Origin of the sequence: Nostoc spongiaeforme FACHB-130 (assembly GCF_014698475.1) — a bacterium.
GTDB lineage: Bacteria > Cyanobacteriota > Cyanobacteriia > Cyanobacteriales > Nostocaceae > Nostoc_B > Nostoc_B spongiaeforme.
The window spans coordinates 57,672-115,342 of sequence record NZ_JACJTB010000009.1 but is presented as its reverse complement, the minus strand read 5'-3'; the positions used below and the strand labels follow the sequence as shown (position 1 = coordinate 115,342).

The 57,671-nt window shown below is 39.1% G+C and carries 49 protein-coding genes (2 of these 49 cut by a window edge); 24 read left to right on the top strand and 25 right to left on the bottom strand.

Features of this window, described 5'->3' with window-relative positions; genetic code table 11:
- The 5 genes from H6G74_RS10170 to carA form a co-directional block, all read right to left on the bottom strand.
- Window positions 1-70, bottom strand: the start of a protein-coding gene (locus H6G74_RS10170) for a DUF1816 domain-containing protein (protein ID WP_190967549.1). It extends 233 nt beyond the left edge of the window; 70 of the gene's 303 nt are visible here — the first part of the coding sequence; it begins with the start codon at window positions 68-70; its stop codon lies off the left edge, out of view.
- A 96-nt stretch (window positions 71-166) separates the two neighbouring features.
- Window positions 167-1,144: a 23S rRNA (guanosine(2251)-2'-O)-methyltransferase RlmB gene (rlmB, locus tag H6G74_RS10165; protein WP_190967548.1), complete on the bottom strand. Its 978-nt coding sequence runs from the start codon at window positions 1,142-1,144 to the stop codon at window positions 167-169.
- Between the two features lie 96 nt (window positions 1,145-1,240).
- Complete coding sequence (locus tag H6G74_RS10160; RefSeq protein ID WP_190967547.1) at window positions 1,241-1,726, bottom strand: Mini-ribonuclease 3; 486 nt, start codon at window positions 1,724-1,726, stop codon at window positions 1,241-1,243.
- Between the two features lie 539 nt (window positions 1,727-2,265).
- Window positions 2,266-2,667 carry an STAS domain-containing protein gene (locus H6G74_RS10155; protein WP_190967546.1) on the bottom strand — a complete coding sequence of 134 codons (402 nt, stop codon included), beginning with the start codon at window positions 2,665-2,667 and terminating at the stop codon, window positions 2,266-2,268.
- A 167-nt stretch (window positions 2,668-2,834) separates the two neighbouring features.
- Window positions 2,835-3,983 (bottom strand): glutamine-hydrolyzing carbamoyl-phosphate synthase small subunit, encoded by a 1,149-nt coding sequence (gene carA, locus H6G74_RS10150; RefSeq protein WP_190967545.1) that lies wholly within the window; start codon window positions 3,981-3,983, stop codon window positions 2,835-2,837.
- Between the two features lie 247 nt (window positions 3,984-4,230).
- Here carA and H6G74_RS10145 point away from each other — a divergent pair, with 247 nt between their 5' ends.
- Window positions 4,231-5,274, top strand: a complete 1,044-nt coding sequence (locus tag H6G74_RS10145; protein WP_190967544.1) for a retropepsin-like aspartic protease family protein — start codon at window positions 4,231-4,233, stop codon at window positions 5,272-5,274.
- On the opposite strand, the gene trpD is transcribed toward H6G74_RS10145, so the two are convergent.
- Entirely contained in the window at window positions 5,204-6,277 is a 1,074-nt protein-coding gene (gene trpD / locus H6G74_RS10140; protein WP_190967543.1) for an anthranilate phosphoribosyltransferase, read from the bottom strand. The genes H6G74_RS10145 and trpD overlap by 71 nt on opposite strands.
- Window positions 6,278-6,587: 310 nt before the next feature.
- Window positions 6,588-7,409 carry a DNA adenine methylase gene (locus tag H6G74_RS10135; RefSeq protein WP_190967542.1) on the bottom strand — a complete coding sequence of 274 codons (822 nt, stop codon included), beginning with the start codon at window positions 7,407-7,409 and terminating at the stop codon, window positions 6,588-6,590.
- A 63-nt stretch (window positions 7,410-7,472) separates the two neighbouring features.
- Between H6G74_RS10135 and H6G74_RS10130 the strand changes: the two genes are divergently transcribed.
- Window positions 7,473-8,192 carry a cytochrome b/b6 domain-containing protein gene (locus H6G74_RS10130; protein ID WP_190967541.1) on the top strand — a complete coding sequence of 240 codons (720 nt, stop codon included), beginning with the start codon at window positions 7,473-7,475 and terminating at the stop codon, window positions 8,190-8,192.
- Between the two features lie 93 nt (window positions 8,193-8,285).
- On the opposite strand, the gene H6G74_RS10125 is transcribed toward H6G74_RS10130, so the two are convergent.
- The 4 genes from H6G74_RS10125 to H6G74_RS10110 all read right to left on the bottom strand — a co-directional run bounded on the left by H6G74_RS10125 (window position 8,286) and on the right by H6G74_RS10110 (window position 17,997).
- Window positions 8,286-10,562 carry a dynamin family protein gene (locus H6G74_RS10125; protein WP_190967540.1) on the bottom strand — a complete coding sequence of 759 codons (2,277 nt, stop codon included), beginning with the start codon at window positions 10,560-10,562 and terminating at the stop codon, window positions 8,286-8,288.
- Window positions 10,563-10,692: 130 nt separating this feature from the next.
- On the bottom strand, window positions 10,693-11,790 hold the full coding sequence (locus H6G74_RS10120; RefSeq protein WP_190967539.1) for a hypothetical protein: 1,098 nt from the start codon (window positions 11,788-11,790) through the stop codon (window positions 10,693-10,695).
- Between the two features lie 82 nt (window positions 11,791-11,872).
- Window positions 11,873-15,256, bottom strand: coding sequence for a virulence factor SrfB (locus H6G74_RS10115; protein WP_190967538.1), 3,384 nt, complete (start codon window positions 15,254-15,256; stop codon window positions 11,873-11,875).
- A gap of 185 nt (window positions 15,257-15,441) precedes the next feature.
- Window positions 15,442-17,997: a proteasome protein gene (locus tag H6G74_RS10110; RefSeq protein ID WP_190967537.1), complete on the bottom strand. Its 2,556-nt coding sequence runs from the start codon at window positions 17,995-17,997 to the stop codon at window positions 15,442-15,444.
- A gap of 952 nt (window positions 17,998-18,949) precedes the next feature.
- On the opposite strand from H6G74_RS10110, the gene H6G74_RS10105 reads away from it, so the two are divergent.
- Window positions 18,950-20,743, top strand: coding sequence for an ATP-binding protein (locus H6G74_RS10105; RefSeq protein ID WP_313888473.1), 1,794 nt, complete (start codon window positions 18,950-18,952; stop codon window positions 20,741-20,743).
- A 40-nt stretch (window positions 20,744-20,783) separates the two neighbouring features.
- Here H6G74_RS10105 and H6G74_RS10100 read toward each other — a convergent pair whose 3' ends face one another.
- The 5 genes from H6G74_RS10100 to gloB all read right to left on the bottom strand — a co-directional run bounded on the left by H6G74_RS10100 (window position 20,784) and on the right by gloB (window position 25,406).
- Window positions 20,784-22,160 carry a cytochrome P450 gene (locus H6G74_RS10100; protein WP_190967536.1) on the bottom strand — a complete coding sequence of 459 codons (1,377 nt, stop codon included), beginning with the start codon at window positions 22,158-22,160 and terminating at the stop codon, window positions 20,784-20,786.
- 93 nt (window positions 22,161-22,253) lie between these two features.
- A complete protein-coding gene (locus tag H6G74_RS10095; protein WP_190967535.1) occupies window positions 22,254-22,877 on the bottom strand; it encodes a Coq4 family protein in 624 nt (207 codons plus the stop codon).
- A gap of 70 nt (window positions 22,878-22,947) precedes the next feature.
- On the bottom strand, window positions 22,948-23,373 hold the full coding sequence (locus tag H6G74_RS10090; RefSeq protein WP_190967534.1) for a VOC family protein: 426 nt from the start codon (window positions 23,371-23,373) through the stop codon (window positions 22,948-22,950).
- A gap of 71 nt (window positions 23,374-23,444) precedes the next feature.
- Window positions 23,445-24,542: a DUF2817 domain-containing protein gene (locus H6G74_RS10085; protein ID WP_190967533.1), complete on the bottom strand. Its 1,098-nt coding sequence runs from the start codon at window positions 24,540-24,542 to the stop codon at window positions 23,445-23,447.
- Window positions 24,543-24,632: 90 nt separating this feature from the next.
- Window positions 24,633-25,406 carry a hydroxyacylglutathione hydrolase gene (gene gloB, locus H6G74_RS10080; RefSeq protein WP_190967532.1) on the bottom strand — a complete coding sequence of 258 codons (774 nt, stop codon included), beginning with the start codon at window positions 25,404-25,406 and terminating at the stop codon, window positions 24,633-24,635.
- Window positions 25,407-25,774: 368 nt separating this feature from the next.
- On the opposite strand from gloB, the gene H6G74_RS10075 reads away from it, so the two are divergent.
- From H6G74_RS10075 to rplI, 10 genes are all read left to right on the top strand, one after another.
- On the top strand, window positions 25,775-26,002 hold the full coding sequence (locus tag H6G74_RS10075; protein WP_190967531.1) for a hypothetical protein: 228 nt from the start codon (window positions 25,775-25,777) through the stop codon (window positions 26,000-26,002).
- Window positions 26,003-26,068: 66 nt separating this feature from the next.
- The gene (locus H6G74_RS10070) at window positions 26,069-27,271 is read left to right on the top strand and encodes a glycosyltransferase family 4 protein (protein ID WP_190967530.1); all 1,203 of its coding nucleotides are present in this window, start codon (window positions 26,069-26,071) and stop codon (window positions 27,269-27,271) included.
- 42 nt (window positions 27,272-27,313) lie between these two features.
- The gene (locus H6G74_RS10065) at window positions 27,314-29,557 is read left to right on the top strand and encodes an ABC transporter ATP-binding protein/permease (protein ID WP_190967529.1); all 2,244 of its coding nucleotides are present in this window, start codon (window positions 27,314-27,316) and stop codon (window positions 29,555-29,557) included.
- Window positions 29,558-29,910: 353 nt separating this feature from the next.
- Entirely contained in the window at window positions 29,911-31,038 is a 1,128-nt protein-coding gene (locus tag H6G74_RS10060) for a glycosyltransferase (RefSeq protein ID WP_190967528.1), read from the top strand.
- A 76-nt stretch (window positions 31,039-31,114) separates the two neighbouring features.
- On the top strand, window positions 31,115-31,987 hold the full coding sequence (locus tag H6G74_RS10055) for a polysaccharide pyruvyl transferase family protein (protein WP_190967527.1): 873 nt from the start codon (window positions 31,115-31,117) through the stop codon (window positions 31,985-31,987).
- 146 nt (window positions 31,988-32,133) lie between these two features.
- On the top strand, window positions 32,134-33,345 hold the full coding sequence (locus H6G74_RS10050; protein ID WP_190967526.1) for a glycosyltransferase family 4 protein: 1,212 nt from the start codon (window positions 32,134-32,136) through the stop codon (window positions 33,343-33,345).
- Between the two features lie 319 nt (window positions 33,346-33,664).
- Window positions 33,665-34,624, top strand: a complete 960-nt coding sequence (locus H6G74_RS10045; protein WP_190967525.1) for a glycosyltransferase family 10 domain-containing protein — start codon at window positions 33,665-33,667, stop codon at window positions 34,622-34,624.
- Between the two features lie 5 nt (window positions 34,625-34,629).
- On the top strand, window positions 34,630-35,631 hold the full coding sequence (locus H6G74_RS10040; RefSeq protein ID WP_190967524.1) for an Npun_R2821/Npun_R2822 family protein: 1,002 nt from the start codon (window positions 34,630-34,632) through the stop codon (window positions 35,629-35,631).
- A 10-nt stretch (window positions 35,632-35,641) separates the two neighbouring features.
- Complete coding sequence (locus H6G74_RS10035) at window positions 35,642-36,568, top strand: Npun_R2821/Npun_R2822 family protein (RefSeq protein WP_190967523.1); 927 nt, start codon at window positions 35,642-35,644, stop codon at window positions 36,566-36,568.
- Window positions 36,569-36,755: 187 nt separating this feature from the next.
- Complete coding sequence (rplI, locus tag H6G74_RS10030; protein ID WP_190672363.1) at window positions 36,756-37,214, top strand: 50S ribosomal protein L9; 459 nt, start codon at window positions 36,756-36,758, stop codon at window positions 37,212-37,214.
- A gap of 208 nt (window positions 37,215-37,422) precedes the next feature.
- Here the strand turns inward: rplI and H6G74_RS10025 are convergent, their stop codons facing one another.
- Complete coding sequence (locus tag H6G74_RS10025; protein ID WP_190967522.1) at window positions 37,423-37,599, bottom strand: hypothetical protein; 177 nt, start codon at window positions 37,597-37,599, stop codon at window positions 37,423-37,425.
- Between the two features lie 69 nt (window positions 37,600-37,668).
- Between H6G74_RS10025 and dnaB the strand changes: the two genes are divergently transcribed.
- Entirely contained in the window at window positions 37,669-40,509 is a 2,841-nt protein-coding gene (dnaB, locus tag H6G74_RS10020; protein ID WP_190967521.1) for a replicative DNA helicase, read from the top strand.
- A 53-nt stretch (window positions 40,510-40,562) separates the two neighbouring features.
- Here the strand turns inward: dnaB and H6G74_RS10015 are convergent, their stop codons facing one another.
- Window positions 40,563-41,084: an FKBP-type peptidyl-prolyl cis-trans isomerase gene (locus tag H6G74_RS10015; RefSeq protein WP_190967520.1), complete on the bottom strand. Its 522-nt coding sequence runs from the start codon at window positions 41,082-41,084 to the stop codon at window positions 40,563-40,565.
- 78 nt (window positions 41,085-41,162) lie between these two features.
- The gene (locus tag H6G74_RS10010; RefSeq protein WP_190589226.1) at window positions 41,163-41,486 is read right to left on the bottom strand and encodes a phasin family protein; all 324 of its coding nucleotides are present in this window, start codon (window positions 41,484-41,486) and stop codon (window positions 41,163-41,165) included.
- A gap of 129 nt (window positions 41,487-41,615) precedes the next feature.
- Here H6G74_RS10010 and H6G74_RS10005 point away from each other — a divergent pair, with 129 nt between their 5' ends.
- The 4 genes from H6G74_RS10005 to H6G74_RS09990 all read left to right on the top strand — a co-directional run bounded on the left by H6G74_RS10005 (window position 41,616) and on the right by H6G74_RS09990 (window position 45,712).
- Window positions 41,616-41,936, top strand: a complete 321-nt coding sequence (locus H6G74_RS10005; protein ID WP_190967519.1) for a TIGR03792 family protein — start codon at window positions 41,616-41,618, stop codon at window positions 41,934-41,936.
- Between the two features lie 141 nt (window positions 41,937-42,077).
- Window positions 42,078-42,842, top strand: coding sequence for a hypothetical protein (locus H6G74_RS10000; protein WP_190967518.1), 765 nt, complete (start codon window positions 42,078-42,080; stop codon window positions 42,840-42,842).
- Between the two features lie 3 nt (window positions 42,843-42,845).
- Window positions 42,846-45,176, top strand: coding sequence for a tetratricopeptide repeat protein (locus H6G74_RS09995; protein WP_190967517.1), 2,331 nt, complete (start codon window positions 42,846-42,848; stop codon window positions 45,174-45,176).
- Between the two features lie 332 nt (window positions 45,177-45,508).
- The gene (locus tag H6G74_RS09990) at window positions 45,509-45,712 is read left to right on the top strand and encodes a chlorophyll a/b-binding protein (RefSeq protein ID WP_190967579.1); all 204 of its coding nucleotides are present in this window, start codon (window positions 45,509-45,511) and stop codon (window positions 45,710-45,712) included.
- 185 nt (window positions 45,713-45,897) lie between these two features.
- Here H6G74_RS09990 and H6G74_RS09985 read toward each other — a convergent pair whose 3' ends face one another.
- From H6G74_RS09985 to H6G74_RS09965, 5 genes are all read right to left on the bottom strand, one after another.
- The gene (locus H6G74_RS09985) at window positions 45,898-46,071 is read right to left on the bottom strand and encodes a hypothetical protein (protein ID WP_190967516.1); all 174 of its coding nucleotides are present in this window, start codon (window positions 46,069-46,071) and stop codon (window positions 45,898-45,900) included.
- A gap of 91 nt (window positions 46,072-46,162) precedes the next feature.
- Window positions 46,163-46,840, bottom strand: a complete 678-nt coding sequence (locus tag H6G74_RS09980) for a DUF2834 domain-containing protein (RefSeq protein WP_190967515.1) — start codon at window positions 46,838-46,840, stop codon at window positions 46,163-46,165.
- Window positions 46,841-46,861: 21 nt separating this feature from the next.
- Window positions 46,862-47,593 (bottom strand): tetratricopeptide repeat protein, encoded by a 732-nt coding sequence (locus H6G74_RS09975; protein ID WP_190967514.1) that lies wholly within the window; start codon window positions 47,591-47,593, stop codon window positions 46,862-46,864.
- 214 nt (window positions 47,594-47,807) lie between these two features.
- Window positions 47,808-48,905 carry a heat-inducible transcriptional repressor HrcA gene (gene hrcA / locus H6G74_RS09970; RefSeq protein ID WP_190967513.1) on the bottom strand — a complete coding sequence of 366 codons (1,098 nt, stop codon included), beginning with the start codon at window positions 48,903-48,905 and terminating at the stop codon, window positions 47,808-47,810.
- Between the two features lie 391 nt (window positions 48,906-49,296).
- Entirely contained in the window at window positions 49,297-49,656 is a 360-nt protein-coding gene (locus H6G74_RS09965) for a rhodanese-like domain-containing protein (RefSeq protein WP_190967512.1), read from the bottom strand.
- A 278-nt stretch (window positions 49,657-49,934) separates the two neighbouring features.
- On the opposite strand from H6G74_RS09965, the gene H6G74_RS09960 reads away from it, so the two are divergent.
- The 5 genes from H6G74_RS09960 (at window position 49,935) to H6G74_RS09940 (ending at window position 55,272) form a co-directional block, all read left to right on the top strand.
- On the top strand, window positions 49,935-51,569 hold the full coding sequence (locus H6G74_RS09960) for a DUF3352 domain-containing protein (protein ID WP_190967511.1): 1,635 nt from the start codon (window positions 49,935-49,937) through the stop codon (window positions 51,567-51,569).
- 158 nt (window positions 51,570-51,727) lie between these two features.
- Complete coding sequence (locus H6G74_RS09955) at window positions 51,728-52,219, top strand: hypothetical protein (protein ID WP_190967510.1); 492 nt, start codon at window positions 51,728-51,730, stop codon at window positions 52,217-52,219.
- A gap of 123 nt (window positions 52,220-52,342) precedes the next feature.
- Window positions 52,343-52,864, top strand: a complete 522-nt coding sequence (locus H6G74_RS09950) for a CIS tube protein (protein ID WP_190967509.1) — start codon at window positions 52,343-52,345, stop codon at window positions 52,862-52,864.
- A gap of 73 nt (window positions 52,865-52,937) precedes the next feature.
- Window positions 52,938-54,902 carry a VgrG-related protein gene (locus H6G74_RS09945; protein ID WP_190967508.1) on the top strand — a complete coding sequence of 655 codons (1,965 nt, stop codon included), beginning with the start codon at window positions 52,938-52,940 and terminating at the stop codon, window positions 54,900-54,902.
- Window positions 54,903-54,984: 82 nt separating this feature from the next.
- The gene (locus tag H6G74_RS09940; protein WP_190967507.1) at window positions 54,985-55,272 is read left to right on the top strand and encodes a PAAR domain-containing protein; all 288 of its coding nucleotides are present in this window, start codon (window positions 54,985-54,987) and stop codon (window positions 55,270-55,272) included.
- Here H6G74_RS09940 and H6G74_RS09935 read toward each other — a convergent pair.
- Window positions 55,185-56,978, bottom strand: a complete 1,794-nt coding sequence (locus tag H6G74_RS09935) for a GAF domain-containing sensor histidine kinase (protein ID WP_190967506.1) — start codon at window positions 56,976-56,978, stop codon at window positions 55,185-55,187. The two genes, H6G74_RS09940 and H6G74_RS09935, sit on opposite strands and share 88 nt — an antisense overlap.
- A 592-nt stretch (window positions 56,979-57,570) precedes the next feature.
- Here H6G74_RS09935 and H6G74_RS09930 point away from each other — a divergent pair.
- A protein-coding gene (locus H6G74_RS09930; RefSeq protein ID WP_096577022.1) for a GPW/gp25 family protein crosses the window boundary here: on the top strand, window positions 57,571-57,671 show its start. 301 nt of this gene lie beyond the right edge of the window; only the first 101 of its 402 coding nucleotides appear in the window; it begins with the start codon at window positions 57,571-57,573; its stop codon lies beyond the right edge, outside the window.

The following is a 57,671-nucleotide window of genomic DNA, read 5'->3' as shown; positions in this document are numbered from 1 at the left end:
ACCACGCTAATCCGAGGCTATTAAATGTGTTGATTAAAGCTTCTTTCATGTCGTACCCGATGGTTTTCATGGTAGTTGCTGATTGATCAATCTGGTAGTAGTTGTTAGATACTACTTTGCGATTGTGGTTGCTTTACATTTCTTTATACTCTTTTGCTCTTTTTTTTCAAAGAGGTTTTGGTAACTTATTTAGATACAAAGTGTTCAAAGAACGTTGGCGATAAACCTCATAAAGTGCCATTCCAGCAGCAACAGAGGCATTTAGACTGGGGGTTTTTCCTTGTAAGGGAATTGACACCAAAACATCACATGCACGTTGAGTTAACATGCTTAAGCCTTCACCTTCAGAGCCAATGACTAAAACGATAGGCCCGCTAAATCGTACTGTATGTATGGGTTCGCTCCCGGTAGCGGCGGTACCATAAATCCAAAAACCGGCTTCTTTGAGTTCTTCTAAGGCACGACTGAGGTTAATTACTCTTGATACTGCAAAGTTTTCTAAAGCGCCTGCTGCAACTTTAACGACTGTCGAGGTGATCCCTACGGCTCGTCTTTGGGGGATAACCAAACCTTGAGCGCCAATTGCTTCCGCAGTGCGGATAATTGCTCCCAAGTTATGTGGATCAGTGATCCCCTCCGCGACAACAATCACGGGATCATTGACAGCAGATTTAGCTTGAGCAACTAAGTCTGGTAATTCTAGGTAGGAATAGGGGGCGATTTGGGCTGCTATCCCTTGGTGATTAGCGCCTTCGGTAATTTGGTCGAGACGCTTGGGTTCTACTTCATCAATAACTGTGCCATTTTCTTTTGCTTGTAGTAGCAAGTTGTGAAATCGGGGATCGTAGCGTAACCGCGCTGTCACCCAAACGCGATTGAGTTCCCGTTGACTTTCTAAAGCACTCAAAACTGGATGACGACCGTAGATTAAATCACTGTCGTTATCTTCGGTTTTTTTGAGAATGGGAGATTGATAAGAAAACTGAGAATTTGCAGAGGAATTGCTTGGTTTGGCGTGGTTTTCACGCTCTCCTGGTTTAGCTTTCCGAATCGGACTACCACTAAAACGTTTCCCTTTAATTTTCACAGTCCGCCCACGATTGGGTTCGCCAGATGTCTGGAGCTTTTTAGGTTTGCTAGTCATATTGAGTTTCAATGTATGAGCTTATAAGTAGGCATCCTGAATGCTTAAAGGTGCTGAACCGAACACACCAATTTTTAATTGTTCAGGTGAAATGTCTCACTCTTGTTCGAGATGAAGTTTCTGCAACAATTCGGTTAAGCGAGGGATATCGGTAAGATACAAGTAACCAATCAAAGTTTCTAGGCTAGTTGCTTGTTGATAAATTTCGGGAGCAAGGCGTTTAGGCCGTCCTGTAGAGGCGTTACGTCCCCTGCGGACAATTTCTAGTTCGGCTTCCCTCAGATGAGGAATCAGCGATCGCAAATGTAGGGCTTGTGTTTCTGCTCTCACCTGGGCCACTACCAAACGGTGATAAGTTTCTAGCCGTTGTAATGGCAATAGATAGAATATTCTAGCATAAAGCTCATAGATTGCATCTCCTACATAAGCAAGGGCAGCCGGAGAAATTTGCTGCACTTGGCTTGGGGAAATTGTTTGGTGTAGTTGTACATTGCTGGCTAGACAGGCTTGCACCCAAGATAAATCATCAGATGTAGGAGGTTCATCTTGTCTATCTATTGCTTCTTCCTCATGGGAGTCCACAAATTCATCATTCCTTAACAGAATACTTTTAGACGGTTAATTTTTCTGGAATATATTTAAAATATCTTACGTAGCACAAACTATACTATCAGGATTACCCAATTAATTCTATCTTTTTAGGGGAGATTTTGTACTGGAGTTGGAATTTCTTAAGAAGAGGAATGGTTGAGGCTGGGTGTAAGGGTGTAACCCGAATTTCTCTCGTATGGGTAGCGGGTGTGGGGAGAGAGGGGAGTGTGGGGGGAGATTTCTTCATCATCCTCTCACACTTCCCACCCTTCCCACACCTCCCACACCCCTGGATTTCTCTCTTGTGAGAAATCCAGGTGTAAGGGTGTAAGGGTTTTGAACAAAGACAACCGACTACACCCTTTTTTCGATAAAAGGATTTGTGAAATATGTCAGTTTTGTAGATTTCAATCAAAATGGCTGGCTTTGATACCTCTCTCACAAGGAGAGAGGTTAGCGTCCAGTTTTGATAAAAATTAAGCTATCCAGATAAACTATCGGATAGCTGAATTTCACCCCCAGTCAAACTATCAAGACCCTTTGATATTTTCGAGAGCCGCGTCCACTGTAGTTTGCAGAGAGAGAAACTTCTCTAAGCGAACAAGTTTGACTGTTTGGGTGACACGGGCGTTTGTAACAATTTGCAAGGTGCCTTCAGCATTTTGAGCCTGCTTGGCTAGCTGTACCAAGGCTCCCAAGCCAGAGCTATCAACAAAGTCAATTTGAGAGAGATCCAGAATAATGTGCTTTGGCCCCTCGTCAATTTTGCCGCCTAGTACCTTGCGAAATGTCGGTTCAGAAAAGGCATCTAACAAACCTGTGAGGCGGAATAGCTGACAGTTATCCCGGATTTCACGAGTGCCTCTCAGGCTTACGGTTAGATTAAGTGGCTCAGCAATAATTCCCTCCTCATCATTAAAGTGAACGCTCAAGTATAGATGGTTTTTATGCACGTTGTCTACAACCTGCTGAGATAGCAGAGTTTAGGCAAAGTAAAAAGTAAAAAGTGAAAAGTAAAAATTTTTTGACTTTTGCCTTTTAACTTTTAATTTTTACAGATCCCATCTAGCACTTTTTATATTTTTACTTAACCTCACCATTAAACTGTGCGTAGTGATCGCATTGCTTGGACAAATTGCTCAAATAGATAATCAGCATCATGGGGGCCGGGGCTGGCTTCGGGGTGATACTGTACCGAGAAGATGGGCAAAGATTTATGGCGGACACCAGCAACAGTGCGATCGTTTAAGTTGAGATGGCTGATCTCAACCAATGTTTGGGGTAAAGTATCTGGATTAATGGCGAAACTGTGATTTTGGCTGGTAATTTCGATCCGCCGTTGTAAACCCGCAGGCTGATTTAACCCCCGATGGCCAAATTTAAGTTTAAAGGTTTCTGCACCCAAGGCATGACCTAAAATTTGGTGTCCCATACAAATACCAAACATGGGTTTTTGGCTTTCTAAGAGGGCTTTGACGGTTTCAATACCTTCTGTAACGGCGGAGGGATCGCCAGGGCCATTGGAAAGAAAGATGCCATCTGGGTTGTAGCTGAGAATTTCTGCGACGGGTGTATTGACTGGGACAACAATCACGCGACAACCATAACTAGCCAACCGCCGCAAGATATTGCGCTTCACTCCAAAATCAATGGCGACAACTGTAAAGGTTTCTTGACCATTTGCCGTAGTTTCGGGATTAAATTCCCATTCGGGAATAGTGGGTTCTGACCATTCATAAACTTGGGGTGTGCTGACTTCCTTGACGAGATTCAAGCCAGCCATATTGGGAAATGCTTGGACTTGTTCTAGCAGTTCGGCTTCATCCAAAATTTCTGTAGAAATTCCACCATTCATTGCGCCGAACATCCGAATTTTGCGGGTGAGGGCGCGGGTATCGATGCCGTAGATACCGGGAATTTGGTTTTGTTTGAGGTAGTCGGGTAAGGATTGGGTCGATCGCCAGTTACTCGGTTTATGACAAATATTGCGGGCGATCGCACCTCGCACTTGCGGCCGCAATGATTCTTCATCTTCAGGATTAACGCCTGTGTTCCCCAATTCAGGATAGGTAAAAATTACTATTTGACCGCAGTAACTAGGGTCAGTCAAAACTTCTTGATAGCCAGTCATGCCAGTGTTAAACACCACTTCCCCGATTGTGGTTCCCGTCGCACCGAAAGACCAACCACGGTAAGCAGTGCCATCTGCCAAGACAAGTAAAGCGGGTATTGCGTCAGACAGGGACATAAGCGATAGATTAGGGATGGGGTAAGTATGAAGTTTGAAGTAAGAAGTCTGAAGTATTAAGTCTGAAATCTGAGATTTTTACTTCGACACTGCGTCTTCATCCTAAAAAAGTGTAAATCATCAAATGCAAAGTCTGACACTTCATACTTCATAATTCATACTTCATAATTCTGAATTATTTTCCCAGGGTGATTCGGTGGCAGGAGTAGTTTTGCAGTTGTTTGGCTAGGTAAAATAGATATCAATTATGCTTCAGTCTTTTTTATCTCGTACAGCCCCGATTTTTCTCGCAAGTGCTTTAGCTGTGTTGGGCGTTGCCTGTAGTGAAGACCAACAGACTACTGAGACTGTTAGTAATCAACAATCTGTGGTTACTGACAATTCATCAGTGGCACAACCTGTTGAATCAGCAGCCCCAGTCACCAACCCAAAATCAGCAGCATTGCCGCCGTCGGCGCTTGAACCCGATGCTTTTCAGTTGGGATTAGACAAAGCCGCAGGTGCTGTAGCGATCAGCCAATCGGCTCAATCAATTCAAGATTGGAATTTGGTGGTACATCAGTTTCAAGAGGCGATCGCTCTCATGGAACAAGTCAGCCGCCAAAGTCCCGATTATGTGTCGGCTCAAGGCAAAATTGTCGAATACCAGCGTAAGGTAACGTATGCGCGGCAAAAGGCGAATCCCAATTTGCCACAGCTATCAGCTGACAATCAAAACGTAGTCGTGGCAGTTCCCACGCCAAAAACTGTGGCTAAATTTGTGCCACAACAAACTGTCCCAACCAGACAACAGCCAGAACAACGAGTTTTTTCCTCAACAGAAATTTTGCCACGGGAAAAAAATGTGTTTGTTGCGCCAATTAAACGCCGCGTGGGTGGTACGCCGATTGTGGAAGTCACTTTTAATGGTCAGCAGAAATTCGACATGATTGTAGATACAGGAGCCAGTGGCACTGTGATTACTCAGGAAATGGCGAATGCGTTAGGTATTATACCTGTAGGCAAAGCCAAGGCGAATACTGCTAGTTCTAGAGCCGTAGAATTTCCGGTGGGTTATGTTGATTCGATGGCAATTAGCGGGGTAAGGGTGAATCGAGTGCCAGTAGCGATCGCTGGGATAGATTTAGAAACTGGCTTATTGGGACATGACTTTTTTGGTAATTACGATGTCACCATTAAGCGCAATGTTGTAGAATTCCGTCCCCAATCCCATTCTGAAGCTAATTCGATAGAAATTGAACTAGATCCTCCAACTTCTGCCACGGACTCCCGCTCTGTAGAATTTCCCTAGCCACACTCACGCCTTGAGCATGATCTAACAACGGGATTGCTCCTGCAACTTGTAGAGCTAAGGAAGCATTTAAGGCTACAGCATCTTGTTGTGCTGTGGTTCCTTTGCCTTGCAGCACAGCCTTGAGAATTTCGGCATTTTCCTGGACATTGCCACCTTTGAGAGCATTAATAGACACAGGTGTTACACCCACCTCTTGAGGATTGAGAGTTGTTAACTGCACTTTGCCATCAGACAGCACAGCTAAATCAGTTAAATCCCCCAAGCTGGCTTCATCAATTCTTTCCCGCCCGTGTAAAACGATCGCTTTTTGTTTGCCCAGATTATGTAAGGCTTGAGCCACAGTTTCTAAAAGTTTGGGTGTAAATAACCCCACCACTTGCTCCGTCGGACGCAAGGGATTAACTAACGGCCCCAGTAAGTTGAAAACAGTGCGAATCCTCAAATTGCGCCGCAATTGAGCCACCGCCTTTAAGGCTGGATGCCAACCGGGGGCAAATAAAAAGGTGATCCCGACTTCTTGCAAGGCGGCTTGGACTTTTTCACTAGGTGCGCTTAAGTTAACACCCAATGCTTCTAAAACATCCGCGCTACCCGTCAGACTAGAGGCGGAACGATTACCATGTTTGGCTACAGGGACACCATAAGCCGCGACAACAAAAGCCACCGCCGTGGAAATGTTGAAAGTCGATGAACCATCACCGCCAGTTCCACAAGTGTCAATGATAGGGAATGGGGAGTGGGGAGTGGGGAGTGGGGCAAAATGTTTACTACTTCCTACGCTTTGAGATTGTAGGACTTCAGCCATACCCGTTAATTCTTCGGCGGAAACGCCTTTAAAATTGAGGGCGGTTAAAATTGCTCCTGATAATTCTGGGGGAACAGCTTCACTCAGCCACCCTTGCATTAATTCCGCAGCTTGGGGGCGTGTCAAAGATTGGCCGTCTATTAATTGCTGTAGCAAAATATACCAGCTTGTAGAAATTTCTGAGGAATTTGTCATAGCTAGGGTTGTAAGTGATATGTTCACATCCTGCACCTAGCGACTGAAGTCGCGGCTACACAGACAAAACCCCTTCGGGTTAGGGGGTGACGCTCCTGCGTCGCTAACGCTGCGCTAACGCAATCGACGGGAACCGACAAGACTGCGACCCCCTCACCGCCTGCGCGGGTTCCAAACCCATCATTTTACGTTAGTCCGCGTAGGCGGACTTTGTTTGTATAGCCACGAATTCCATTCGTTGGGGCTAGATGCAAGATATGTATATGGCAGCTATCGTACCGGAAAATGAGCAGCTATCAAAGTTAGTTATTCATATAAATTTCTCTATTTGATAGTTAGTAATGAATAATTCTTTCCCTTTCGCAGCACCATTTTGTTTGTAATTATTCATGCCATATTGCAATTCCCACTCATAAATATTCGCCCATTTAAAATTATCCCGAATTTGATGAGAATTATCGTAAGTAATCAGCCAAGGATGGTGACATTGTTTTAAGCTTTCAGCAAATCTCTGATGATCAAAAGAGGTGTGTAAGTCTCCATCCTTACCATAGAGTCTAGATTTAGTAGCACTAAAGTATGGTGGATCTAAAAATACAAATACATTCTCACTTTTCTTTTCCAACAAATAGCTATAGTCTAAGTTAGTAATTTTGATATCATTTGTTAAAATAGACTCTAGCTTTTCTAAACGATCAATTGAAGAATGCGTAAATCTTTTATGAAAAGATTCCTGAGAAAAACCACCAGATTCTATAGTTCCTGAAAAAGTAATTCTGTTAAGTATAAAAAACCGTACTGCTCTTTCTAAATCAGACAAACTTTTTGCGTCTAGAGTAGTTAGCTCCGTGAATAATAACTTACCATCTGTATATTGATTTTTTATCCTGCGTATTTCTTGAACTAATACAGATATATCAAATTGTGCAAGTTTCCAAAATAAGAATAGTTCTGGGTTTAAATCATTAATCCAAATTTTTAAATCAGGATATTTCTGCTTTAAATAAATGAATACAGAACCACCGCCAACAAAAGGTTCTCGAAATTCTGAAAAATTATCTGGTAAGTATTCAATAATCTGTTTTATCGCTTTAGATTTACCTCCAGGATAGCGGAGGGGACTTTTGAGCATAAGTAAAAAATCGCGCTTTGGCTTAAAATATCTTTATATTTGTTGTAGAGAATAAATGTTTTTATGTCTCGTTCTGTTCCCTATCAACCGTTGTGGTTGCGACTACTGCATGGCGTGAGTGGAATTTTTGCGATCGCAGCCATCATTACTGGATTTCTAGTTTACAATACTTACGATGGTAGATTTGGTAAAATTCCATTTCCGCAACTTGGCGATATTCAAGGGATTCATGGCACTTTTGCCTTATTTTTCTTGATTATACTGCCAGCATTTGCACTTTACAGCTTTCATCCTGGGAATAGGCGACTTATCCAAGCTAATTCATGGGAACAACTGCGCCAAGTTGGTAAACCAATTTGGTGGGTGAGTTTGCAAAGACTAGCTAACACTCTCATGCTAATTGCTTCAGTTTTTTCTGTAGTTTCTGGCAGGATGATGAAAGAAGAATGGCTTCCTGCTGGAGAAATTAATCAGATTTGGTATACCCTACATCTTATCGCTTGGTGTGTGATAGTCGGCTGTTTTGCTATTCATATTTTAATGTCTATTAAAGTGGGTGGTGTGCCATTATTATTGTCTATGTTTTCTTGGCAAGTTCGACCAGAATATAGTCCAAATCAATGGATGACTCGTTACCGTACTTGGTGGAGTAGCTTGCAAACTAACTTTGGCGAAAGAGTTAATCAATTGCTAGATAATAATTTAAGTTTGAGAATTATTGAAGGTTTTGTATTGCTTGGAGTTGTTGTTGCATTTCTCCTACCTCTATTTTTCTCGGAATAAATATATACTAAGTGGAACGATGGTTAATTTTAAATTAAATATCAAAAAGTCCTCATTGAGGACTTAAAATTAGGATTTAGTTTTGTAGATAAATCAACACTGGCAATTGAGATTGACCCAAGGAAGTCTGCTGAAAAAATCTTGGCATAATTTTAAGATTTTCAAAATTCCTTCAATACGCTCTTTTGATTCTGTTGTAGAGGCAGTTATTTCATCAATATGTTCAAGATGTTTCTTCCAATCACCTTCTACTACATCAGCAACTTTTTCAAAACCATTAGCAGTGTCCTCCCAGAATTTATCAATCCCTTTAAAAAACTGTTCACACACAGGCTGTTTTCCAAAATCTTTAACTACTTGTTTAGCTAATCGCTTTTGCCATGATTCTGTCAAGGAACTCCATAAGTTTGCAACTGCCAAACCTAATGTAACAGACAGACCTATTCCAAGCACGATTGGCCCACCCATAGCAGCTACGATGGTCATTATTCCAGCCGTACCACCACTGAAACCAAAACCAATACCAATTGCTGATAAAAAACTGACGAACTTTGCAACTAATATGTAACCACCAAGATTACCTAACGAAATTGCCCAAGCAGCCAAAGCACCAAAGCTACCTAAACCTGCAATTGCACCCATTACAGATGCTTCCCAATCAAAACGAAAAGTTTGAGAATTTGTATAGTCTTCGGCTTTGTATCCATGAAATTCTGCTTCAGTGTAACCTTGAAAGAAAGTATCAATTTCTAACTTAAATTCGTCAGCGTTAGATTTAATAATGTTCTCTAACTCATTTTGAAGTTTTTCTACTAAGTACCCTACTAAATATTCCTGTGCATCTTTTTTATTATCATATTTTCCATAGATAATACTTTCCACAGCATTAACATTTAGAAGCTGCTCTGCATATTTTTGAAACTCTGTTTTTGTACTTATTTTTAACTCATGTATTCTCTTTAAAAGATTGTGCCTTTTCAGTTGATTTTCTTGTTGCCGAATATGATCATTTTCTTTTAATAAAATTAACTGCGATCGCCGAGAAATTTTTACTTCTTCATCAGCAATATTTATTTCATATTTTTCAATCAAACTAGCATACTTTTTTATAGTATCTTCCTTGAGTTCTATAATTTCTCGATTAATTCGGCATAGACGTACTTCAGGGAGAAATTCACCTAGTATTTCGGTTATATTATCAAATAAGTGCTGACATCTATTAGGACTTTCCGACCAAAAAGTGAAAAATCTTTGTCGTAGTTCTGCCTCTGAAATATCACGATTTGTGTTTTCTCTACGACGCTCTATAACAGTTTCCGAAATATTATTGTAGAGTCTTTTTGACGCTTTATCTGAAATTTCCTTGAGTTGATAGTCAGAAATACTCGGATCAGCATGGGTCGCTACAATAAAGAGATTGCCTAGTGTAGGAAAATTACTACATTCCTTTTCTGGTGCAGGAAGTGAACGTAACAAGCTACCAAGGCGTATCATATCTTGACCATTAATGTGACCCTTGGCTGGTGAAGCATAGATCAGTCCATCGGCTATCTGTGCGGCACTATTAGCTTTCTCAACATCTTTTGAAACTTCATCAGGTTGATCTGAATAACCAGGTAGGTCTATTAAGTTGCAGGCTTGTAGTAAAGGAGAATCCATATAAACTACAGCTGCATGGGCTAACACATCGTCATTGCTGCCATGTACCCCATATTCTTGCAAAATATGAAAGCTTCCTGCTTTTAAGCAATACTGCTCACAACGTTCCTTATCGTCAAAAAGTAATAAGTCAATAACTTGCTTACCGCCTTCATCCTTTAACCAAAAATCCTCGTCAAAAATCAGAACATCTTCTTTAAACCATTCAGGACGGTCTTCTACATGACGAACAAATGTAATTACTCTTGTGGCAGGTTGATAACCAACTGGTAGATTTTTACAACCTAATAAAGCGTTTGCTAAGTGTGATTTACCAGCGTCAAAGCCTCCTGTTAACGCTAAATTAGGCTTTTGCTTATAGAACTTCACTAGCTTTTTAAAATCACTGGGTGTCTTAGGGGGTGTTGGTATGTCTATTTGTTCTACAGTTGGAGCCGCATTGATATACTGATTTAATAAATTTATATTGTGATAGAGTTCAGTGTAAGGATTACCTGGGTCAATTCCTTTTAATGCTTGTGTTGGTGGTGACATAACACTAGCAATATCAAGATTAAATATTGCTAACCATTGCACTAAAAGCCCCATTGGAACTGTTTCAGGCTTCTGTTCATAAAGACAAACTTCTTCGTTAGAAATACCCAATATCTTCGCAATCTGTACTTGACCTATACCTAATTTTTGACGATAGCTAAGTAAGTCAATATTCATTACTGTATCTCCAAACCTAAATACTATTACTTATTCAGTTTTGGTATAAAAATTAAATTTACACGAGTAGAGATAACCGTCCATGAAAAAGGGTGCGTTTGTTAAAGAGAACTGTAAAAGTCAACCAAAACTATCGTAATGAACGAAATATTACCCGACCGGGAAATTCTTCTTGATTAATGCGTGCATAGACTCGCAAACAAGTTAAAACTTCTCCAGGAATACCGCCACAATTTAGCTGTAAATCATCTTTGGAAAAAGCACATATATCAGCATAAAGTCCTGACAGTTGACGAATTCTGACATTGTGTCCTGATTTATTGGCTTTGTCTGCAACTTTTTTTAAGGTTCGGCGTGATTCTTGTTGTAATTTTCCCCACCATGAATAACGTTCAACGGGGGGAATAAATACTAAAGAATGTATGGCTTCATCTATATCAATCCATGCACGTACAATGGCTAAAATATCGTTATTTTCTTCAGCTTTTTGGGTGCGGTGAAAGCGGTCTGTTAAGGCTTCTATATATTGTTGTTGCTGTTCTGATTTGGAGCTTAAAGGAATAATATCAAAGCTAAAAATACTTTTTAAGGCGTGATGTAAATCTGGCTCTATTGCTATAAATTTGAGATATAAATTTAAAAAGCCAGCAAGTAATTGTAAATCTTCCGATTCAGGAATGGGGAAAATTTTTGATTTTAAAAGTGCTTTTTGAGATAAACATAACCCCTGAATATTCACACTACCTTTGAGTCCAGGGTAAATGATTTCATCTTTGATAAAGGGAAGTTGGTAGAAGTTAGAATCATCTTCTACTGCACCAATTTCTTGAGCTAAATCTAAGGTGCGTTGTTGCCAAAATGCAGCTAAATCATCAGGTATTCGTAGCAGTTTACGGTGAACCTCATGCCATAAATCAGCATCAGTTTGGCTTTGTAATGGCGAATCTCCTAAATATAAACTTAGTTCTGAGTCAGCATTCCAAGCATCACGCAGATAATTTAGTTTTAACTCATTTGAAGATTGGATGATAGTCGTTTCTTCTTGATGTGGAGGCTGCAACAAATCTTGGATTTCTTGCAGCAATTCTGCACAAATTTCAGTACCAGGATCATCGGGTAATTCTGTATAGGCTTGGTTTAATGCAGCTTCTAGTCCATACAGGCTACACCGCAATAATCTGGCTAATTCGGAATTTTCTGTTTCTAATAGCTGACGTAGATGCTGCATGAATTTCACCTTTTTTATCTCACGCAAAGACGCGGAGACGCGGAGAGTTTTTACATTTAGATACGGAGTTAGGCGGAGAAAATTAATGTATCCCACAGAAAGGATCGCGTTCTTTATCAACTTCGTTAGGTTGCAATTCTAATTCCGCACGATAAACACAACCTTCTTGTTTTAAACATTCTTGACTTGTGGATGTCCAGTAGGGAACTTCGCCGGGGTGCATTCGCAAAATACCTTTGTTGTCGAGGGTGACGCGATATTGACAAGGGTAGTCTGTGGTGACGGATGGTTTACTGAGTGAACCGATACGTATCCATTTTTTTCTGTTAGTTTCAGTATCGGTTTGATAGACGTAAAATGTATGTTGTCCAGTGTAAGGAAAGGGTGGTAAGGGATTACTAATTAAACCTTTTCCTGGCTGGGGTGAACCATCGCGGAGGTAATGAAATTCGTGTAGAGATTGATTATCATTTGAGTCGATTTCAAAGACTAAATGATAGGCGTTTGGTTGATCTACGGTTGCTGATTCGATGACATTAACTGCGATATCGCCATCGGTTAAATCTTTATTTGGTCGTTCTACGGCGATGTTCCATTTTAGTTTGCCGTCGGCAAATAATGAGGTTTCGGAAGCTGCTAGAATTGCGGAACCGACATCAATACCGGGAACATCGATTAAATAATGGGGATTTCCTTGACATAATAAAACGCTAAATTGTAATGTCTGGTCAATTTCAAATTGCACTTTGATTTTTTTGAGAAACTCTGCTTCTTCCATCCCTAATTTTTCCATGAGATGTTTACCGTCGAAGCTTCCCCAAAGTCTTAAATCACCGTCTTCGTAGTCTTGGCGATAAATAATATTAGTTAACTGTATACCTTGCCAAGCTGTACGCACTTTGGCGACTGTTTCCCAAGGTGCAATTTGATGGAGTTCTTGTCCTGCTTTAAAGATTGGTAGTAGTTCGTTACTTTGGGTTTTGCGTTTGAAGTTACAAGGTAAGTAATAAAATAGATTTTTCACGTCTATTTCTAATTGATTTGCGCCTTTTTGTAGGAGTGCTTTTGATTCTTCGGGGTCAAATCTGAGTCGGCGCAATTTTTCGGCGTAACACGCACCTGCGGAGGTGGCGAGTTTAGTAAATTCTAAAACAAAGGTGATGCGTTCTGGGTTCCAAACGAAGTAGGGAGACTTGCTAAATTCTTGGTAAATATGACGTTGTACTAAGTCGAGATTACAAGTTTTTCCAGAGAGAATTAACCAGTCAACTTTGTGAGTATTCCAAGCATCGATGGTGTTATCGTCGGAACGTAAGCGGCTTTCCATTAAGCCTTTTGCAATACCAATGGCTTCTTTGATAGCGGAGGTGGCGACACGTTCAAATTGTTGATTATCTAGGGTGACGGCAATATTATCGGGGTTATGAATTTGATATTTAATTGCGCTTTGAGTGAGAAGTTCGGCAATTTGTTGTTCAGAGATTGTAAAGGTTAAAAGTGAATTATCGGCTGGTAATTTTTGTCCGAGTTTGAGTTTGGCGGCTTCTGCATAATCCCACAGTGTGTAGAAGGTTTGTAAGCGTTGTGGTGCTTGTTGCCAACGGGTCGGTAAGACTTTTTCGGCTGTATCTAAGGCATCTTTATAAGCTGTATCACCTTCGGGATTTTCTCTATCTAGGCATTTTAATAAGCTGCCTGTTTTGAATTTACCTTGGTCAAGAAAACGCTCGTTTAATTCAGAACTAATTAAGTCTTCGAGTTTTTCGCTGTTGATATCACCACGGGTAACTGCTGTTAGAAGAAAATCTGCGATCGCAACTTTTAATAACCTAAATACTCGCAGTGTAATTAATTCGCCACCGAGTTGTAAATGTCCCGATGAACCTAATAGTTTTGGCGTTAATTTATAATACCTGCCACCTAATCCTCGGTCTTCATTATTGGCAAAGAATGGGGTTTTATCTTCTAAGGTTAGTTCAATTAATGCTAAGTCTGTTGTACCGCCACCAATATCTAAAACTAATACATTTTGCGACCATTTATTGCCATCGCGGCGACAACGAGTTTTAAAAGATTCAATCCCAATATTTAAATTCCCACCAAATTCTCGCCACAAGAAAAATATCGCTACAGAAACAGCTTCATCATAAGCTGTTTGCACATCATCAATACCTAATTGTTCAACTAATTGCTTCACTTCTTTACGAACTACTGGCGGTGCAACGGTGGGATAGGTAACAACGGCGGTTAACAGTTCACCTTCAGAAAATCTGCGTCTAGCGCGTTGGCGGTAATCTTCGGTTAAATCAATTAAATGCGCCCAAGCGGCTTGAATTAATTGGTTAACATTAATATTAACTTCGGTATCATTTAACATTACGGGGAATGTTTTGTTTTGCCCAAAATACCGCTTTGGTGAATGATGAAACCGACTGATAATTTCTTTTAAAGAACTGCTGCTTCCTTGGGCTATTGCTTTTTTTCGATTATCTCTTGCTTCTCGCCCCATTTTCAGTTTTAATACTTCTAAGTTGGAAATTTCTAACTCGCTGGGAATTTCACTATCACGGCGGTCAATATCTAGAACTACGGGAATTAAATTTTGCGATTCTAAGGTGGGAACGCGAAAAACCTCGTGATAGATTTGATATAATTTCTTACTAGCGGCGCGTTGAAATTTTTCGCTATTACCTAAAGATAATTCGATTTGGCGAATTGCTTCTAAAAATCTTTCTCTGTTATCACTTTCAAAAATTTCGCTTAAATGACTAGGTTCTATTTCTAAGTTTTTACTAATATCAATAATAAATTTTTGCCACTCAACTTCGCTGATATCTGGTAATGCTTCGGAAGCGGGAGAATTGAGCCATTGCAACAGGCGATCGCGCAATCTTAATTCCTGCTCTCGTGGTAAAATTTCGGCAATGGGAATCTCTATCGGGTCGAACAAAGTCACGGTAGAATTCGACGTACCAAAATCTAAAGCAAACCATCCCGGAAATCTTTTGACTGGTTGATATTTAACTGGTTCTTCCGGCGGGTTTGGTAGTGACTCAGAATTCATAATTTGCGCTTCAGCAGTAGATGGTGTCCATAAATAACAAACAGCCTGAACTTGTCGCGGTTCAGATAATACTGGTTCCCCTGAAAAGTCGGAATCAAAATATTCAACAATTACTTGTAAGGTACAGTTGATTGGTTCGGTTAAAGGTTTCTCTAATTTACAAGGATATTGTTCTAGCTGTCCGATTTGGGAAATTTTTGGAGTGACAGCATCAAAGGGTTTATATGCTTTTTGAATTTGGGTGATTAGTTCGCTGGGTGTACCTTTAACGGAGAAGTTGATCCGGGCAATGTGGGGTACATTATTACCAATAGCGACTAGTTGAATGGTGGGAAGTTCTAAATATTCGTTGTCGTTAACTTGGACTTGAAAGCGTGGAGGGAGGCGAATTTCTACTGGCATTTTTAGTTTCCTTTTTTTTATTTCGCGCAAAGGTATAATTTATCGATAAATAAATTTACTATCTCACCATTAAACTATCTACATTTTTTAAACGAACCGCAAAGAACGCAAAGGACACAAAGGAAGAAAAGAAAGAAGGAAAGAAGGAAAGAAGGAAAGAAGGTATGAACTAGGAAATAAATTTCCTAGTAACTAGGGATATCTAAATCAGAAGTGGTGGCGATTTCTGCAAGAATATTTAACCAAGTGGGAATAGCCAGTTTTGGTGGTGAGTCGCCAGCAGCAAGATATCTCAGTAATGCTTCTTTTTTGGAAATATTTTGCAGTGTGGGAATAATTTGGTCTAAAATGCCTTCTATTTCTGAATTGACTTGTTGATTCACTTCACTGACATACTGCACTAAATGTAAGCTGGCACTAGCCGTAATTTCATCACGCAAACGTAATACTAACATTTGATGATGGCTGGCTCTGGGTGAATTTTGATTTCGTTCTGGTGACCAATCAAATATTTGACCAATGTTGTGTTTTTCGTCTTGGCGTGCGAGAGGAAATATCAATTCGGGAGCAATTTCTTTGTCTTTACTATTCAGTTCTGCAAGAATAGCTTCTTTCCATTGGTTGGGGTCGGAACCTAACAGTAATTTATAAAATAAGTCGGCTTCTTCTCCACCAAAACCAATTTCAATTTCTTGTTCCATTTCTGGAGAGAGAAGAGATTTGAGATAGTCCCGTGCTTCGGCTACTTGATTGGAGAGTTTATTTAATAAATCTACCACTGCTTGCCGGATGCGATCGCGGGCAAATATCTCGACTTCTTGCACAGTTTTTTCAAAGGTGGGATAGAAATCATCACTCTTCGTTGGCAAAGTATTATTAGTTCTGTTTCCTCTTTCAAATAACTTCCCGGCTGCACCTTTAGTTTCAGCGATAGTAATAGCGCCGTTGTTGGCTTTGTTAAACAATAAAGTCCACTGGTTCCAGTTGACAATTTTAAAGGTGAGTTCGTCTTTCACTACTTCACTCACGACAGTTCCGCGACGGTCTTTGAGTGGTTCTTTGCCTAATTCTTTTTGGAAGTTGCGGTAGGTTTTATCTAAACTATCAATGGCATGACGCAAATCAATTAATGTGGGACTATCGAGAGTTGGTATGCCTTGTTCGTGAATTTCGGCGATGATATTTTTCAGGTTTTCTTGTTGTTGACGGAGACTTTCAGCCGCGCGACGGGTGTCTTCATACAGTTGCTTGAGTCCGTGCATAGCAACGTGATTTTGAATTAACTCGCGCAGTTTGGCAATACCGCCATCTTGAGCAAAGTAACCTAATTGTCTCCCCAGTTGACTACGTGCATCCGACTCTAGCAGTCTTTCGCTGAGGCGAGTCCATTTTTGCTGCAAGCGTTTCGAGGTTTCCAGGTAATTAGGATAATCTAAGTTAGATAAAAATTCTGGCGAACCAGCTTTGACACTACTGGAACGTTTGGCTAATTCTGCTAGTCCCAACAAGGGTGATAACAACACAATGCGGTCTTTTTGAGTGGTGAATGCACTCGCGCCATCGATGGTTGTTTGCAGAACTCGGAGTTTTTTGAGAACAGCATCTTCAGATAAAGGTGTGTTGGCGGTGTTCTCAGCAATGAATTGGTCGAGTTCTCGTTCGCCGCCTTCACTTTCTAGGGGTAGTTGGTCAAAACGACCGACACCGACCAAAATCAAATCTTTCAAGTCTTGTCCCGGACGCTGTTGCTGCATCATGGTAAAAATTTTGTGAGCGCGATCGCTCCCTGGCGATTTACCATTGAGCAAGATTAAAATTGTCTGGACTTCCGCCAACTCTCGTAGCGATAAAAATGTATCCCTCGCGCCAGAGTTCGCCGCACCCAAACCCGGAAAATCTAACAAAATAAATTCAGAAGCATCGGTGACATCCCAAATTTCCCGCGAAATTTTCACTTCAATATCAACGCGGCGAATTAAGGAGAAGCTATTTTGTAATAACTTTGATGCTAATTTATGCGGTGGACTGGGTAAGCGGATATGCGCTGGCGGTAAGTCTGTAAACCGGAAAGTTTGGATAGCCATTGGCTGTTCTGGCAGCTGTAAACCTTCCTGGGCTGTGGCATGATCAATTTGATAGCGTCCACCACACATCGCCTCACCATAAGAAGCGTAAGCACGCACAAATAACACCAACTCCCGCAGCAAATAGCGCAACTCTAAATTATTACTTTGGTTCCACGCTTGCTCACACCAAGCCAGAATTTCTTTACCAGAGTTTAACTGCGCGAGTTGTACAGGTACAAGTCCGGCGGCGGCGGAACGGCGACTCGCTTCTGCTAACATAAACCGCAAACACTCTTTCACCCCTTCATGGGAAAGATACTCTACCGTAAAATTGCCGACTTGGGTTGTGGCAAATTCATCTTGGGCGACGAGGTGAATGGCTGTAACATTCCCCGTAGTTGGGTTTTCGTTAACTGGTAAAGCATCGGCATAGCCAATTAAACTGCCCAAAAGTAAGGTTTTACCACTACTAAATTCTCCCATCACGCCAATTTTGACTGGTGAGGTGGCAAGTTCTATGGTTTTTTCCGCAGTTTCTCGCAGACGCGCCAGACATTCATCTAAACTGGCGGGAACCCAGTCTTCTTGTTGAGAAGGATACTGCGGGACAGAGTTAATTTTTTGCAGTATAAATTCACCGTATTCTTTAAAATATGCGAGTCTTTCTAGTTCCATAGAATAGTTACCTTTAAAAATAAAATTTATGTGAGTTTTATAACATAAAAGTTGATAGCAGATGTTATGTTGTTTCGGATTTTAGTGAGTCATATCTGATTGATGTCAACACAAGTAAATTTGGAAATCAAACCGGATGCCTACATTGATTGGGAATTGGGTAGCATTCAGGTATAACATTTCTCAAGCAAATAGATATTTATTCTATGTAAAAACTCAATTCCAGTAATTTTTAACCAAAATTTAACTTTGTAACCTAGATTCTCAGATATATGAGTCTGGATGCACAACTTTGCACTTTAGCAAAATCACTTTTTGATAATTTTTGTGTTTTAAAAATGGTTCATAGAATTATGGCAAAAATCAAGTTGGGATTAACTTCTACGGAGATTTTTTGTATCAATGGTATAAAATTTATTAAGTAAATGATTAAAAATATTATTTCTAAAAATTAAATCTGTTGGGTGAGGTTAAGATATAGAGTAGATTAACAGCAGTTGCATAGCAGGTGATTTTGATTTGACTGGTGAGAAAAAGCTATGTATTCTAGGAAACTTGTATATTGAGGTAGTTAAAAGTTACCCATTGTAATTATCAATATCAAAAACCTTTAATTTCTGTAAATCTTTAGCATCAAGTATCAGCTATTCTGATTCTTGGCTTATTTTCATACAAATTTCAATTTTAATACTTAAAAGTTTAAGCATAATTGATTTTGCTGCCCAAAAACTATGATAGATTTTATTTACTCAAAATTTTATTTAATCAACTTGATGACCATTCTCAAGATAGATGTTTTGCTGAGGTGATAGTCAATAACATTAATATCGGCTAGGATTGATGGTTTCAGTGCAGTTTATAAAATTCTAAAATCATTATTTTATCGACAACTAAATATAGTTTTTGACGAGTTTTCTATAATATAAATCTCCGCATAACTAGGCAGGTAAAAGTGTTCTCTGAAAGGGTGCAGAAGTTAAATAATAAAGATGAAAGCGCGAAAGTAGTGCCGAAGCGCAATAAAAAAAATACGAGCGATCGCAAGTTAATTAATATAACACGAGCCGGCGCTAATCATGAGCTAGAAGCGAAAACCGCTAATCAGTCAAATTATCAAGTGCAGGCAATTTTACAAAAGCTTGCAGATATCTACTTTCGCATTGATACCCAAGGCATTATATTAGAACATCAAGCAAATAAGACTTTTAATTTTATTAACCAAGCAAAAATTACTCCAGGTAAGCAATTATTAGAGTGCTTCCCAGCATCTGTGGCTATTCGCTTTCATCAAGCCATCAATCAAGTTCGGCAAACACAATCTGTAGTTAGTTTTGCATATAGTTTGTATGTAGGCAACAATAAAGCCCATTGTGAAGCTCAATTACTGCCCGTAGAATCAACCGAAATTATTGTGTTGTTGCGCGATATTACTCACATAGTCCAAGAAGCTTTTTTAGAATGTGGTGATCATTTTCGGACTATTGTAGAAAATGCCAACAATATTATTTCAGCCCTCACTCCTGATGGTTTATTTTCTTACGTGTCTCCTAACTGGAGTGAAAATTTAGGGCATGAGGTGTCAGAAGTTGAAGGTCAGCCATTTGCTGCTTTTTTACATCCCAAAGATTTATCAGCTTGTACAGATTATTTCACCAAAGCTTTAATTACAGGTGAACAGCAAGACGCGATTGAATATCGTGTTAAACATAAAAATGGTACATGGCGATGGCACAGTTGCTACTTATCAGCCATAAAAGATGCCAGTGGTAGTATTATCTACTTTTTGGGTATTTGTCACGATATCACAGTCCGCAAACGCGAAGAAATCCGCAGACAGCGGATAGAAAAAGCTTTAAGAAAATCAGAAACTAAGTTTCGCACCAAAACTCAGCAGTTAGAAGAGGCCTTGCGACAACTGCAACAAACCCAGTCTCAACTCATTCAATCAGAAAAAATGTCGAGTTTGGGACAATTGGTAGCGGGTATTGCCCACGAAATCAATAACCCGGTGAATTTCATTTATGGCAATCTGAAATATGCCAATGATTATGTTCAGGATTTATTACATTTAATTGAAATTTATCAACAGCAATTTTCCCCCCGAACACCAGAAGCTCACCAAGAAATTTATGCCATTGATTTAGATTTTATCCGCCATGATTTGCCTAAAGTTCTCGACTCGATGAATACTGGAGCCGAGCGTATTCGCCAGATTGTTTTATCTTTACGCAATTTCTCACGAGTTGACGAAGAAGGTATGAAATTGGTGAATATTCACGAAGGTATTGATAATGCCTTGTTACTGTTGCAAAATCGCTTGAAATCTCAACCAGAATCTACTGGAATTGAAGTGATTAAAGAGTATGGTGATTTGCCACAGGTCATGTGTCATCCTGGACAGATGAATCAGGTATTTATGAGCCTGTTAACCAATGCCATTGATGCTTTAGAAGAAATTGCTATAGCTCACCCACAAATTCAGATTCGTACTCAACTACAAGCAAGCGATCGCATCAAAATTAGTATTACAGACAATGGCCCCGGAATCAACGCCAAAATCCGCGATCGCATCTTTGACCCCTTCTTTACCACCAAACCTGTAGGCAAAGGTACAGGTATGGGCTTATCTATTAGCTATCAAATTATTGTCAAAAAACACCGTGGAGAATTACATTGTGTTTCGACACCAGGAGAAGGAACTGAGTTTGTGATTAGCATACCCATAAAAGTACTAGAAGAAGCTTAAATTAACATTTCTAACATTCTGACTCCCAAATTCTGACAATTTAAAACTTATGCTTCACCATTAAACGCACACCACCAGCAGGTGTGAATACTATGCCACGACGTACAGGTTTGAGGGGAGCTTTTTCTAACAGTTCTAATGAGTAGTGAGAGATGATAGTCGCCAGCACTAATTTCATTTCAAATAAAGCAAACGCCATACCTAAGCAGCGACGATTTCCACCACCAAAAGGCAAAAATTCATAAGGAGAAAATTGGCGTTCGAGAAAACGTTCTGGTCGAAAACGTTCAGGTTCGGGGTAAATATCTGGACGATGATGAGTTGAATAAATACAAGCAGAGATTGTCATGCCTTTGGGTAAATCGTAACCCATCAATTGCATCGGAGCTTGTAAAATCCGCGGCAAACAAAAGAAAACAATTGGATAAATTCGCAGTGTCTCGGAACAGACAGCATTGAGATATGGTAGTTGCGCGATAGTTGTGGGGTCTGCATTTGCAATATCAATAGAGTTGAGTTCTTGCAGCAGTTTTTCGAGGACTTCTGGTTGATAATGAATCCAATATAAAGCCCAAGCTAATGCGATCGCAGTAGTTTCATGGCCAGCAAACAACATAGTCATCAACTCATCACGTAATTCTACATCACTCATGGGTTGATTATTATCATCGCGTGCCGACAAAAGCAAACTGAAGATATCTTCACCTTGGGATTCTGGTTGCTGACGACGTTCTCGAATTTCTTGATAAATTAGCTCATCAAGCTGCTGTCTGCGGCGAATAAATTTACCCCAAGGACTCCAAGCGCCTAAATCTTTTTGTAATGATGGGAAAAATAAGAAAACAACACTTAAAGGTTGATTAAAAGTATCCAACATTTCAATTAAAATGCGTTGAATTTGTTGGTAACGTTCGCCTTCTGTTAGTCCAAAAACAGCACGTAAAATCACCTTCAAAGAAATTTCTTGCATACTCGGACGAGCGAGAAATACTTGTCCAATTTGCCATTGACTTGTGGCTTGAGTTGCAATTTCACAAATCAAATTACCATAGGCTTTCATCCTTTCCCCATGAAAAGGCGGCATTAAAAGTTTACGCTGTTGTAAGTGGCGATCACCATCTAGTAAAACCAAGGAATTGCTACCCAATAAAGGTTGAACAATTTTACCCCCTGAGCCAGTTTCAAATAACTTAGCATCAGCCGTAAACAGTTCTTGAATTGCTTGCGGATGACTAATAATAACTTGTGAGGGCAATCCTAAAAATCTAGAAATAAAAATATCTCCATATTTTTTCTGATGCCAGTCTAGATTTTCAAGTGGTTGGAGAATCGCCCTTGCTGTCTGATACCATGCAGGCTCAATTACCTGTGGTGGTAGTTGATAACTGGTTTGAGAATTTTCTTGAAGAGTAATCATTTGTTATGCTCCTAGTTAGGAAGTTAGTAACGCAGAGGAGTATGAAGTAAGCGCAAAATAATGCAGAATTTGATGCTGATGTAGTGCTAATAATTAGGTTTGTTGTTTTATCAAAACTACTGGTATTCCTAGATTTTTTCGCAATTCATCAATGGGTTCTAACCAATGTTCTTCAAAGCGATAGGCTAGAAGAAAATCTGCGGTTTTTCCTAATTCTTTTCCTTTTTTTAAGTTAGCGAAAATTTCTCTAATTTGTTGAGGTGCCAGAATTGGATAGAGAAACTTTGCTAACCATAAGCTGATTTTTAGAGAATTACTATAATTTTGTGCAGCCGCGAAGGCTAACACACCAATTTCTCCGGCGTAGGTAGTATCAAAGCCAAGTAATACATGGAAAATATCGTGGGTGACAACATAGCGCAAAGCAAATACATTACGTTTTGCCACATCATCTAGTCCGGAACTAATGTTGAGTGGTTGAAGATGATTAGCTTGCATGTGTTCGGCATATTCTCGACCAAAAGAACCTGGAGGATATTGACTTAATTGCTCTAGATTAATTGGAGGATAATAGCCGACTACTGATTGTAATTTAGTAGCAATTTTTTGGTTAATTTCTGCACCAAAAATATCAGACTTAAGAATAGCAAAATCGCCTAAATTACCTGAGTTTTTGTCAGCCCAAATAGCTTGAATTTGTTGGATTTTTTTGAGCATATAAAACTGATATATCAAATATTTCTCCTAATTTTTTAACACTTCTGACTCCTGAATGCTCACCTAATTCTTATTTTTGTTGCTGTGCTTGGGCGATTGTAAAATTAACTTCTTGACCATAAGCAACCTCAAGTTGATAACCATCAGGGTCACGGATAAAAGCCCAATAACCCACAGGCGCACCATAGTCATGCGGCCCTTCTTTTAATAAACCTTCTGATTTTGCTTGCTGACACAGATAATCTACTTCTTCACGGCTTTTACAAGCTACGCCAATATGAAATCCCGATGAAGGTTGGCATTGTGATTTATCTAATTGCAGTAGCACAATCACAAATGGTCGAGTTAAATCACTAATCCAAGCAACTTCAAAATTACTAGTTTCATCAGTGCGGCGATGTACCACTTTCATACCAGCATACTTCTGATAAAAAGTAATGCTTTTATTAATGTCGGTTACTCCAAGTGCAATATGAGTCAAGCCAATATCTGCCATGAGTGCTTCCTTGAACGCATCAAAAATATCTTTTATATTTATGATATTGCGAGTTTCAAGTACGCAGAGTTTTAAATTATTTCTGTAGGAAAGCAAACCTCAATTGCTTTTTCGATTAAATCAAGACCTTTGCACACCACCGTATTCCGCCAAGTCATATCTGCGGGTGCAAACACTTCTTCTAGTCGTTGGCGCGTCCATATTCGAGAAGGGTGTTCTGGTGGAGAATAAAGATAAGCACGATTTTCTGCCCGTAATGCTTCAACAACTTGGATAACTGGGTAAGTCCCAAATTCTGCCGTGAGAAATTTGTAATCACACTGGGGAAACATCGCTTGACACCAAGTTCCTAAACCCCCGCGAATTTTATAAATCTTCCCGTCTGGTTGGTAGGTTTCTACAACATCAGCACCAAACTTTTCGATTAACCATTGGGCTGATGCTGAATCTGGGGGATCATCAATAAAAAGTTTATAAGTCCCCTTTTTACCCAAACCAGTGTGTAAATCAATATGCAGAACGTTTTTGGCATTACCAATCCATCGGAGAAGATTGTCCGCTAAGATTTGATATGTTTTAGCTGGCCTGTGTCCCCCAAAAAATAACCCTTGGGGAAAATCGTATTGTCCTACAGGTAAAGTATTAATTAGAGAGTCAATGCCGTAACGGAAAATAGTAGCGATCGCTTTGATAAAAAACGGTTCAAAAGGCGAAGGTGGTGAAGTTGGGTTAAAGAAGCTATTCAATTCCCCGTACTTTTCTGGACTACCTGTATATTCCTCATGCGGTAGCAGAAAATTACGGTTCAGGTCGATATTTTCTTCATTCCCACGCCTTCCCCAAGCAAACCCATAAGGATTTAAAGCGTGTAACAATACTAAAGCCGTTCTGGAACTGGGACACCAACCAATCAGACGTTCTTCTAACAAAGCACATTGAACAGCCGAACCAAAAAAACCCTCCACCCCATGCAAGCCACTAGAAACAACCAAAATTTGCTCAGGTTGAACGTCTCCTAATATTGCCACATCGATAGTTAAGTCTTCCTCATCCGGGCCTGTTTGGTCAATGGAATAAGTTTCTAATTGACAACCCAAAGCCTGCACCGCCGCACAAAACCGATATCGTGCAGTAGCGTAGTTGGGACTAAAGGCGGAAGCGTAAGACATAGGAAGTGGGGAAGAAGGGGGGAAGGGGGGACAAGGGAGATAAGGGAAGGCGGACAAGGGAGACAAGGGAGAAGAGTTAATGACTACTAGTTAAAACTGATCTTTCATTCCGCGAATGCGGGCGAATGTTTGCACTGCATCGTTACTTTTGGCGGCTGTTTGTAGGGATGGTTGTTCGCAACGCAAAAAAGGATTGGTACGCTTTTCTACTCCCAGCAGAGAGGGGACGGTGGCTTTACCTTGATCGCGAAAAGTTTTTACTTCTGCGTAGCGTTGTTGTAAGTCAGTATTCTCACCATCTACAGTCAAGGCAAATTGTAAATTTTTTAAGGTATATTCGTGGGCGCACCAGACACGGGTATTATCTGGTAGGGAACGAATTTTTTCTAAAGATGAGACCATTTGTGTAGGTGTGCCTTCAAACAAGCGACCACAACCACCAGCAAATAAAGTATCCCCACAAAATAATTCTCCCGGTTCGTCTGCTGTTTGGGGCGGAAAGTAATAAGCAATATGGGCGCGAGTATGGCCGGGAACAAAGATGACTTCCGCAGTGCGATCGCCAAACAAAACGCGATCGCCTTGTTGCAGAAATATCTGCTGTCCAGGAATCCTCCCTTTATCCTCAGCCCCACCATAGACTGTGAGTTTCAGGAAGCGTTGCATTAACTGTTGATTGCCACCGACATGATCATGATGATGGTGAGTGTTGAAAATAGCGACTAACTCAGCATTCAGTTCTGCAAGTTTGTACAGCACTGGTTCGGCCTCGGCTGGATCGACAACTGCGGCAATATTTTCTTGACTATTGTGCAGTAAGAATATGTAGTTATCTGAGAGTGCCTCAAGACGGAATACCCGCATTTCCTCTTAACTCCCTGAAATAATTAATTCTTGGTACTTTTTGAGATACTGTAACCTTGTGGTTTTATTTATTCTAGCGGTTAAATTGCATGAGCTATATTCATCTACAACCGTGCTTATACTGAAAACATCGTAAAAACTCCTAAAAAACTATGATTTTTCTCAGTAAAAATCCTCTGGGAGTATCAGTAAGTCCGAAGTTAGATTGATTGTATTCTTTTTAGTTCTAAAAATCGCTAAAAAGACCGTTATCAACGGGTGTACATATTTGCTATTGACTACCGAAATTAATCTTGAGCTGGGGTGCATTTACCTATACTTCAGTGAACAAATACACCCGTAATTTTTTGGATTTTTCAGGAGAAATAATGAGCGATCACCCGTCTATCTACATTAATGTTGATAGTCAATCAGAAATTGCTATTAAAAAAATCGTAGATAAAATCATTTCGTCAGGAAAGATGAGCCGCCAAGACCATACATTGCTGCTTTCTCATGTATTTGCAAATGGTCAATTCAGCGATAGAGTACGCCGCCAGATTAACCGTATACTAGACGAAATTCAAACAGGGCAGTTAAAATTTATGAACTGGTAGCCTCTGGTTTAGCAGAGCATTGCTCATTTCATATTTCGCTGACAAAGATTACAAATATAAGATATTGTGAGTAAGCAACCAAGCAAAAATAAATTAAAAATCTCAATTCTTGTCAGTGACCTCTCAGGTGCTGGAGCAGGAAGATGGGGAGGCGGAGGTGTTCGTTCTTTTTTATTAGCTCAAGCACTGCAAAAACTTGATCATCAAGTAGAAATTATCGGATTTAATTTTGGTGATGAGCCAGCAGTAATATCTCAATCGGAAATTTTAGTTAGTCAGATTATTGGTTATAAATATCCACAATTTATTCAATCAGCATATCAACTTCTAAAAAAACTAGATGGTGATATTATTTATGCTATGCGACCTAAGCCCACCACTTTCGGTTTAGCTTTGCTGCAAAAATTAAGTAATCATCGACCAGTAATTTTAGATATAGATGATTGGGAATTAAGTTGGCATGGAGGTGAAAAATGGCAATATCGCCCTCCAGCCAAGCAGTTTTTACGAGATGTTCTTAAAAAAGATGGTGCATTAAGATATCCAGATCATCCGCTCTATTTAAAGACAGTGGAAGGTATGGCAAATAAAGCCGATGTGATTACAGTTCATACTCAATTTTTAAGAGAGCGATTTGGCGGTGTTTACTTGCCCAATGGAAAAGATACAAATCTGTTTAATCCTAATCTTTATGATCCTGAAGAAAGTAGGGCGCTTTATGGACTTTCTGGCTATCGAGTATTAATGTTTCCTGGTGCGCCTAGACCATACAAAGGTGTTGAAGATGTATTGATAGCATTAGAAAAATTGAATGAGCCTGATTTAAAGCTAGTAATTGTTGGCGGTAGTCCCTATGATGATTATGATGCTCAACTTATGGAAAAATGGGGGCGTTGGATTATTAAGTTACCCACATATCCTTCTAGCCAAATGCCTAAAATTGTTGCCGCAGCTCACGTTATAGTTGTCCCGCAGAGAAATACGCCAGCTGCTCTAGCTCAATTTCCATTGAAATTGACAGATGGGATGGCAATGGCAAAACCAATATTGGCGACTAAGGTCGGGGATATTCCCGAAATTTTAGGAGAAAACGGTTACTTAGTTGAATCTAGTTGTCCTGAACAAATAGCTGAAAAAATTCAAGAAATATTTCTGCATTTAGATGATGCTAATGAAAAAGGAAAGATGGCTAGAAAAAGATGTATTGAATATTATAGCCTTGATACTATGGTTAAAATTTTATCGCAAATCTTTTCTGATTTTATATAAAACATATTTTATCAAATATTTGAATATTTTAATAATAAGTTAATGACTAATATTAAGCAATTAATAAACTTCACTAAACCTTACCCCTACAGAATTGTCTTAACAATAATGTTGGGATTTTCTGGAGCATTATTTAATGGTATAGGCACAGCAATGCTAGTGCCTATAATTCTAAGAATTGTAGGTCAAGATATAGATTTAACTAATGCACCACCTATTATTAAAGGTATCATGTTACCTTTTAACACTGTCCCGGAGAATTACCGTAATTTAGTAATGGCAGGGGTAATTATATGCACAATTTTTTTAAAAAATGCTGCTGCATACGCTAGTAGTTTATCCTCCAGTTCTGTATCCCGCATATTAATATCAGATATGCGAAAAGCTGGTGTAAAAATATTGCTAGATGTTGATATTAATTATTATACCAAGGCTAAACTTGGTGATTTAATGAATAGTCTGAATTCAGAAATTCCCCGTGCTGCAAATTCGCTGAATAATTTAATTAAATTATTAATTATTGGAATTACAATTTTAGTATTTATATTTTTATTATTATCAATTTCTTGGCAATTGACAATTTGTACAACAGCTTTACTAGCTTTTATTACATTAATCAATCAGTATGCAATTTCGAGATCAAAAAGTTTTGGAAAATTGCTATCTGAAATATCAAAAAAATTAACAAATACTTTAATCGAAACTTTAAGCGGTATTCGTTTAGTAAAGGCAACTGCCAATGAAGAAAGAACATATAACAAAATTAATACACTAATTATTGAGCGGGAAAAAGCTGAATTTAAATCTCAAATTAATTCCGAAATCATTGCACCAAGCAGCGAAGTTGCTGGAGTGATATCTTTATTAATAATTATACTTATAGGAAGAGCATTATTTGCAGATCAACTAGCTTCATTATCAACAGTTTTACTTACATATTTATTAGTGCTGCTTAGACTACTACCTTTTGTGTCACAGTTAAATACTCTCCGTAGTAGTTTTGCTAATAATTCTACTAGTGTAGATATTGTTGCTGACTTTTTACGACGTGACAATAAGCCTTTCATGCTCAATGGTAAAGAGATATACACAAAAATAGAGAAAGGCATACATTTTAATCAGATATCTTTTGCTTATCCCCAACATGAAAAGTTGGTATTAAAAGATGTAGATTTATACTTACCAAAAGGTACAACTTTAGCTTTGGTAGGTACTTCCGGTGCAGGTAAATCAACTTTAGCTGATTTATTACCGAGATTTTATGACCCTATATCTGGTTGTATTACTATCGATGGGGTTGACTTGCGTCAATTTGATATACAATCTTTACGAAAAGCAATGGGTATCGTTAGTCAAGATACTTTTCTGTTTAATAACTCAATCAAAAATAATATCGCCTACGGTAAACCAGATGCCAGCGATGAAGAAATTCTCATAGCAAGTAAACGTGCTAACGCCTACGAGTTTATCTGTAAGTTACCCCAAGAATTTGAAACTATGGTAGGCGATCGCGGTGTGATGTTATCTGGTGGACAGCGCCAACGTCTAGCTATAGCTCGTGCTTTGCTGCAAAATCCTGAAATTTTGATTTTAGACGAAGCAACAAGTGCATTAGATACCGTTTCTGAACGTTTGGTACAAGGTGCTATAGAGGAACTCAGCCGCGATCGCACAACTTTAGTGATTGCACACCGCCTTTCTACCGTACAAAAAGCTGAACAAATTGCTGTATTCGATCAAGGACGTGTAGTGGAATTAGGAACCCATGAAGAACTTTTACAACAAGGTGGTTACTATTCACGTCTCTATTCAATGCAATTTGGTGAACAGGAAGAAACCTCAAAACAATCTAATCTAGCTTTTATTCGTGTCTCCTATGAGATTAGGACGCGACTAAATTCTATGATTGGTTGTTTAAGATTGTTAATGGATGGACTGATAGATGATGCTCAAGAACGTCAAGAACTCTTAAATGAAGCATACAAGTCTGCATTAAAAATTATGATTCACATTGAGATTTTTGAAGAAACTATCAGATTACAAATTACTTTACATTCATCTTCATTGGTAGCACAAAAAAATAGTAACGATAAAAATGATATTGATTTGATGCAAAAATTTGAGCAATTTCCAACCCAAATAAATAATATTCTGAGTGATTTAGTTTTACTTACAGATGGTTTAGTAGATAATAATGAAGAACAAAACAAATTAATTACTGAATCTTATAATTTGGCTATTTATTTATTAGATAAGGTCGAGTTAATAGAAAAAATAAAATTATAAAATAAAAGGCTTTATAGTTTATTAATCAAGTAAAAATAAAATTCTGGTATTGGACTGTCTATACTAAAATGTTGCATTAAAATTATCTTGTAGGATGGGCTAGAAGCTCGTTCAGTGTGGACAAGATGCCCACAAACCAAGAACTAATTTTTGCACTACTTTAGGATTGACACGCCACTACTTGAGATTTACTTTATAAATCATCTCTGAGATTAAAAAGTAAACAGTAAAGTTGTTAATTTATACTTGTAAATCGAAACTGATTCTTACATATGAATTATTAGGTGTTCGCTACCTTGACGCTTATTTTTATACTGGATAATATTAACTATTATCTGTCAGAGTATTAATTTATGAAAAAAATAGCTGTGTACTACCCATATTTTATGGGTGGTGGTGCTGAAGCAGTAGGGCTATGGATTATTCAAGCATTAAAAGATAAATATGATTTAACTTTATTTACCCTTGGAAAAATTGAACTTGATCGATTAAATTCGATGTATGGAACTAGTTTATTAAATGAAGACATTAAAATTAAAAATCTTCTTCCTGCACCTATCACCAAACTTTGCTACTTCATGATGGCTAATAGCAAAGATATTAGAATGGCTTTTTTTCATCTTCTAATCCGCTTTTTTAAACAGCATAGTCAGCAATATGACTTAGTTTTATCTGCATATAATGCAATGGATATGGGTCAAGTTGGTATTCAGTATATTCATTGGATTAAAGTTCTTGAGGGTAAAAAAATCCATCGAAAAATATCTAATTTCTCTGAAGAGCAAATTTTAAAAAATATTTCTATAGTAAATTCTTATTGTGTTGCAGATATTACTAAAAAAATCTATGGTATTGATGCCAGGGTGGTGTATCCTCCTGTTGTCATTGATGTACCGAATCTAGCATGGAATGAAAAAGAAGAAGCATTCATTTGTAGCGGTAGAATTGTTAAAGCGAAAGAACCACATAAAGTAATTAAAATTCTCCGGCTAGTTCGTGAACGAGGTTTTGATATTAAACTTCACATCACTGGTGGAGGAGGGGGTATTTATGAATGGCAGTACACGAATTTAATGAAAAAATTAGTGTCTGAAAACTCATCATGGATAACTGTACATAAAGATTTGCCTTATAAAGAATATGTCAAAATTCTTTCTAAATGCAAGTATGGAATTCACTTTAAGAAAGAACCTTTTGGTATATCGATTGCAGAAATGGTGAAAGCTGGTGCTATTCCCTTTGTGAAAAGTGAAGGTGGGCAAATTGAAATCATTGGTCAGCATAATGAAGAATTATTTTTCAATACAGAAGAAGAAGCTGTAGAAAAAATCATTGAAGTTTTAAGTAATTCAGATAAACAAAACAAGCTGATTGAATCTTTAAACAATCAAAAAAATTTATTCTCCACTCAGAAATTCATGTCGGAGATTAATGAAGTTGTCAACGATTATTTAAATCACAAAGTTGAGTTAACACTATAGCTATGTTGGTTTTTATATCAATTAGGTAAATTAGAGATAATTTAATGCTAGTTTTAGTTCTTAAATGAGTGCTTGTATGAAATCAATTATCAATTACCATGTCATTGATTCAACCAACATAGGAGATTTATTTTCTGTTCCTACAAAATATTTTAATTTTCCTGGATATACTGTTGAGCAAGCTGATATCAGAACCATCAACCTTGAAGATGCAAGAGATAAACACATTATTGTAGGTGGAGGTGGACTACTATATTCTCCATTTTTGCAATCATTTTCAAAGCTTGTTGAATCTCAAGCAGGTACAAAATTAATCGCTTGGGGTATTGGTCAGCAACTCTACGGTAATTCTTATACACTCGCAGAATTACAGAACTTTAACTATTCTCAATATCTGGAAAACTTTGATTTAATTGGCGTTCGAGATTTCGTCAATAAATATAATTGGGTTCCTTGTGCTAGTTGTATGCACCCAGCTTTCGACAAAAAAAGAGAGATCAAACATGAATTTGTAGTTTTTTCTCATAAAAAATTCCAAATAAAGATTCGGGATTTTCCCAAAATGACTAATAATAATCAAAATATTGAGGAAATTTTAGATTTTTTGGGTTCTGGTGAAACCATATTAACAAGTTCTTATCACGGAGCATATTGGGGGACTTTACTGGGAAGAAAAGTTTTATGTTTTCCATTTAGTAGTAAGTTTTACACACTCAAACATACTCCTGCAATCTTGCCTGTACAAAAGTGGCTACAACAAAAAATTAAGTTTTCACTATTTGGTAAAACTTTTTTTGAGTTGTATTATAAAAATAAATTTTTTTGCAAAACGGATGATTGGCAGAATTATCTAAAAGACTGCAAAGCTTACCCTGAAAGCCTTAATGAATATCGAGAACGTAATCATTGGTACTACTCTCAAATATTAAATACTTTAGCTAATTCGTAACAATATGATTTCCAAGTTACACAGTCTACTAGGTTGGGATTCTCCATAAAATCAATTGCTTACCGATAAATTTTCGCATGAATACTAACAATTATGCAAGAAATCATAGCTCAAATAGAAAAACTTGAAGACAAAATCTAACCATTATGAAAACAAAAATTTTGCCAAAAAACTATAACTTCTTTTTTCTGGAAAAATTGCCTGAACCTACAGCTTCTAGTGTACAGGCTGCTAACGCCGCCAATGGAGCAGCTAACTTAGGTTGTCCGACAGTTTTGATTTATCCTCAGCAAGGATTGCAAGCAATTAATCTGATTCATTTGTTGCGTCCTTGCCAACCACAAAAACCACCAGAAAGTGTTATTAAATATTATAATTTCCAAGATAAATTACAAGTAATAAGGCTACCAATGCCTTGGCCTATTGATCACTGGAAAACTAAATTCACTAACTCTAACACTGTCGCCACCAAGTATTATTTTCCATTTTATATCCGAGCAACTACGAAAATTGTTCATGCTTGGAATTGGAATTTTATCAAAGCCGCAATAAAATATGGGATTCCGGCAATTTATGAGCATCATCACCATGAAGATAAGCAATTTGAGCCAGAAATAGTAAATCATCCTTTGTTTCAAGTTGCTGTGACAGTTGCAGATACAGTCCGCGAAAGTATGATTCAACATGGTATGCCACCGGAAAAATTGATTAAAATCCATAATGGATTTAATCGTTTATTTATGCAGAGACAGCCCGAAAAAGCAGCAGAATGGAGGCAAAAATTATTGCAAAATCAGCGATCGCAATTGGTAGTTTATGCAGGAGCATTAAGGAAATTTAAAGGCATTGATATTTTAATTGATGTTGCTAAACAAATGCCTAATGTCCAGTTTGTCTGTGCAGGTGGTGAAGCAAAAGAAGTTGAGCATTATCAAAAATTAGCCCAATCTCAACAGGTAGATAATATCACCTTCTTGGGTTATGTTCTCCATAATGAACTAGCTTCTTTATTACAGGCTGCTGATGTTTTAGCTCATCCCCATTGTTCTGGGCCAGCATCTACTTTTACTTCTCCCTTGAAACTCTTTGATTATCTAGCTTCGGGAAACCCCATTGTTGCTACAGAAATTATCTCATTAGAAGAGTTCAAAAATACGCCAGCGATCGCGGCTTGGTGTGAACCAGATAATCCACATCAATTTGCCGCCGCCCTGCAAAAGGTTTTAGAAACTCATCCTAAAAAAGCTGATGGTTATCCAGAAATTTTGGAATTTGTCAAACAGTTTTCTTGGGAAAATCGGGCTGCCAAAATCCTCAGTTACGTTGAGGAGCGTTTTCTGCCGCCCATGATGACTTAATTAGGACTTACGCAAGAACTCTCTCAAACTCATATAACTTCGTGTCTATGCAACTTTTGCGATACCCTGCTGTAAGCCGCTTGCGCGTCTAAGTTTTTCATCATTGTGCGTCATACAAAATTGAAAAATGATTGCGACAGATGGATGGCTAAAAAGCTTACCAATCAACCCTTAATACCATTTCACTTAAAAAATGATACAGATAGGCAAGCAGAGGAGGCAGAGGGAGCAGAGGGGCAGAGGAAGCTATTTGTATCAATAATTTCGTGAATTGGTATAACCAATCGAAAATCTAAAATCCAAAATCTAAAATTGTCAGATGAATATCAAAACTGTTGGTATGATTAGCAGCTATGGCGCTCTGAAAACTAGAGGCGATTGGCTGTGGCAACAAACACCACATTTTTTTGGGATTTGGGAAAATATTCAAATCCAGGCTTTAGCTAGTCAACCTGATTTTTTATTAATGTATCAGTTTGATTTTCCCCATACACCCCAAAAACAATCTTTATTGGATAAACTGCGTCAAAAACCAAAAAAAACAGAAATAAATATCAATTCTTTGCTACGGGGAGTGAATAAAGAAAGAGTCATCTACCTGATGCGAGAACCACCCTTAGATGAAGTAGTAGAAAAACACAAAAAAGCTTATCAAATAGCACAACAATATTGCGGTTATATCTCTGGCCCTGATGATTTTGCCCCAGTTCCAGAATATATGCCAGCTATTTGGTATCACAGCAATTCATTTAAAGATTTAAACGAAATGCCGCCTCCAGAAAAAGTTGCTCCCTGTAGTTGGATTACTTCTGGAATTAACCGGACTGCTAATCATCGCCAGCGTTTAAGCTTTTTACATTCCATGCAGGCGAGTGAAATTAAATTTGATTTGTATGGACGTGACTTGCCAGCAACAGCAAAATCGCGGGGAGAGCTTGGTAATAAATGGTATGGTATGGCTCCGTATTATTACAATCTGGCAATTGAAAATTATGCAGATAATAATTGGTATGTAAGTGAAAAACTTTGGGATGCTCTACTAGCTTGGTGTTTGCCAATATACTATGGCGGCCCGGCTGCGGATAAATTATTACCACCTGGGAGTTTTTTAAGATTACCCAGCTTAGATGAAAAAGGCATCGCTTACATTCAAGAAGTCACTGCTACGCCTGATGCTTGGTATGCAGCCAAAGATGCGATCGCCGAAGCTCGTCAAATAATTTTACATGAATTAAATCTGCTCAATTGGTTAGCAAAGTTTGTGAAAAATAACGGATAAAACTTATGACAAATGGCATTTATACTTTGGCTAATGATTATGTCTACAACCAACTTGTAGCCTTACTCAATAGCATCGAAGTTAATGCTGGCGATGTGCCGGTATGCGTTATTGCTTATAACGATCAGGTAGATTTAGTTCGGGCTGAAGTTGCAGCGAGAAAAAATGTCACCCTATTAGAAGATCCAGAAATTTTTGCGAGATGGGAAGAATTTTCCCATCGTGTTTGGCAATCTCACCCGACAGCCATTGAAACTTGGCAAACCAAAGGTATTAAAAAGTTTTATCGAGTGGGTGAAAATCGTCGTTATTGCGCTTTTGACTCCAATAGTTACTTTGAAAAGTTCATTTATTTGGATGCTGATACCTTAGTCATGCAGCCCTTAGATTTTGTCTTTGAGAAGTTAGATAATTACGATTTTGTTGTCTACGACTTTCAGTATAAAGACCCGACGCATATATATAATGTGTCTTCGTCTAAGCTCTATGAAGTGTTTAGTAAAGAGCGCATAGAATCGGAAATTTTCTGTTCTGGTTTCTATGCTTCTAAACGCGGTGTATTTCCCGCAGAACAAAGAGAATGGATATTAGAACAATTAAATCAAGGTGACTCGGAAGTATTATACATGGGTGCGCCTAACCAGTCCGTTCTGAACTATATGCGGATGAAAACCAATACTTCTATTTACAATTTTGCCCTGAATTTACCTAGCGATCAAGCTACTGGTTGTTCTGTAACTTCCTCACATTTCCAAAATCAAGATCATATTCTCTACGATAAGGGAAATAAACTCACTTACCTGCATTATATTGGCTTGTCTTCCAAAATATTTAATCAACTCTGTGCGGGTGAAAATATAGATTTTCCCTACAGAGATATTTTCTTACATTATCGCTATTTGTATGCACCAAATGAGCGACCACAATTTACAACTAAACTCAAAGCCCATAACGCGCCACCAAGTTTAGGTAAACGGATTCTCAAAAAATTAGGATTAGCAGGTTGAGGTAGAGAACATGAGTCGCGGAATTTATATTATTGCCAATGATAAGGTGACAGATCATGCGATCGCACTCCTCAACAGTATCCGTACTTATGATACGAATACACCAATCGTCATGATTCCTTATGATGATAACTATCACAACATAGCTGCCACACTAAATCAATATTATGGTGTACAGCTATACGAAGACTTAGAATTTATCGACCGTCTTTCTAGAAGATTACACGAAACTTTCGGTGGTCAATTTTTTGCCCGTCCTAATCAATTTCGGAAACAGGCTTGTTGGTTCGGACAGTTCGATGAATTTTTGTACATTGATACAGATATTGTGGTCTTTGAAAAGATTATTGATAATCTCAATTACTTGGCAAATACAGATTTTATTTGCTGTGATTATCAACATTCAGGTGGCATTAAAAACGTCTTCAGCGAGAAAGTGTTAACAGATCAAGTATTTACTGAGGCTGAAGTCAAAGATATTTTCAATGGCGGTTTTTGGGCTTCCAAGAAAAACCTCATTTCTGAACAAGATTTGTACGAAATCTTTGCTGAATGTGCCGCCCATCCAGATTATTTCGACTTTTCGGAAAAGACTTCTGACCAACCAATTATCAACTATATGTTGCTCAAACGGATTCCGCGCCGTTTTAATGTGGTGCGTCGCCCAGGAAAAGCACCAGGAAATTGGGCAGGTAGTCCACAATTTCAACGGCAGGGTAACATTTTGATTGATCCGGCTGTTAATCAACCCCTGCAATATCTCCACTGGGCGGGGATTCGCATTCAACCAGGTTGTCCTTATTGGGATATTTGGGAATATTACCGCAATTTAAATCCCGCCATACCACCTGCGGCAATTCCCGCCCCAGCCAGACCAAGCCAGTGGGAAACAACATTACGGACGATTAAAAAGCAAGTTCACAAAATTTTTAAGTAAGATTTAACATTGCTGTTGATGATTTTTGACTTTTGATCGGCGAAACAGTTGCGATCGCCCCCCGCCTTTCGCTAGGATCTGTAAGCTTTAGGGTATAGACAAAGCCCCTTGGGATACAGCTACACTCATGTAGGTTATCCGGCTGCAACCCAAGTTATTGAGATTTTACAGGAAAAACAACAAAACAATGGCGAAACGTGTCCAGTTAGTTTTAACTCAAGATGTCAGCAAGTTAGGCAAATTAGGTGACTTAGTAGAAGTTGCTCCTGGCTATGCTAGAAATTACCTTATTCCCAAGAGTTTGGCAACCCGTGCTACTCCTGGTATTCTCAAACAAGTAGAACGCCGTCGTGAACAAGAACGTCAACGGCAATTGGAACTCAAACAACAAGCCTTAGAACAAAAAGCAGCTTTAGAAAAAGTTGGCAGTTTGAAAATTGCCAAGCAAGTTGGTGAAAACGAAGCCATTTTCGGTACTGTCACCACTCAAGATGTTGCCGATGCAATTCAAGCAGCTGCTAACCTAGAAGTTGACCGTCGTGGTATTACCATCCCCGACATTGGCAAACTGGGTACTTACAAGGCTGAAATCAAGTTGCACTCAGAAGTAACAGCGCAAATCGATGTTGAAGTTGTTGCTAGTTAGTATGTTTTGAGATTTTGACCTGAGTTATTGTAGGTTGGGTGCAGGCGCACAAGGGTATTTGTAGAGACACACTAAATCTATGTTGCGCCGTAACCCAACACCAAATCATCATATTTTAAGAGAATATTGCAACAGGTAAAATAATTGTGGCGTGAATTTTACCGTTGGAATTGAGATATTTTGGTAGTTGAAAGTTTTGTAGTTTTCTTTATGGCATTTGTTGGGTTCCACTTCGTTCCACCCAACCTACAAGATCAGGCGATCGTACTCTGACCATCCAAAGCAACCCCAGCAACGGGGCGATCGCCATCAACCCGGATGGTACAGTTATATAACCCCAAACCCCACCTTTGTCGGCACAGACACCTTCAGAAACAGGATACAAAGGCAATTCCCTATGTTTTAGCTAAGGTTAACTTAAGTGATATCCTAAATTACTCATCCAAAATTATATATGGCGGAAGAATTAAGTTTTCAAGGCGATGGTAGCGATCGCCTACCACCCCAAAATATTGAAGCAGAAGAAGCGATTTTGGGGGGAATTTTACTAGATCCAGAAGCGATTGGGCGAGTTAGCGATCGCTTAGTTCCTGAAGCATTTTACATTAGCGCCCATAAAGATATTTATCAAGCCGCCCTGCGCCTCCACGCCCAAAGTAAACCCACAGATTTACTCTCTATTACCAGTTGGTTAGCAGATAATGATTTACTAGCGCGGATTGGTGGGAGAAATAAACTAGCCACCCTCGTAGACAGGACAGTTTCTGCTGTTAACATCGACGCTTTAGCAGGCTTAGTCATGGAAAAATACCTGCGGCGACAGTTAATTAAAGCTGGTAACGAAATTGTTCATTTAGGTTACGAGACAGAAACCGAATTACCCATAGTTTTAGACAAAGCAGAACAGAAAGTTTTTGGTGTCACCCAAGAACGACCCCAGTCAGGCTTAGTGCATATTTCTGATACTTTAGTCAATACTTTTCAAGATATTGAAACACGCCATCAAGGTGTCGCTTTACCTGGGATTCCTTGTGGCTTTTATGATTTAGATGCTATGACTAGCGGTTTTCAGCGTTCTGATTTGATTATCGTCGCTGGCAGGCCGTCAATGGGTAAATGCCTCAGCTTTGATGCGGAAATTGTCTTGGCAGATGGACAAATTACAACAATTGAACAATTGTACAAACAACGCCAAGGCTCGTTGTTGACGTTAAATGATAACTGGAAATTTAGCTTTACCCAACCATCTGCATTTGTCGATGACGGTATTAAACCTGTTTTTCGGGTGACAACTCGTTTGGGAAGAACCATTGAAACCACAATTACCCATCCCTTCTTAACCATTCAAGGCTGGCAAAGATTAGAAAACCTGCAAGTTGGAAATCAGATTGCTGTACCGCGCAAAATAGATGTATTCGGGACAAAAACTCTGCGTGAATGTGAGGTGAAATTACTCGCCTATTTAATTGGTGATGGTGGTTTAACTAATAGCAATCCCAGATTTACAAATAGTAATCCGTTACTACAAGCAGAATTTTCTCAAGCTGTGGCTGATTTTGGTGGTTTAACTGTGCGCTGGGAGACTTCCCAAGGACAACGCACACCATCACTTTGTGTTCGAGGTGATTTAGAATTTATTGCTAGTCAAAGACAGTTGTTTGCTCAACGCTTAAAAACTTTAGTTCAATCTCAAAGTTTAACTGCTAGACAATTGAGTTGTGAGTTAAATGTCAGTCCATCTTTGTTCAGTATTTGGCAGCAAGGGCTGTGTGTACCAAATTTTGATACTTTTAAACAACTGTGTACACTTCTCGAAACTGAACCAGAGGAATTTGCACCTCATGGATTTACTAGCATCAGCAAAGCCAGCCGAAATTCTTTAGCAAATTGGTTAGAAGAGTTAGGGTTATGGGGGAAAAATGCCCATAGCAAAACAGTACCAGCCATTGTATTTCAATTAGAGCGATCGCAAATAGCTATGTTTCTCAATCGTCTGTTTGCTACAGATGGTTGGGCAACTTTACTGTCAAGCGGTCAATCACAATTAGGTTACTGTTCTGTTAGCGAAAAACTAGCAAGACAAATACAACATTTATTATTGCGATTTGGCATTATTGCCAGACTGAAAAAACGTTCGGTAAAATATCAAGACACTCGCAGACAAGCTTGGCAATTAGATATTACTGATGCCCAAAGTATCAAAACATTTATTTCGGAAATTGGGATTTTTGGTAAAGAAGCAGCCTTAGAAAAAGTGGCAGAAGCAATATCACAAAAACGATATCAAACTAATTGTGACTTAATTCCTAGTGAAATTTGGGAACAGATAGTAATAGCTAAAGGTAACGAATCTTGGGCAAGTTTAGCCAAACGTGCTGGCATTCAAAACTATACAAATATGCACGTCGGTAAACGTGCTTTAAAAAGAGAACGGCTGTGGAATTTAGCAACTGCTTTAGAAAATTTACAACTACAAAAGTTAGCTACTAGTGATATCTATTGGGATGAAATTGTAGCCATTGAGTTAGTAGGTTATAAGCAAGTTTATGACTTAACAATTCCTGAAACACACAATTTTGTTGCTAACGATATCTGTGTTCACAATACAGCCTTTTGTTTGAATTTAGGTCATAATATCGCTGCTTTATATAAATTACCAGTTGCTGTTTTTAGCTTAGAAATGTCCAAAGAACAGCTAGTACAGCGACTATTAGCCAGTGAAGCGGGAATTGAATCTGGTTATCTGCGGAGTGGACGTATTAGCCAAACCCAGTGGGAACCGTTAAGTCGGGCAATTGGTATGCTTTCCGAGATTCCACTTTACATTGATGATACGCCGAATATAACAGTCAACGAGATGCGATCGCAAGCCAGAAGATTGCAAGCCGAACAAGGCGCAGATTTAGGCTTGATTATCATAGATTACCTGCAATTAATGGAAGGCGCAGGCGATAACCGCGTACAAGAATTATCTCGCATCACGCGCAGTCTCAAAGGTTTAGCCCGTGAGTTATCTGTACCTATAATTGCATTATCACAGTTAAGTCGCGGCGTAGAAGCACGTACCAACAAACGCCCAATGTTATCTGATTTGAGAGAAAGCGGCAGTATTGAACAAGATGCGGATTTAGTCATTATGTTATACCGCGATGAATATTATTCACCAGATACCCCCGATCGCGGTATTGCTGAAGTCATAGTAGCAAAACACCGCAACGGCCCAACAGGTACAGTAAAACTCTTATTCGACCCGCAATATACCAAATTTAAAAACCTAGCCAGACCAAATTATTAACTATGAAATATGAAGTCTGAAAATTTTAGACTTCATACTTCACACTTCAGACTTTATTTAACATCAAGCAATTCCACATCAAAAATTAGGGTAGCGTTGGGTGGAATCACGCCACCTGCGCCACGGGAACCATAGCCTAAGTCTGAAGGAATAATCAACTCACGCTGACCACCAACTTTCATGGTGCTGAGTCCTTCGTCCCAACCTTTGATCACTTGTCCTACGCCGATAGTAAAGCTAAAAGGACGGCCGCGATCGCGGGAACTATCAAACTGAGTCCCATCTTCTAAAGTTCCAGTGTAGTGAACTACAACTGTTTGACCAGGCTTAGGAGTTGCCCCAGTTCCCTCTTTGATTTCAACGTATTTTAGTCCAGAGGGAGTAGTGACAACATTTTTATCAGACATAGTGTTATTCGCTATCAGAGTATCGTTTTTTGTAATGGTAGCGGGGGATGATTGCGCTTGGGTCAAATTAGCCGCAATGGCAGTATCCGGTTTACCGCCTAATTGTGCTAACACTAAAACCACAACACAAACCAGCATGACACCCACGCTGAGTAAAATTGCTTTCAAAATTAGTCCTCCATACTGAGGTCGTTTGGTAAAAGCAATACCAACAGGACACATTTAGTTTAAATCAGAAAGCACATTTTAACGCCAAAGCTTATTTTCTAAATCCCGTACTTGACGTTCTAAACGGTCAATTCTCCCCCGGAGTTCATCAACTTCAGACTGACGCGCCACTCCTAAATCTTGCAACATATTCCGCATTTGCCGTTGCATTTGAGCATCCCAATTGCCTTGCTCCGACTTCAGCTGCTGTACAATATCGTCCATTACCGCCTTAGCTTGCTCAGGGTTAAGCTTACCGTCTTTGACTAATTCATCACTCACCTCACGTAGCTTTTCTGCCACCAAAGACGTTGTACCAATTCCCACCATCATTAGTTGTTGCAACCAGTTGTTGCTATCCATACATCCTTCCTGTTATTTATTTCAAACCAGCCTCCTTGCTCTTGAGTGTATGCAATCAAGCTATGCTGGAAGCGGAGTTAATTCTAGCCTACATCTCTATTTTGACAAATTAGCAAACATAAGGAATCAATGGGTGTAGTTATAGAACTGCTAAAATTTCAGGTTGACCCAAATCTGCGAGAAACTTTTATCCAAAAGGATGCAGAAATTTGGACGACAGCATTAGCAAAGTATCCTGGTTTCCTCAGCAAAGAAGTCTGGATTAACCCAAACGACCCCTCAGAAGTAACTTTCATTATTCGCTGGGCAACAAGAGAACAATGGCAAGCTATTCCTGAAGCAGATTTAATAGCGATTGATAGTCAATTTGCTCAAGTAATAGGAGATAATTATCAACTAATAGAATCAGAAGAATATCAAGTAAGAGGACTTGTGAATACGTCAAGTTAATGAAAAATCAAAAAATTTAGCTTGTGATGCAGTTAATAATACACTTGTTTACTATGTAAGAATGATACTAAATGTAAATTGCTGTTTCAAACCTTTATGTGCATTTTTTCGGATTAATTACTTTTTCAACTCCATATACCTATGCTTCCACCATCCCTGCGCGACAGTTTAACATCTCTTAACCAAAGTATTGAAGAAACTCAATCTGTTATCACAGATTTAAGGCTTGCAATTAACGAAACAGAAAACCCAATTGAACTACGTCGGTATAAAAGTGCTATTAAGAGACTCAAAGGATATATCAACGAATATTTACAAGAATATCAAAACTTATCTCAGATGTTTGCTGCAAATGGACAACCAATAGATGTCACTATGCAGCAAATTCCTACCCAAATCCAAACTCTTCATACTGAACTACAGCAGTTACAGAACACAGTTGATCAAGTAAATGTAAAGGCTGATCGTTTAGTGAATGAACAAAAGATTTTATATCAATCTTTGACTCAAATAAGGTATGAGTTTTTTTCCTACTATGATACAAATGAACAACGAATCATCCAAACTGTAGTCGCAGCATTGAATCAAACGCAAATCGAATTGATGCGAGCATTATTAAGTTCACTAGATCGCGTTTCTGAATCTCAAATGCAGCAAATATTAAGTGCTATTGAGACAAGAGTATTGCCAACTCTGCCACCCGCAACAAGCGAAGCAGTAGAAATTGTGAAAGATTCTAGTTTAGATATCAAGCACCGCCTGAAAGTCGCTATTCCACTTATTCCGTTTATAGAGTTAGAAAGCGAATTTGAGTGGGGAACAGGTATGGATCTGTTGGCAGTTGTGGAGAGAGTACCTGGAGAAATTTGGAAGCAAGTCCTGGCTGGTTTGCATCGCAGGAGATAGGTTATGGACTTTTCTTCCCAATCACTACAGAAACCTAAGTATCCGCCTGATTTAGTTATGCAAGTTCAGGATGATTGTGCTGATATCCGCAAGACACTAAAGGAACTCCGTGATAAACGTACACAGACTGACTATCCTGTCGAACTTAACCGTATTGATGCTGATATTAAAAGGTTGACACAAGATTTATCAGATTGTGAAAAAATTGCTAACCAACTGGATAGACGGTCAGGAAATCTTAATCGGATTCTTGGTGATTGGTCTGGCAACATCCCTCGACAAAATCCAGAGACGTTAGTTGATCAAGAAGAACTCAAAGAATTAGAAAAATTTTTGATTCAAGCCAAAGAAGGGCAATGGACTAACTTAATTTGTATTGATGGTTCAGTAGGTGTTGGTAAATCAACACTCGCTTTCTTATTTGCTGAAAAACATTGGAAAGATTTCTTTCCAGATGGTGCATTCTACCAAGATGTCAGTGGTAAGACAATCGAAGAGGTAGCTCTACAATTTTTGCGCTGTTGCAATATAAAACTTCAGAGTGATGATGATCCAGTTTTGTTTTTAACAGATTTATTTCAACAAAAACGTATGTTGTTCATTTTTGATAATGCCGACAATGAGGAAATTCAAGAACTATTTCCCAGTGGGCAAAAATGTGCAGCAATTGTTACTACACGTGATAAACGTTTTTGTGATCGCCTACCGATGAAACGGATTCATCTGAAGCCACTTTCTTTAGAAAATGGTTTAGACTTACTAACTAAAGAAATGGGTGAAACAGGTAGACAAAGAATTCTGACAGAACCAGAGGCAGCTAGAAAAATTGTCAAACTAGTTGGAGGTTTACCACTAGCATTGAGTATAGTTGGCTCATTTTTGAATGTGGATACTGCCTTCAGTCTTTCTGAGTATGCTAACTATTTAGAACAAGCAAAGTTAGATTTGTTGAGTCAAGAGGAAAAACCAAATCGAAATGTCAGAGCCTGTTTTAATTTGAGCATTAATCGATTATCTTCTGAGGAAAAGGATCTCTTTGCTTGTTTATCCGTTTGTGCAGCTGATGGATTTACAGCAGATGTGGTAATTGCAGTAGCAGGTTATCCATCAATACTAACACGTCTAAAGCTGGCACAACTTTGTCGATATTCACTTATAGATATCAGTGAAGTTCGATATAGATTGCAAACCCTATTACGAGAATTTGCACGAGAACTAGGACAGCAACGCTCTTTATTAAGACTTGCAGAAGATAGACATCAAAAGTTTATTGAGAAAATTCGAGAAATTCAAGAATTAGAATCACTGTTAACTGAAGGTTCACCCCACAAAATTATCAAGCAACTAGATAATATTATCTATGCAGCAGAATGGTTAAAAGAGAAAAAAATTGCAGAATATTCCTTTGGTTTTAATTTCTGTGAGGATTTTTTTGATTATCACAGTGCCTACAATTCCTATGCTGTTAAACTAATGTCTATTTTTAGGGAACTTGCTGAAAGTCGTAGAGATTGGGAGTATGACGTTCGTTGCCGAGTGCAGCAAGCTAAGTATATGGATCACAATAAATCAGTTGGAAGAAGACAAATATTACAATTGCTCAAACCAATAGAACAATTGCTGAAAAACTTTGAATCTGAAGAAAAGTTAGTAGTAGAAGGTCGGTATCGCAATACCTATGCAGATGTTTTAGCCTCTGATGGGAAGTACGAAGATGCAATCAAACAACTCCGTCGTACAATCTTAATTTATCAACAGCAAAATTTCCAACAAGGGTTAGCCAAGGCGCATACAAATTTAGGTAACATTTTGCGAAAGAAAGGTAATTATAAAGATGCAGTCACAGAACACCGTCTAGCTGTTGCTTTGGAAGAAAGGATGTTATTGGAAGGTGTTACCAAAACTGAATCGGGTTTGGCAACTGCACTAACAGATTTAGGAATTACGTTAGGATATTTGGGTCAAGAGTACTGGTTAGAAGCAGTTCAAGTTCTGGAAAGAAGTAATAATTTGAAAAGAAGTTTAGGCCACAAAATGGGAAAAAGCTTATCAATGGGTTTAAATAGTTTAGGAGATATTTTATGTAAATTGTGTCAGTATGATTTAGCGATTGCAGCCTTTGAAGAAAGTCTACAAATCAAACAGAGACCTGACATTAATGATATTAGTGGTATTGCTATAATTCGTGAGCGTTGGTTCAGTTTACTTCAAGAGATGTGTCAGCAAGGAAACAGACAGCAAGCTATTCTCTATTGTAATCGAGCTATCCAAATTTTGCCTGCAACTCATCAAACCAAGTTTTTAAAGTTCCAGACTCAGATGAAAATGAAATAATACCAAATTGAAAAATAATGGAGGCAGATGAATGGCTGAAAAACTGAACAATCAACTCTTAGCTAATCCAAAATCAGATGATAACGTTTTTCGGTCTAATTGAGGTACGATAAATAAGAGGTACATCTTAAAAAGATAGAAATAAAAACGTACGCACTCACTCAATTTTCGACAAAAAATAATTGATACTTTCTTAGAATGTGGAATATCGCAGTTTTATGAGTAAGCTATTTCTCTGGATTTACTAATGATTTGAAACTACAGACAGATAATAGGATATAGATTCGTAAATAATATAAAAAATGTGAATATATTATGTAGGAAATTTAACAATAGAACTTTATCCTAGCGATAAAACTGAAACTGCATATAATGGCAAAGATCGTAATGCTGCTGAACTTGGTTTCACTCCTCAAGCTGAACTTTATAATGGTCGTTTTGCGATGATTGGTTTTCTCGCTTATTTACTATGGGATTTAAATGGTTTTACTGTAGTCCGAGATGTACTGCACTTGGTTTCTGACAATTCCTACTAAGAATTAGGCTGCATATAAAAATAGATTATGAGGTAAGTAATACCCATAATCTATTTTTATATGCAGCGATCACTAGAGTAAAATTATCTATTTATTACTGCAAATTCCTGAGTAAGATTTGTTTGTAAAGATGGACGTAAACTCAGATAAGCCAATATATTAACTAAAGGGATAAGTGATACTGTTCAAAAGATTGCAGGACTATTCCAGCGACGACGCGCCATATCATCACCTAAAACGGTGGGGAATAAAATACAGAATAGGCAGAATGCTAAACTCATACTATTAATGAAGCGATCGCTTTGAAATTGTTGCACAAAATCTGCCCAATCACCTAATAAGCCATAAGCAATTATCACAAAGGAAGAGAAAAATTTGAAGTATAAAGTATGAAGGATGAAATGAAATCTCAGATACCCAACTATTCAAAGAAGTCGGGTATCTTAATTTTTAATTAACAGTCACTTGTTGCTTGGATATACCTGTTGTCTCAATTTCTGGTAAAGCTGGACGTACACATAAATAAATTAATGGGCCGAATAATGGAACCAAACTAATTAACCAGAATATTTGATGATGGTTCCAACCTCGACGCGCCATATCATCTCCTAGTAATAGCGGAAATAATATGCACAATAGGCAAAAATCTAAACTCATCACATGGATAAAGCGGTTAGTTTGCCACTGTTGGATAAAATTTTGCCAGTCTCCACCTTGTACTCCATAAGCAACTAATATGCTTGCAATTACGGTGAGGATAATACCAGTCACACGAGAATCTAACAGCTTGATGAAAAGAGTTTTTTTGCCAAAAAACTCTTGATTTGGTTTCCGGAGAAATAAATAAGGTAACAAAGCAAAAGCACCCACACCAAAAGATGCAGTCGCAAATGGCCAAGCTGGAATTTTTTGACATCTCCCGTCAGTAAATACTACTGCACTATAAATAAGAGGCCAGACTCCCATAATATTGAATAAGGAAATAATTAAAGGGTTAATTCCTTGCCATTGCCCAAGAGAAAGTTTCTTGATTAACTCGAATGTATCGGGTTGATCAGGTGGTGCTAAAAAGAAAGCATATACAACAAATCCCACCCAAAGGGAAAACAGAGATACTTTTCGCAACATAAACTTAAAAATAAGTTTATTTTAACGTTTTATGGTTCTTAAGAGTTTTGCTGCTTTACTGACAAGTCGTTTACGTTTGTAGTGGAAGTAGGAAGATTCTTGAATTTTAACAATAATTGTTTCGAGATAATTACATGCAGTCTGTACATCTCCCTGGAGAGAGAGAATTTCAGCCAAGATGATATAAGCTTGTGGATGGTTCCAATTTTGAATGTGGTTTTCTAGATGCTGTTTAGCGGCTTCAAATTCTTGTAAAGCAAACAATGTTTCGCCATACATTAAAGAAGCATCACCATATTTATAATCTGGATCTATTTTTAATATAGTTTGTAAATAAGACTTGGCAGAGGTGTATTTTTTATTTTTAATATCAATAAATGCTTCATCCCAAAGAGTTTGGAGATTGTCATCGGCGTTGTTGAAATCTTGCTGATTTGAGGCTGTTGGTTGATCAAAGCTTTCCACGTCATCTGGGAGATGATGACTGAAATTCACATAATGAGCAGCTTTTTTGATACTTTTTGCTTTTACTTTGCGCCGTTTACGGCTACTTGTCAAGTTTTTCCAATGCTTCTGAACTGGGATATATCCTCGCGGTATCCAACGTTGAAAACAGTAAGCGATCGCCCCAAAAAAGTTGACAATAATTAAAACCCACAGCCATAATCGCTTGTCTGGTTCGTTGCGAATACAGTCATAAAGCATGAATAACCAAAATCCGGTCATTAACAACAATCCCACAACCTTGATCATTGACTGAATTCCCTAGCCTATCTGCAAGTTTTAGTCTTCCTCACAAAATACGTTTCACTTGTTTGGGAACAGTTCTAGTTTCCGAGATGATACCCTAGGATTTCTGTAAAGTTGAAACGTATAAAGTAGGAAATTCCATTAAAACCTAGATTCAGTCAAATCATCAAGGGTTAGTAAAGATACAAACTTAGTCCGTGGGATTGCGAGAAAGCTGTTAACTGAAAGCTTCAGACAGGTAATCGGCGGCGGCGGCTACTACTGCGATCGCACTTTCGTAATCTAGGCGCGTCGGCCCTAAAACCCCGACACTACCAATCGGTACAGAACCTCGACGGTAGGTAGAAGAAATTAAGCTGCAAGTACGTATCGGCTCTAAAGGATTTTCTGCACCAATTCGCACTGTCACTCTAGATTTACTTGCATCTTCTGTCTCTGGGTCATCAAAGATTAATTGACATAATTTGTCTTGTTCTTCTTCTAGCAATTGCATAATTGTTTTGACTTGCTGCAATTGAGAAAATTCTGGCTGACGCAATACTTCTGTGACACCACGCACCATAATTTGTGTTGTGGTGGGTGCTTGAGTACGACGGCTTAATTCTGCAACCGAACTTTTCAAGAATTCGCCATACAGTTGAAATTCTTGATCTAATTCACTCCAATTTAAGTTAGCTATTTCTAATAAACTCCGCCCGCGCAAATGGCTATTTAAGAAGTTAGAAACTATCTGCAACTCCCGATCAATTACTTCAGCATCGAGTTGCAAATTTTCTTTTCCTGGAGGCAAATCCATCACTTTAGAATGGGTTTCATAGCCATCTGTGACTAAAATTAGCATGATTCTACCAGCTTCAATTTGCAACAGTTGTAAATGTCGCACTAAGGCTGTTGAAGTTTGGGGCATAGTAATCAAGCTAATGCAACCACTTAATGTAGCTAAAATCTGTGCGGCTCCGTGAATTAGGGCTTCCAAACTCCAATCTTCCCAATGCAGGCGTTGTTGGAGTGATAGTTCTACTTCCTTGGCTAAGGTTTCTGTTCGTGTAGCGTCTCGCAAAGAAGGTGTAATTAACTGGTCAACATAAATGCGATAACCGGAGTCAGAAGGTATTCTTCCGGCTGAGGTGTGTGGTTGATAAAGTAGCCCAGATTTTTCTAATGCACCCATCACATTGCGAATTGTGGCCGAGCTAACGCCTAAGTCATACTCTTCCACCAAAACCTTTGATCCAACAGGTTCTGCTGTCGCAATGTAGTGACGTATTGTTGCCCAAAGGATGTGCTGTTGTCGATTGGTTAACTGGACTTCCATAAGGTGTGTATTACCGAAAGCAAATTTAAGAAAAGTTTGAAAAAAATTTTTTGAGCTAATGCAAAAAAAGATTAATATTAGTTAATTAAGATAGCAAAATTTTTATCTATATTATAGTTACCGACAGCAACATTAATTTAGTTGCTCATTCTGAACCTATTAATCTTTTCAGCTAAAAAGCTGGTTGACAATTTAAAATTTTTTAATTATTAAGTATCTTCCCACAAATTTTATAGATAAGTTGTATTGTTAGATACTTATTTTTCTCACCATTTAAGTTAGATGTCGTCAGGATAAATGCTGATTGTGGGGAGTGGAAGAAGAAGCAGGGGGCAAGGGGGGAGAAGAACCAATGACAAAGGACAAATGACCAATGACTATTGACTATTGACTAATATTGTGGGATTGCTGGGTCAACTAGTTGGGAATAAGCTGCAATACCACCTGTAATATTTTTGACATTGGTAAATCCTTGAGCAATCAACCACTGACACATCTGAGCAGAACGCACGCCATGATGACAAAGGACGAAGGTTTCGGCTTCTGGATTCAACATCGTGAAAATTTTTTCATTCCAGTCAGCATATTCACTCAAAGGTAAGTTAACAAACCCTGGGAGACTGGCGATCGCTAATTCTTGGGGTTCACGCACATCTACTAACTGAATATTTCCATCGCCAGTAGCTAAACGTTCGGCTAATTCCTCTACACTAATTTGCATCATAGGTTGACCAAAGGATTTATCTGTCATGAAGTTTTTGTAAACGATCCTATACATTTATGTTGACAGAAAATCTCTCCCTTAGCATGAGCAATGATTCTCAGTGATGCTCCAAATGAGGGTGGGGAGTGTGGGGAGTGTGGGGAGAGCGGGGAGAGCGGGGGGAAAGATTTCTTCACCATCCTCCCACACTTCCCACCCCTCCCACACTTCCCACACTTCCCACACCCCTGGTTACACCCCTAAACCCTACACCCTGTTCATTAATTCTGCTTAAATGGCTGTGAAAGTCAGTATTGAATAGCTTTATGGTAAATCGGCAAAGTTCATTTTTTGGTTTTATAGCGGCTGGTGCGATCGCACTGGTGTTAATTGCGATCGCAGGTTTTTGGTTCTTCACCCGAACTCCTGTTACCCTCATCACTTCCACCACCTCCCAGCCTGGTGCAGCTATTTTTGTGTCCAAGCTTTCCCCGGTGATGGTATCTTTACTCACTAACCCTGACCGTTTGCAAGCTTTAGAGCGGGAAGGGGAAATTTCTAAAATCAAAACTAGTTTATTGGCTAAGAGTGGCATTGATTATCAAAAAGATATTCAGCCTTGGTTAGGTAACGAAATTACCCTAGCTGTCACCACCACCGATTTAGACCGTGATTCCGCCAATGGACAGCAGCCAGGATATCTCATGGCTTTAGCTACCAACAAACAAGACAAAAGCCGCGAGTTTGTGGAGTTGCTATTTTCTAAGCGGGTATTGGCTGGCGCTAACTTAGATACCGAAGAATATCAAGGTGTGAAGGTGCTTTATGATAGCCAACTTGCAGCCGCAGTGGTTGGTGATGGCTTTGTGTTATTTGCGAATAGTCCCAGCGTTGTCAAGGATGCAATTAACAACGTCCAAGCACCAGACTTGAATTTAACAAGTTCGCCCCAATACCAAAAAGCCCTCCAGCAATTACCGGAAGCTTCCTTAGCCGTGGCTTTCTTAAATTTTCCCATCATTGCTCAATGGCAAGGTTTAGAACTACCAGAACCAACCTACGACAGTGAAATTGTGTCTTTGGGCTTGAACTCCAAAGGTTTATTAGCAGAAACCAGCTTTTTAACAGCATCCGAACTCACCCCGTCAGCAACACCACTCACAAAACCAGTCGAGGCGTTGAAATATATTCCAGCATCGGCGGGTTTAGCGATTTCTGGTGCAAACTTAAGCAACTTGGCTGACAGTGATTTAGCAAAATTCTGGACGCAAATCAAAACAGCCATTTCTGGTTCAGAAACAGATGTGATTTCCCGCTTGCTACAACCATTAACAGAAGTACAGAAAACCTTGGGGATGAACTTTACTCAAGATATTTTTAGCTGGGTTAAAGGAGAATATGCGATCGCACTTTTACCACGTACAACCCAAGTTCTCCCCGATTGGATTTTTGTCGTGGAGAAAACTGAGGAATTACCCGAAGGAATTGCGAAATTAGATGCGATCGCATCCGCAAAGGGACTTAGCAGCAACACCCTGAGTTTAAACAAACAACAAATCTCGGCTTGGACAGAGTTAACCGCTAAAAAAACAGCAGCTAAAGACCAACCATCATTTACCATTGAAGCTACAGCCCAAGGGATACACACCACCCTCGACAATTACGAAATTTTTACTTCCGACTTGGCGACAATGGATGAAGTTCTTGCTGGTAAAAAATCATTACTAGACAATCGCAATTTTCAATCCAGCGTCGCGGCGATTCCTCAACCCAATCAAGGTTATGTATATCTAGATTGGGCAAAAAGTCAAGGAGTTTTAGAAAGGCAAATCCCTGTGCTGAAACTCATAGAAGTCTTGGGTAAACCATTTTTTAACAGATTGCGATCGCTCACAGTCAGTAATTACAGTAGCGAAACCAACGCACTCAAAGGCGGGATTTTCCTGCAACTGCAAGAGTAAGAAAAAGTCTAAAACCAAAGACAAATGACCAATGACCAATAACTAATCCTTTCTGTGTCACATTAGGATGTGGCACAGCTAAATCAAAATTTTCAGGAATGAATTAATTACAATATGTATATATAACTACATTTAGTCAAGCCTGTTGGAGGGCTACTATGAAAGACCGTCGCCCCCGACTTCAGAAGCGAATCGGCTGGGTTTTAGCTATCTTAGCAGCTGTAACAGCAGCACCAGCGATCGCCGAAACACCCAACTTTGGTAAGTTTAGTCTAGTACCAGGGTTTGAAACTGCCCAAGGTAAATTTTCGGGTTATACGGGTGGTTCTTTTTCCTTGTCGGCGATTAGTAACCGCGATCGGGATAAAAAAGCTTGTATTGGTTTTGCAGATCCTAAACCAGATTACACAATGGTTTTAGAAAAAGACTTTGAGCAACTAACAATATTAGTTAACACTGGGAATACAGATACAACATTGCTAGTGAAAGGCCCAGACAATGACACAATTCGTTGCGGCGATGACACTGGCAGAAGTAAAGATGCTAGTATTAGCGATCGCAACTGGAAAAAAGGTATTTATCAAATTTGGGTCGGCACATTTAATCCTGATGCCAAGCATAAGTATACTTTGACAGTCCAGCAGAAATAATCAGGAAATAGGGGCTAGTAAGACAAAAGGAAAAAGTCAAAAGTCAAAAGGTAGAAGATTAGTTCCTTTTTACTTTTGCCTTTTTATTTTTTACTTTCTCAATTCCATCACCACTCCCCAACTATGACTAGTCGTTTAGTAAAAGCAACACTCATCGCCACAGAACAAGCTGCGCCAGATATCGAGTTTATGTTTAACCCTTCTCAGTTAGACTTCTCGCAGCAAATTAATTTGACCAAAAGTAGCGGTGCGCGTACAGGGCGAGGTTTACCAAAAGTTAGTTTCGCTTATCCCGAACCATGTAGGCTCAGTATTAATAACATCATATTTGATACCTACGAGAGCGGTACTAGCGTCCTCACCCATCTAAAAAAATTTGAAAAAGCCGTTAATTTTGCCGAAGCTGGCGCAGGTAAAGAAAAACGTCCACCAGTGTATATATTTACCTGGGGCGACCAGCAATATTTACGCTGTTTTGTCCAATCTCTTAACTACAGCCTGACTTTGTTTTTACCAGACGGTACACCAGTACGAGCCAAAGTTAACCTCACCCTAGAAGAAGTTGATGAATCAATCTCCCAGCCAGGGATGGGAACATCTAGCAGCGTAGACCGCACTGGCGACAGCAGAAGTAGCCGCAGTTAATTCGACCTTTGGGGAATAGCCTGTAATACAATATCTTCACTAGGCTATTGGCAATCACCTCTTGCCAATGTGTATGCCTGTTCTTTACATACCTGAGCCACTATTACAAATAGATAGCACTAATGCTTCTGCTGATTTGCTCAATGATATTTTGCAAATCACAGTTGAAGAAAGTCTACATCTACCAGGAATGTTTACTTTAGTAATCCGTAATGATTACTTTCCAGGACAGACAACAGAAGCAACTTGGAAGCATCAAAGTTTATTTGCTATTGGTAAGAAAATTAAAATCGGTTTTGTTTCTAGCACGACGCAAAACGCAGATTTTGAAGATGCAGAGCAAGGTTACGTCTTAGAAGGGGAAATTACAGCCATAGAAACTGAGTTCACCAGTGGTTCTCAAGCTCCCATCATCATTCGTGGCTATGATATGTCCCACCGCTTGCACCGAGGACGTTACAATCGCTCCTTTCAAAATGTTACCGATAGCGATGTGGTAAACCAAGTTATCGGTGAAGCAGGTATTACAGCAGGTACAGTTACCTCTACCACTATTGTTCATGATTACATCTTTCAAGAAAATCAGACCAATATGGAATTTTTGCGCGAACGAGCCGCCCGTCTCGGCTTTGAATTATATGTGCAGGATAGTAAATTAAACTTTCGCCAACCTGCCCAAAACGAATCTTTATCGCTCAAATGGTTAGAAGATATCCATAACTTCCGGATTCGTGTTAGTAGTGCAGAACAAGTCAGTTCTGTAGAAGTCCGAGGATGGGATTACTCTACCAAAAAATCAATTGTTTCTACAGCCTCTACAGAGCAGGTTATTACCACCACAGATAACGGCAAAGGCAGTTCAAGCAGCACAAAATTCAGCAGCCAGCCGAAAATGATTGTAGTAGACCAGCCTGTGTTTAGTGTGAATGAAGCTGCAAAAATCGCCCAAGCTTTGTGTAATGAACTGGGTGGCGAGTTTGTGATGGCTGATGCTGTCGGTGAAGGAAACCCCAAGATCAGGCCAGGGAAAGTCATTAAGTTGACAGATATGGGTAGTTACAGTGGTAGTTACTATGTGACCGAAACTCGCCATCTGTTTCATGAGCGAAAATTTGTCACAGAGTTTAGTGTGCGGGGTTTGCGATCGGGAGATTTATTAGCAACTCTCTCACCCCAAACACATCTGCAAGCAGGACAAACTCTACTAGTAGGTGTGGTTAGTAATAACAATGACCCACAAGGCTGGGGTCGTGTGCGGGTGAAGTTTCCGACCTTAACTGAAGAACATGAAAGTAATTGGGCAAGAGTTGTGAGTGTTGGTGCAGGCCCAGGTCGAGGTTTTGACTGTTTACCAGAGATCAACGATGAGGTTTTAGTCGCCTTTGAACACGGTGATATTCATCGTCCTTATGTGATTGGTGGTGTGTGGAATGGCACAGACGCACCACCAGAAACAGTTAGTAACACTGTTGTTGGTGGGAAAGTGCGTCTACGAACGTTTAAAACCCGTGTTGGACATAAACTCCAATTTGTTGAAGAAGATAAAGGCACTAAAAAAGGCGCATATCTGCAAACAGTAGACGGTCATAATTTGCGGATGAATGACAGCGATAAATTTGCTGAATTAGAAACTACAGGCGGTCACAAATTTCGCTGTGATGATAGTAATAAAACTATTAGCTTGACTTCTACAGGTGACATCACCGTTAAATCTGGGACAACCGGGACAGCCAATAAAATTAGTGTCAACGGTGGTGAAATTGCTTTAACTGCAACACAAAAAATTTCTTTAACTGTAGGGGGTACAAGTATTGAACTTACACCCAGTGGTATTACGATGAGAACGACGGGAACTGTGAGTATCCAATCTGGTAGTTCCATCAGTGTGCAAGCTGGAGGTTCTTTGAGTGCTAATGCTGGTGGCGCAATTTCCGCTAATTCTGGTAGTTCGGTCAGCGTAAATGCTGGTGCTACGGTGAGTATCAACGGTGCAGCTTCCGTCGGCATTTTAGGCGGGGTAGTTCGGTTGAATTGTTAATGGTCATTGGTCATTTGTCATTGGTTCTTCTCCCCCTTACACCCTTACTCCCTATTCCCAACTCCCTACTCCCTAAAAACTTATGTTTCCCGCAGCAAGATTAACTGATTTAACTGTCACAGGCGATCCAATTACTGGGCCTGGTGTGCCGAATGTTTTAATTGCAGGTTTACCCGCAGCTTGTGTTGGCGATTTAGTAGCGGGGCCTGTGGTGACTGGTAGTATTGTGCTGGGGTCGTTTACGGTTTTGATTGGTGGTAGACCTGCCGCGCGAGTTACATCTCAGGTAGCTGGTGTGAATACTGTTACAGGTGTGCCGTTAACTACGGTTGTGGGTATAGGTGCGCCAACGGTGTTAATTGGTGGTTGAAAGGTAAAAGAGCCTTTACTCAGCATATTTTTTGGGACTTCCACATTCTTGCGAGCGGAGATGGGAATGTGAATGCAGAAAATTGTGCCTTGTCCGGGTTCAGAGAAGCATTCTATTTGACCGTTATGCTTTTCGATGATTTTACGACAAATGGGCATTCCTAAGCCTGTACCTTTGCCGATGGGTTTGGTGGTGAAGAATGGTTCAAAAAGGCGATCGCGCACATCTTGGGTCATTCCTGAACCATTATCTTGAATCCGAACCACTATATATGGAGAATGGGTAAATGATTTGCCATTTTCCAATGAGGTGCTAATAGTAATAATCCCTTCTTTTTCCTGACCATCTAAAGCATCGATCGCATTTGCCAGAATATTCATAAATACCTGATTTAGTTGGCTGGGATAACACTCAACTAAAGGTATTACATCGTAATTTTTGATGACTTCAATTCCTAAGTTGCTACAGCTTGTCTTTAAGCGATTATCTAAAATTAGCAGAGTACTATCAATACCTTCATGAATATCGGCTGGGGTCATTTGTGATTGCTCGGTGCGAGAAAAGTTGCGTAAGGATAATACAATCTCTCGCACACGCTTAATACCTAAACTCATGGAACTGATTAGTTTCGGTAAGTCTTCTGAAACAAAGTCTAAATCAATTTCTTCGCTGAGTTCTTGAATTTCTGGAAGATAGTCGCAGTTGTCTTGATAGATATGGACTAGACGCAATAAATCATCAACATATTGTTGAGCATGATTAATATTTCCACTAATAAAATTAACTGGATTATTAATTTCATGGGCAATACCAGCGACTAATTGCCCCAAACTTGACATTTTTTCACTTTGAATTAACTGTGCTTGCGTTTGTTGTAATTCATGCAGTGTAGTTTGGAGTTGTTGCGCTTGGATTTGGGCAATTTTTGCCGCTTCACAACTTTGTTCATAAAGCAAGGCTTTTTCAATCGCCACTCCCGCCTGCATTGCCAATATACTTAATAATTTTAAGTCTCGGCTAGTATAATTAACCGCAGTTTCGCTACCAATGACAATTGCCCCAACTACCCGTTCTTCAACATTTAACGGCACACAAATCAAGGAATTGAATTGTTTCTTTTCTCCAAGATATCTGGGATAAGCAACAATATTGTTCACAATTTCCCCGCGTCCCATCTGCACTATATTACCGATAATGCCTTCGCCTAGCTTTATCGGTTGCTGGAGATAACTGCTGCTGCCAATTTCAGCGAGGATTTCAAAGACATTGGTTTTTTGATTTAATAATAAAATCGCGCCACCAGTAGAAGGGATTAATTGAGCGGCTTCTTGGATGAGCAATCGAGAAACTGGACGGAGATTAAGACTAGCAGTTACTTGAATGGAAATATCATGGAGTAAATCAATTTCTTGATATCTTTCTAGCAGTTCATGGGCGAGATTTTTTTTCTCAGATTCTTGTTTGAGTGCATAAGTCAGGAATGAAGCAACACCAGATGCCTGTTGTGAACCACGTACCCAACCAATCACTTCACCAGCAAATTCTATCGGATGAGCGATCGCACAGGTTCCTCCTGCTTGCCCGAAGAGTATTTCGCCTTCCGTATTTTCTATAGTAAACTGACAATCTATCGCTTGAGCAAAATCATTCAGAAGAGCTAATACATCCTTTTTTACAATCAGATTTCTGAAATTGCTTTTAACCATTTGCTCTCATCCTGATTTTATTTCAGATTTTGCTTAAGCATCAGTCTTGGATACCTAATAGATGGATATTTTCATTTATTCTTGGCTATTTGTCACCTCTATAATTAGTGTCAAACAACTGCCATTTTTTAGGTATTAGCTGGGATTTTGCAAAATTATAATTTTAAATAAAGTTGATGCAACTCGATTATAAGTTACTCATTTCTGAGAGTTCACCGTAAATTCATTGATTTTTGTATATTCGGTAAATCTACTTAGAAAAAATACTATATATAAAGTGATACACTGAACAGAAATATCACGGCATTAAGTTGACATTGTTTGAATACGTCTCATAGTCATCGTCACCAGCAGAGAATAGTAGGTTGGGTGTAGCGATAGCGTAACCCAACAAAGCCTTGAAAATGTTGGGTTCCGTTCCTCCATCCAACCTATACCAGTCTAAGTTGTCGCCTTAACTGAACTGTATTGGGATGTAGGTTAATCACAGACGATGTTGCCAAAATGAAAGTTAACTCGACTTTTGGCGAATGGTATTAGTTTTAGCGATCGCCATAAAGTAGCGTAAACTGCTCATCACTTTGTACCTACCATGCCAGAACTCAATCAAAATCAACACCTGGGTGCGGGCTGGTCGTTTCCATTGCGGGTGAATGTCCAAGGAGGTCTGCAACTTAGTAAGGCTGATCGCAA

Excerpts from the sequence above, each read along its gene's own strand:
- H6G74_RS09965 (WP_190967512.1), bottom strand. The coding sequence starts at position 49,656 with ATGACAGATAAATCCTTTGGTCAACCTATGATGCAAATTAGTGTAGAG.
- H6G74_RS10010 (WP_190589226.1), bottom strand. The coding sequence starts at position 41,486 with ATGGATAGCAACAACTGGTTGCAACAACTAATGATGGTGGGAATTGGT.
- H6G74_RS10145 (WP_190967544.1), top strand. The coding sequence starts at position 4,231 with ATGCTTCAGTCTTTTTTATCTCGTACAGCCCCGATTTTTCTCGCAAGT.
- H6G74_RS10075 (WP_190967531.1), top strand. The coding sequence starts at position 25,775 with ATGAGCGATCACCCGTCTATCTACATTAATGTTGATAGTCAATCAGAA.
- H6G74_RS10090 (WP_190967534.1), bottom strand. The coding sequence starts at position 23,373 with ATGGCAGATATTGGCTTGACTCATATTGCACTTGGAGTAACCGACATT.
- H6G74_RS10035 (WP_190967523.1), top strand. The coding sequence starts at position 35,642 with ATGAGTCGCGGAATTTATATTATTGCCAATGATAAGGTGACAGATCAT.
- H6G74_RS09935 (WP_190967506.1), bottom strand. The coding sequence starts at position 56,978 with ATGGTTAAAAGCAATTTCAGAAATCTGATTGTAAAAAAGGATGTATTA.
- H6G74_RS09960 (WP_190967511.1), top strand. The coding sequence starts at position 49,935 with ATGGTAAATCGGCAAAGTTCATTTTTTGGTTTTATAGCGGCTGGTGCG.
- H6G74_RS09995 (WP_190967517.1), top strand. The coding sequence starts at position 42,846 with ATGGACTTTTCTTCCCAATCACTACAGAAACCTAAGTATCCGCCTGAT.
- rplI (WP_190672363.1), top strand. The coding sequence starts at position 36,756 with ATGGCGAAACGTGTCCAGTTAGTTTTAACTCAAGATGTCAGCAAGTTA.
- H6G74_RS10040 (WP_190967524.1), top strand. The coding sequence starts at position 34,630 with ATGACAAATGGCATTTATACTTTGGCTAATGATTATGTCTACAACCAA.
- H6G74_RS10115 (WP_190967538.1), bottom strand. The coding sequence starts at position 15,256 with ATGCCAGTAGAAATTCGCCTCCCTCCACGCTTTCAAGTCCAAGTTAAC.
- H6G74_RS10130 (WP_190967541.1), top strand. The coding sequence starts at position 7,473 with ATGTCTCGTTCTGTTCCCTATCAACCGTTGTGGTTGCGACTACTGCAT.
- H6G74_RS10065 (WP_190967529.1), top strand. The coding sequence starts at position 27,314 with ATGACTAATATTAAGCAATTAATAAACTTCACTAAACCTTACCCCTAC.
- rlmB (WP_190967548.1), bottom strand. The coding sequence starts at position 1,144 with ATGACTAGCAAACCTAAAAAGCTCCAGACATCTGGCGAACCCAATCGT.
- H6G74_RS10045 (WP_190967525.1), top strand. The coding sequence starts at position 33,665 with ATGAATATCAAAACTGTTGGTATGATTAGCAGCTATGGCGCTCTGAAA.
- H6G74_RS10055 (WP_190967527.1), top strand. The coding sequence starts at position 31,115 with ATGAAATCAATTATCAATTACCATGTCATTGATTCAACCAACATAGGA.
- H6G74_RS10005 (WP_190967519.1), top strand. The coding sequence starts at position 41,616 with ATGGGTGTAGTTATAGAACTGCTAAAATTTCAGGTTGACCCAAATCTG.
- H6G74_RS09980 (WP_190967515.1), bottom strand. The coding sequence starts at position 46,840 with ATGTTGCGAAAAGTATCTCTGTTTTCCCTTTGGGTGGGATTTGTTGTA.
- H6G74_RS10120 (WP_190967539.1), bottom strand. The coding sequence starts at position 11,790 with ATGCAGCATCTACGTCAGCTATTAGAAACAGAAAATTCCGAATTAGCC.
- dnaB (WP_190967521.1), top strand. The coding sequence starts at position 37,669 with ATGGCGGAAGAATTAAGTTTTCAAGGCGATGGTAGCGATCGCCTACCA.
- H6G74_RS09955 (WP_190967510.1), top strand. The coding sequence starts at position 51,728 with ATGAAAGACCGTCGCCCCCGACTTCAGAAGCGAATCGGCTGGGTTTTA.
- H6G74_RS09975 (WP_190967514.1), bottom strand. The coding sequence starts at position 47,593 with ATGATCAAGGTTGTGGGATTGTTGTTAATGACCGGATTTTGGTTATTC.
- H6G74_RS10000 (WP_190967518.1), top strand. The coding sequence starts at position 42,078 with ATGCTTCCACCATCCCTGCGCGACAGTTTAACATCTCTTAACCAAAGT.
- H6G74_RS10125 (WP_190967540.1), bottom strand. The coding sequence starts at position 10,562 with ATGAATATTGACTTACTTAGCTATCGTCAAAAATTAGGTATAGGTCAA.
- trpD (WP_190967543.1), bottom strand. The coding sequence starts at position 6,277 with ATGACAAATTCCTCAGAAATTTCTACAAGCTGGTATATTTTGCTACAG.
- H6G74_RS09945 (WP_190967508.1), top strand. The coding sequence starts at position 52,938 with ATGCCTGTTCTTTACATACCTGAGCCACTATTACAAATAGATAGCACT.
- H6G74_RS09950 (WP_190967509.1), top strand. The coding sequence starts at position 52,343 with ATGACTAGTCGTTTAGTAAAAGCAACACTCATCGCCACAGAACAAGCT.
- H6G74_RS09940 (WP_190967507.1), top strand. The coding sequence starts at position 54,985 with ATGTTTCCCGCAGCAAGATTAACTGATTTAACTGTCACAGGCGATCCA.
- H6G74_RS10095 (WP_190967535.1), bottom strand. The coding sequence starts at position 22,877 with ATGCTCAAAAAAATCCAACAAATTCAAGCTATTTGGGCTGACAAAAAC.
- H6G74_RS10050 (WP_190967526.1), top strand. The coding sequence starts at position 32,134 with ATGAAAACAAAAATTTTGCCAAAAAACTATAACTTCTTTTTTCTGGAA.
- carA (WP_190967545.1), bottom strand. The coding sequence starts at position 3,983 with ATGTCCCTGTCTGACGCAATACCCGCTTTACTTGTCTTGGCAGATGGC.
- hrcA (WP_190967513.1), bottom strand. The coding sequence starts at position 48,905 with ATGGAAGTCCAGTTAACCAATCGACAACAGCACATCCTTTGGGCAACA.
- gloB (WP_190967532.1), bottom strand. The coding sequence starts at position 25,406 with ATGCGGGTATTCCGTCTTGAGGCACTCTCAGATAACTACATATTCTTA.
- H6G74_RS10100 (WP_190967536.1), bottom strand. The coding sequence starts at position 22,160 with ATGATTACTCTTCAAGAAAATTCTCAAACCAGTTATCAACTACCACCA.
- H6G74_RS10060 (WP_190967528.1), top strand. The coding sequence starts at position 29,911 with ATGAAAAAAATAGCTGTGTACTACCCATATTTTATGGGTGGTGGTGCT.
- H6G74_RS10110 (WP_190967537.1), bottom strand. The coding sequence starts at position 17,997 with ATGGAACTAGAAAGACTCGCATATTTTAAAGAATACGGTGAATTTATA.
- H6G74_RS10085 (WP_190967533.1), bottom strand. The coding sequence starts at position 24,542 with ATGTCTTACGCTTCCGCCTTTAGTCCCAACTACGCTACTGCACGATAT.
- H6G74_RS10135 (WP_190967542.1), bottom strand. The coding sequence starts at position 7,409 with ATGCTCAAAAGTCCCCTCCGCTATCCTGGAGGTAAATCTAAAGCGATA.